Annotated in this window: 55 protein-coding genes (2 of these 55 only partly in view); 43 read left to right on the forward strand and 12 right to left on the reverse strand. The window is 62.8% G+C overall.

The window, feature by feature from the left end; translation table 11 throughout:
- Together ACFRFQ_RS18290 and cofC are read right to left on the reverse strand one after the other, a co-directional pair.
- Positions 1–1,273 carry the 5' portion of an RNA degradosome polyphosphate kinase gene (locus tag ACFRFQ_RS18290; RefSeq protein WP_378660633.1) on the reverse strand. Its footprint begins 869 nt before the window's first position, so the window shows 1,273 of its 2,142 coding nt (coding positions 1–1,273); it begins with the start codon at positions 1,271–1,273; the stop codon falls past the left edge of the window.
- A gap of 182 nt (positions 1,274–1,455) precedes the next feature.
- Positions 1,456–2,178: a 2-phospho-L-lactate guanylyltransferase gene (gene cofC, locus ACFRFQ_RS18295; RefSeq protein WP_378660400.1), complete on the reverse strand. Its 723-nt coding sequence runs from the start codon at positions 2,176–2,178 to the stop codon at positions 1,456–1,458.
- Between the two features lie 170 nt (positions 2,179–2,348).
- On the opposite strand from cofC, the gene ACFRFQ_RS18300 reads away from it, so the two are divergent.
- The 3 genes from ACFRFQ_RS18300 to ACFRFQ_RS18310 are packed head-to-tail and all read left to right on the forward strand — an operon-like array spanning position 2,349 to position 5,656.
- On the forward strand, positions 2,349–3,347 hold the full coding sequence (locus ACFRFQ_RS18300; RefSeq protein WP_378660403.1) for an NAD(P)H-dependent glycerol-3-phosphate dehydrogenase: 999 nt from the start codon (positions 2,349–2,351) through the stop codon (positions 3,345–3,347).
- Positions 3,344–4,495 carry a cystathionine gamma-lyase gene (locus tag ACFRFQ_RS18305; RefSeq protein WP_378660406.1) on the forward strand — a complete coding sequence of 384 codons (1,152 nt, stop codon included), beginning with the start codon at positions 3,344–3,346 and terminating at the stop codon, positions 4,493–4,495. Before ACFRFQ_RS18300 ends, ACFRFQ_RS18305 begins: the two co-directional genes overlap by 4 nt.
- A 54-nt stretch (positions 4,496–4,549) precedes the next feature.
- A complete protein-coding gene (locus tag ACFRFQ_RS18310; RefSeq protein ID WP_378660409.1) occupies positions 4,550–5,656 on the forward strand; it encodes a D-alanine--D-alanine ligase family protein in 1,107 nt (368 codons plus the stop codon).
- Between the two features lie 40 nt (positions 5,657–5,696).
- Here the strand turns inward: ACFRFQ_RS18310 and ACFRFQ_RS18315 are convergent, their stop codons facing one another.
- On the reverse strand, positions 5,697–6,293 hold the full coding sequence (locus ACFRFQ_RS18315) for a DUF3515 domain-containing protein (protein WP_378660412.1): 597 nt from the start codon (positions 6,291–6,293) through the stop codon (positions 5,697–5,699).
- 126 nt (positions 6,294–6,419) lie between these two features.
- Between ACFRFQ_RS18315 and ACFRFQ_RS18320 the strand changes: the two genes are divergently transcribed.
- From ACFRFQ_RS18320 to ACFRFQ_RS18330, 3 genes are read left to right on the forward strand one after another with little or no spacing between them, the layout of a single operon-like run.
- Positions 6,420–7,430 carry a thiamine-phosphate kinase gene (locus ACFRFQ_RS18320; RefSeq protein WP_378660415.1) on the forward strand — a complete coding sequence of 337 codons (1,011 nt, stop codon included), beginning with the start codon at positions 6,420–6,422 and terminating at the stop codon, positions 7,428–7,430.
- 9 nt (positions 7,431–7,439) lie between these two features.
- On the forward strand, positions 7,440–7,961 hold the full coding sequence (locus tag ACFRFQ_RS18325; RefSeq protein ID WP_378660417.1) for a gamma carbonic anhydrase family protein: 522 nt from the start codon (positions 7,440–7,442) through the stop codon (positions 7,959–7,961).
- Entirely contained in the window at positions 7,961–8,653 is a 693-nt protein-coding gene (locus ACFRFQ_RS18330) for a uracil-DNA glycosylase (protein WP_378660420.1), read from the forward strand. The genes ACFRFQ_RS18325 and ACFRFQ_RS18330 overlap by 1 nt, the downstream gene beginning before the upstream one ends.
- Before the next feature lie 24 nt (positions 8,654–8,677).
- Here ACFRFQ_RS18330 and ACFRFQ_RS18335 read toward each other — a convergent pair whose 3' ends face one another.
- Both ACFRFQ_RS18335 and rpmB read right to left on the reverse strand, forming a co-directional pair.
- The gene (locus ACFRFQ_RS18335) at positions 8,678–9,472 is read right to left on the reverse strand and encodes an enoyl-CoA hydratase-related protein (protein WP_378660423.1); all 795 of its coding nucleotides are present in this window, start codon (positions 9,470–9,472) and stop codon (positions 8,678–8,680) included.
- A 139-nt stretch (positions 9,473–9,611) separates the two neighbouring features.
- Positions 9,612–9,803, reverse strand: a complete 192-nt coding sequence (gene rpmB, locus ACFRFQ_RS18340; protein ID WP_003942669.1) for a 50S ribosomal protein L28 — start codon at positions 9,801–9,803, stop codon at positions 9,612–9,614.
- A 357-nt stretch (positions 9,804–10,160) separates the two neighbouring features.
- On the opposite strand from rpmB, the gene ACFRFQ_RS18345 reads away from it, so the two are divergent.
- The 24 genes from ACFRFQ_RS18345 to trmD all read left to right on the forward strand — a co-directional run bounded on the left by ACFRFQ_RS18345 (position 10,161) and on the right by trmD (position 38,318).
- Positions 10,161–11,846 carry a DAK2 domain-containing protein gene (locus ACFRFQ_RS18345; protein WP_378660426.1) on the forward strand — a complete coding sequence of 562 codons (1,686 nt, stop codon included), beginning with the start codon at positions 10,161–10,163 and terminating at the stop codon, positions 11,844–11,846.
- A gap of 91 nt (positions 11,847–11,937) precedes the next feature.
- Positions 11,938–14,199 (forward strand): ATP-dependent DNA helicase RecG, encoded by a 2,262-nt coding sequence (gene recG, locus ACFRFQ_RS18350; RefSeq protein WP_378660429.1) that lies wholly within the window; start codon positions 11,938–11,940, stop codon positions 14,197–14,199.
- Positions 14,200–14,320: 121 nt separating this feature from the next.
- The gene (locus ACFRFQ_RS18355; RefSeq protein ID WP_378660431.1) at positions 14,321–17,725 is read left to right on the forward strand and encodes a pyruvate carboxylase; all 3,405 of its coding nucleotides are present in this window, start codon (positions 14,321–14,323) and stop codon (positions 17,723–17,725) included.
- Positions 17,722–18,288, forward strand: a complete 567-nt coding sequence (rsmD, locus tag ACFRFQ_RS18360) for a 16S rRNA (guanine(966)-N(2))-methyltransferase RsmD (RefSeq protein WP_378660434.1) — start codon at positions 17,722–17,724, stop codon at positions 18,286–18,288. The genes ACFRFQ_RS18355 and rsmD overlap by 4 nt, the downstream gene beginning before the upstream one ends.
- Positions 18,285–18,779, forward strand: a complete 495-nt coding sequence (gene coaD, locus ACFRFQ_RS18365) for a pantetheine-phosphate adenylyltransferase (RefSeq protein ID WP_138873006.1) — start codon at positions 18,285–18,287, stop codon at positions 18,777–18,779. Before rsmD ends, coaD begins: the two co-directional genes overlap by 4 nt.
- 135 nt (positions 18,780–18,914) lie before the next feature.
- Complete coding sequence (locus tag ACFRFQ_RS18370; RefSeq protein WP_378660635.1) at positions 18,915–19,676, forward strand: DivIVA domain-containing protein; 762 nt, start codon at positions 18,915–18,917, stop codon at positions 19,674–19,676.
- A 138-nt stretch (positions 19,677–19,814) separates the two neighbouring features.
- On the forward strand, positions 19,815–20,375 hold the full coding sequence (locus ACFRFQ_RS18375) for a YceD family protein (RefSeq protein ID WP_378660437.1): 561 nt from the start codon (positions 19,815–19,817) through the stop codon (positions 20,373–20,375).
- Positions 20,376–20,377: 2 nt separating this feature from the next.
- Entirely contained in the window at positions 20,378–20,560 is a 183-nt protein-coding gene (rpmF, locus tag ACFRFQ_RS18380; RefSeq protein WP_007729318.1) for a 50S ribosomal protein L32, read from the forward strand.
- 19 nt (positions 20,561–20,579) lie between these two features.
- Positions 20,580–21,365 carry a ribonuclease III gene (gene rnc, locus ACFRFQ_RS18385; RefSeq protein WP_378660440.1) on the forward strand — a complete coding sequence of 262 codons (786 nt, stop codon included), beginning with the start codon at positions 20,580–20,582 and terminating at the stop codon, positions 21,363–21,365.
- A 9-nt stretch (positions 21,366–21,374) separates the two neighbouring features.
- Positions 21,375–22,247, forward strand: coding sequence for a bifunctional DNA-formamidopyrimidine glycosylase/DNA-(apurinic or apyrimidinic site) lyase (mutM, locus tag ACFRFQ_RS18390; RefSeq protein WP_378660443.1), 873 nt, complete (start codon positions 21,375–21,377; stop codon positions 22,245–22,247).
- A gap of 42 nt (positions 22,248–22,289) precedes the next feature.
- Complete coding sequence (locus ACFRFQ_RS18395; protein ID WP_138873009.1) at positions 22,290–22,733, forward strand: OsmC family protein; 444 nt, start codon at positions 22,290–22,292, stop codon at positions 22,731–22,733.
- Positions 22,733–23,644 carry an SMP-30/gluconolactonase/LRE family protein gene (locus tag ACFRFQ_RS18400; protein WP_378660446.1) on the forward strand — a complete coding sequence of 304 codons (912 nt, stop codon included), beginning with the start codon at positions 22,733–22,735 and terminating at the stop codon, positions 23,642–23,644. Before ACFRFQ_RS18395 ends, ACFRFQ_RS18400 begins: the two co-directional genes overlap by 1 nt.
- The gene (locus ACFRFQ_RS18405; protein ID WP_138873011.1) at positions 23,641–23,919 is read left to right on the forward strand and encodes an acylphosphatase; all 279 of its coding nucleotides are present in this window, start codon (positions 23,641–23,643) and stop codon (positions 23,917–23,919) included. The genes ACFRFQ_RS18400 and ACFRFQ_RS18405 overlap by 4 nt, the downstream gene beginning before the upstream one ends.
- Positions 23,920–23,944: 25 nt before the next feature.
- On the forward strand, positions 23,945–27,529 hold the full coding sequence (gene smc / locus ACFRFQ_RS18410) for a chromosome segregation protein SMC (RefSeq protein ID WP_378660449.1): 3,585 nt from the start codon (positions 23,945–23,947) through the stop codon (positions 27,527–27,529).
- Positions 27,530–27,571: 42 nt separating this feature from the next.
- Complete coding sequence (gene ftsY / locus ACFRFQ_RS18415) at positions 27,572–28,972, forward strand: signal recognition particle-docking protein FtsY (RefSeq protein ID WP_378660452.1); 1,401 nt, start codon at positions 27,572–27,574, stop codon at positions 28,970–28,972.
- Positions 28,973–29,219: 247 nt separating this feature from the next.
- Positions 29,220–30,479, forward strand: a complete 1,260-nt coding sequence (locus ACFRFQ_RS18420; RefSeq protein WP_138873731.1) for an ammonium transporter — start codon at positions 29,220–29,222, stop codon at positions 30,477–30,479.
- 57 nt (positions 30,480–30,536) lie between these two features.
- On the forward strand, positions 30,537–30,875 hold the full coding sequence (locus ACFRFQ_RS18425) for a P-II family nitrogen regulator (RefSeq protein WP_033236555.1): 339 nt from the start codon (positions 30,537–30,539) through the stop codon (positions 30,873–30,875).
- Complete coding sequence (locus ACFRFQ_RS18430; RefSeq protein ID WP_378660455.1) at positions 30,865–33,372, forward strand: [protein-PII] uridylyltransferase; 2,508 nt, start codon at positions 30,865–30,867, stop codon at positions 33,370–33,372. Before ACFRFQ_RS18425 ends, ACFRFQ_RS18430 begins: the two co-directional genes overlap by 11 nt.
- Positions 33,373–33,488: 116 nt before the next feature.
- The gene (ffh, locus tag ACFRFQ_RS18435; RefSeq protein ID WP_378660458.1) at positions 33,489–35,066 is read left to right on the forward strand and encodes a signal recognition particle protein; all 1,578 of its coding nucleotides are present in this window, start codon (positions 33,489–33,491) and stop codon (positions 35,064–35,066) included.
- A gap of 4 nt (positions 35,067–35,070) precedes the next feature.
- Positions 35,071–36,153 (forward strand): amidohydrolase family protein, encoded by a 1,083-nt coding sequence (locus ACFRFQ_RS18440; RefSeq protein ID WP_378660460.1) that lies wholly within the window; start codon positions 35,071–35,073, stop codon positions 36,151–36,153.
- Between the two features lie 186 nt (positions 36,154–36,339).
- Entirely contained in the window at positions 36,340–36,795 is a 456-nt protein-coding gene (rpsP, locus tag ACFRFQ_RS18445) for a 30S ribosomal protein S16 (protein ID WP_378660463.1), read from the forward strand.
- Positions 36,792–37,034 (forward strand): RNA-binding protein, encoded by a 243-nt coding sequence (locus tag ACFRFQ_RS18450; protein ID WP_033236551.1) that lies wholly within the window; start codon positions 36,792–36,794, stop codon positions 37,032–37,034. Before rpsP ends, ACFRFQ_RS18450 begins: the two co-directional genes overlap by 4 nt.
- Positions 37,035–37,048: 14 nt before the next feature.
- Positions 37,049–37,606: a ribosome maturation factor RimM gene (rimM, locus tag ACFRFQ_RS18455; protein WP_378660466.1), complete on the forward strand. Its 558-nt coding sequence runs from the start codon at positions 37,049–37,051 to the stop codon at positions 37,604–37,606.
- A 7-nt stretch (positions 37,607–37,613) separates the two neighbouring features.
- On the forward strand, positions 37,614–38,318 hold the full coding sequence (trmD, locus tag ACFRFQ_RS18460; RefSeq protein WP_138873019.1) for a tRNA (guanosine(37)-N1)-methyltransferase TrmD: 705 nt from the start codon (positions 37,614–37,616) through the stop codon (positions 38,316–38,318).
- On the opposite strand, the gene ACFRFQ_RS18465 is transcribed toward trmD, so the two are convergent.
- Positions 38,315–38,890 (reverse strand): dihydrofolate reductase family protein, encoded by a 576-nt coding sequence (locus ACFRFQ_RS18465; RefSeq protein WP_378660469.1) that lies wholly within the window; start codon positions 38,888–38,890, stop codon positions 38,315–38,317. The genes trmD and ACFRFQ_RS18465 overlap by 4 nt on opposite strands.
- Positions 38,891–38,959: 69 nt before the next feature.
- On the opposite strand from ACFRFQ_RS18465, the gene ACFRFQ_RS18470 reads away from it, so the two are divergent.
- A complete protein-coding gene (locus ACFRFQ_RS18470) occupies positions 38,960–39,538 on the forward strand; it encodes a TetR/AcrR family transcriptional regulator (RefSeq protein WP_378660471.1) in 579 nt (192 codons plus the stop codon).
- A 4-nt stretch (positions 39,539–39,542) separates the two neighbouring features.
- Here ACFRFQ_RS18470 and ACFRFQ_RS18475 read toward each other — a convergent pair whose 3' ends face one another.
- Both ACFRFQ_RS18475 and ACFRFQ_RS18480 read right to left on the reverse strand, forming a co-directional pair.
- A complete protein-coding gene (locus tag ACFRFQ_RS18475; RefSeq protein WP_378660474.1) occupies positions 39,543–39,986 on the reverse strand; it encodes a GtrA family protein in 444 nt (147 codons plus the stop codon).
- Positions 39,983–42,181 carry a hypothetical protein gene (locus ACFRFQ_RS18480; protein WP_378660476.1) on the reverse strand — a complete coding sequence of 733 codons (2,199 nt, stop codon included), beginning with the start codon at positions 42,179–42,181 and terminating at the stop codon, positions 39,983–39,985. The genes ACFRFQ_RS18475 and ACFRFQ_RS18480 overlap by 4 nt, the downstream gene beginning before the upstream one ends.
- Before the next feature lie 173 nt (positions 42,182–42,354).
- Between ACFRFQ_RS18480 and ACFRFQ_RS18485 the strand changes: the two genes are divergently transcribed.
- Together ACFRFQ_RS18485 and rffA are read left to right on the forward strand one after the other, a co-directional pair.
- A complete protein-coding gene (locus ACFRFQ_RS18485; protein ID WP_378660478.1) occupies positions 42,355–43,344 on the forward strand; it encodes a glycosyltransferase in 990 nt (329 codons plus the stop codon).
- Positions 43,334–44,473 carry a dTDP-4-amino-4,6-dideoxygalactose transaminase gene (gene rffA / locus ACFRFQ_RS18490; protein ID WP_378660480.1) on the forward strand — a complete coding sequence of 380 codons (1,140 nt, stop codon included), beginning with the start codon at positions 43,334–43,336 and terminating at the stop codon, positions 44,471–44,473. The genes ACFRFQ_RS18485 and rffA overlap by 11 nt, the downstream gene beginning before the upstream one ends.
- Positions 44,474–44,517: 44 nt before the next feature.
- On the opposite strand, the gene ACFRFQ_RS18495 is transcribed toward rffA, so the two are convergent.
- The gene (locus ACFRFQ_RS18495; protein ID WP_378660482.1) at positions 44,518–45,510 is read right to left on the reverse strand and encodes a serine hydrolase; all 993 of its coding nucleotides are present in this window, start codon (positions 45,508–45,510) and stop codon (positions 44,518–44,520) included.
- A 75-nt stretch (positions 45,511–45,585) separates the two neighbouring features.
- Between ACFRFQ_RS18495 and ACFRFQ_RS18500 the strand changes: the two genes are divergently transcribed.
- The 6 genes from ACFRFQ_RS18500 (at position 45,586) to ACFRFQ_RS18525 (ending at position 51,286) form a co-directional block, all read left to right on the forward strand.
- Positions 45,586–47,940 carry a Tex family protein gene (locus ACFRFQ_RS18500; protein ID WP_378660485.1) on the forward strand — a complete coding sequence of 785 codons (2,355 nt, stop codon included), beginning with the start codon at positions 45,586–45,588 and terminating at the stop codon, positions 47,938–47,940.
- A 106-nt stretch (positions 47,941–48,046) separates the two neighbouring features.
- Positions 48,047–48,934, forward strand: coding sequence for a hypothetical protein (locus tag ACFRFQ_RS18505; protein WP_378660488.1), 888 nt, complete (start codon positions 48,047–48,049; stop codon positions 48,932–48,934).
- A gap of 89 nt (positions 48,935–49,023) precedes the next feature.
- Positions 49,024–49,365: a 50S ribosomal protein L19 gene (gene rplS, locus ACFRFQ_RS18510; RefSeq protein ID WP_033236539.1), complete on the forward strand. Its 342-nt coding sequence runs from the start codon at positions 49,024–49,026 to the stop codon at positions 49,363–49,365.
- A gap of 54 nt (positions 49,366–49,419) precedes the next feature.
- A complete protein-coding gene (lepB, locus tag ACFRFQ_RS18515; RefSeq protein WP_378660491.1) occupies positions 49,420–50,241 on the forward strand; it encodes a signal peptidase I in 822 nt (273 codons plus the stop codon).
- Between the two features lie 12 nt (positions 50,242–50,253).
- A complete protein-coding gene (locus ACFRFQ_RS18520; RefSeq protein WP_378660640.1) occupies positions 50,254–50,943 on the forward strand; it encodes a ribonuclease HII in 690 nt (229 codons plus the stop codon).
- 37 nt (positions 50,944–50,980) lie between these two features.
- Positions 50,981–51,286, forward strand: coding sequence for a DUF2469 domain-containing protein (locus ACFRFQ_RS18525; protein WP_003942715.1), 306 nt, complete (start codon positions 50,981–50,983; stop codon positions 51,284–51,286).
- Between the two features lie 61 nt (positions 51,287–51,347).
- On the opposite strand, the gene ACFRFQ_RS18530 is transcribed toward ACFRFQ_RS18525, so the two are convergent.
- The 3 genes from ACFRFQ_RS18530 to ACFRFQ_RS18540 form a co-directional block, all read right to left on the reverse strand.
- The gene (locus ACFRFQ_RS18530) at positions 51,348–52,529 is read right to left on the reverse strand and encodes an RtcB family protein (protein WP_378660494.1); all 1,182 of its coding nucleotides are present in this window, start codon (positions 52,527–52,529) and stop codon (positions 51,348–51,350) included.
- Positions 52,530–52,626: 97 nt separating this feature from the next.
- The gene (locus ACFRFQ_RS18535; RefSeq protein ID WP_138873032.1) at positions 52,627–52,845 is read right to left on the reverse strand and encodes a hypothetical protein; all 219 of its coding nucleotides are present in this window, start codon (positions 52,843–52,845) and stop codon (positions 52,627–52,629) included.
- A gap of 220 nt (positions 52,846–53,065) precedes the next feature.
- Positions 53,066–53,800 carry a hypothetical protein gene (locus tag ACFRFQ_RS18540; protein WP_378660497.1) on the reverse strand — a complete coding sequence of 245 codons (735 nt, stop codon included), beginning with the start codon at positions 53,798–53,800 and terminating at the stop codon, positions 53,066–53,068.
- A gap of 457 nt (positions 53,801–54,257) precedes the next feature.
- Here ACFRFQ_RS18540 and ACFRFQ_RS18545 point away from each other — a divergent pair, with 457 nt between their 5' ends.
- The 4 genes from ACFRFQ_RS18545 to dprA form a co-directional block, all read left to right on the forward strand.
- On the forward strand, positions 54,258–55,268 hold the full coding sequence (locus ACFRFQ_RS18545) for an alpha/beta hydrolase (protein ID WP_378660500.1): 1,011 nt from the start codon (positions 54,258–54,260) through the stop codon (positions 55,266–55,268).
- Positions 55,269–55,414: 146 nt separating this feature from the next.
- Complete coding sequence (locus ACFRFQ_RS18550) at positions 55,415–55,771, forward strand: YraN family protein (RefSeq protein ID WP_378660503.1); 357 nt, start codon at positions 55,415–55,417, stop codon at positions 55,769–55,771.
- Positions 55,771–57,279, forward strand: a complete 1,509-nt coding sequence (locus tag ACFRFQ_RS18555; protein ID WP_378660506.1) for a YifB family Mg chelatase-like AAA ATPase — start codon at positions 55,771–55,773, stop codon at positions 57,277–57,279. The genes ACFRFQ_RS18550 and ACFRFQ_RS18555 overlap by 1 nt, the downstream gene beginning before the upstream one ends.
- Positions 57,276–57,671, forward strand: partial view of a DNA-processing protein DprA gene (gene dprA, locus ACFRFQ_RS18560; protein WP_378660508.1) — the 5' portion only. The gene runs 732 nt beyond the window's last position; the window shows 396 of its 1,128 coding nt (coding positions 1–396); it begins with the start codon at positions 57,276–57,278; its stop codon lies beyond the right edge, outside the window. The genes ACFRFQ_RS18555 and dprA overlap by 4 nt, the downstream gene beginning before the upstream one ends.

Here is a 57,671-nt window from a genome sequence, read left to right on the forward strand (position 1 = left end):
CTTGTTTGCCGGCTTCTGCGGCGTCGATGAGTGCGTTGACGATCGGCGAATCACCGGAGGTTCGGTAGAGGGTTTGTTTGATCGCAAGAACCTGCGGGTCGGCAGCCGCTTGCTCGATGAACCGCTGAACGCTCGTGGAGAACGAGTCGTACGGATGATGGACGAGTACATCACCGTCACGCAGAGTGGAGAACACGCTCTTGGGTGTTTCGCGTTCACCGAATGCCGGGTGCGTCGCCGGAACGAAGGGTGCGTCCTTGAGCGCCGGACGGTCGACGGCGTAAACCTGCCAGAGGCAGGACAAGTCGAGCAGGCCGGAAACCTCGATGACGTCGGCGGGGTCGACGTCGAGTTCACGAAGCAGCAAGTCGAGCATGTGTTCGGTCATGTCGTCGGCAACTTCGAGTCGGACCGGTGATCCGAAACGGCGACGGGCCAGTTCGCGCTCCAACGCCTGCAGGAGATCCTCGTCGCGATCCTCTTCGACCTCGAAATCGGCGTTGCGTGTGATGCGGAAGGCGTGGTGCTCCACGATTTCCATTCCGGGGAACAGGACGTCGAGGTGCGCCGAGATCAGTTCTTCCAACGGGATGAACGAGTCGATCGACGACGTGGTGCTCTTGACCCGAACGAAGCGGCCGACGTTGTCAGGAACCTTTACCCGGGCGAAGTGCTCGCCACCCGTCAGGGAATCCTTCACCGTCACTGCGAGGTTGAGACTTAGCCCGCTGATGTACGGGAACGGGTGCGCGTGGTCGACGGCAAGTGGAGTGAGAACGGGGAACACCTGTTCGGTGAAATGCACCGAGAGGCGCTCGTGATCGTTGTCGCTGAGGTCGGACCACCGAACGATCGAGATTCCTTCTGCGGCTAGGGCCGGGCGAACGGAATCGAGAAAGACGTGTGCGTGCTTGTCTGCGAGTTCCTGTGTCCGCTGCGCGATGAGAGCCAACTGTTCGCGCGGGGAGAGTCCGTCGGCAGAACGGACGGACAGACCGGTTTCGTCGCGGCGCTTGAGTCCGGCAACACGAACCATGAAGAACTCGTCGAGGTTGGACGCGAAGATAGCGAGGAACTTTGCGCGTTCGAGGAGGGGGAGTGACTCGTCAGCCGCCAACGCGAGAACGCGGGCATTGAAGTCGAGCCAGCTGAGTTCGCGGTTGAGATAACGGTCTTCGGGTAAGCCACCGAGGAGGACCGCGGGAATGGCCTTCGTGGCTGCCGGCGGCGCACTCGGTATGTGGGTGGGCGATCCACTGGCCGGTGGTCGCACCGAAGGCTGCGGTGTCGAAGGCTGCTGCCCGTCACCGGTTTTTACCGTGTTGTTCTCGCCAACTTCTGGGGAGGTTGTCTCTGTCTTGTTTGCGGACTTGCGGTGCTCGAGTGCTTCGCCGTTGCTCACGTGTCGATCATCCCCCACAATTGCGCGCTTCGACAATCGATGATCGAAAAAGGTCAATGCGTGTTGGTTGTGGCGCGATGGAACCGCGTCAACGACGCGAGAGTTGCCGGGCCGACGCCGAGCGCGCGAGCAGTGTCGAGATCCGTTGCGGTGTCGACGTCGGTTCTCAGTCCCGGCCATTCTCCGTTGAGTTGCCGGGCGCCGGAATCCGTGTGGCCGCGCGCGGATTCGGGGCCGAATCGTGGATCGAGCGGGAGGTCGGGATCGCACGAGAACAGTGCTGCGGTGCCGGTTCCGTGGTGATCGACAACGATGGAACGGCCGCCGGAGCGGGCAGCACTGAGGGCTTCGAGCAGTTCGGCCGGTTGCAACGACGGAAGATCCGCTTGGATGACAACAAGATCCACCGTGCCGTGTTCGGCGCGGATGTGGGTGGCTGCTGCGTCGAGGGCAGAGTTCAGTGAATCCTCGGTGGACCTACTTGAATTCGTGGACCTACTCGAATCGGGATCGGCGTACACGTTCACTCCCGCGGCGTACGCGAGTGCGGCGACGGTCGGATCCGGAGTCACCACGGTGACGCCGTCGATGGCAGGCACACCCGTAACCGTGGCGAGAGTGTCGTGAAGCATCGCGAGAACAAGATCGGCACGGGCGTCGACGTCGAGTTCGGCGGCCAGCCTGGACTTCGCGGATCGGAGGTCTTTCACCGCGACGATGGCATGCATCGGGCGCGGATGTTCCGATCTGGTTGCGCTCGGCCTCGCACTGGTCATCCTTCGATCTTGCCAGTCGGTTGCCACCATGTCTGTCTCTGCCTGCCTCACCGGGGCGTCTGCCGACCCGAGTTCGGTCCGGGCGATAGTCTGTGCAGGCGATTTCATTGCCGGGTCGCAACACAACCGGCGTCCTGGCGAACGTCACGATGGGTAGACGAGGTGACTGTGTGAGTAAGGCAGCAGTATTGGGTGCAGGCTCATGGGGAACGGCGTTGGCGAAGGTCATGGCCGAGGCCGGCACCGAGGTGACGATGTGGGCGCGCCGCAAGGAAGTCGCCGACCGGATCAACGCGACGCACGAGAACAGTGACTACCTGCCTGGTATCGCGTTGCCCGAGTCGATTCGTGCGACGGATCGCCACGAGGAGGCGATGGACGGAGCAGACTTCGTCGTTCTGGCCGTCCCGTCGCAGTCACTTCGAGGGAACCTCGAGCAGTGGAAGGATTCGATAGGTCCGAACGCGACTCTCCTGAGCCTGGCCAAGGGCATCGAAACCGGCACCTTGATGCGGATGAGTCAGGTGATCGTGTCGGTCACCGGCGTCGAACCCAGTCGTGTCGCCGTGCTGTCCGGTCCCAATCTCGCGCGTGAGATCGCCAGCCGTCAACCGGCCGCGACCGTCATCGCCTGCACTGATTCCTCGCGGGCATTGGCTCTTCAAGATGCTTGTGCCACAGGATATTTCAGGCCGTACACCAACTCCGACATCATCGGCTGTGAAATCGGCGGTGCCTGCAAGAACGTGATCGCCTTGGCGTGCGGAATGGCGGCAGGTAGTGGATTCGGCGACAACACGGTCGCGAGCATCATCACGCGCGGACTGGCCGAGACGATCCGGCTCGGCGTTGCGCTCGGCGGACAGGCATCCACGTTCTCGGGGCTGGCCGGCGTCGGCGATCTTGTTGCCACTTGCACGTCGGAGCTGTCACGAAACCGGACGTTCGGTGAGCGCTTGGGGCGTGGCGGTTCCATGGAGTCGGCGCAGCAGGCCACCAACGGTCAGGTAGCCGAGGGCGTGAAATCGTGCACGTCCGTGCGCGCACTTGCCGCCGGATACGACGTCGAGATGCCGTTGACCGATGCCGTTCATCGCGTGTGCCACGAAGGAATCGCGGTCAGTGAGGCGATAGGCCAACTGCTCGGCCGGCGGACCAAACCGGAATGACGCCCGTCGACGGCTACGGCGATTCCACCCGGTGTGTAAGCAGCGTCGGGAGTTCGCACGCACCTGGTCAACCCATGCAGCTGGGGCCGGTATTCGCTGCGCCGTACCAGCTTTCGGAAGTCGAGGGTAGCGAGAGCGACACCTATGCCCGTGCCTCGAATCCAGGTTGGCGCGGACTGGAGGCTGCGCTCGGCACACTGGAAGGCGCGGATCACACCGTTGTCACCGGGTCCGGGATGTCCGCCGTCACGGTGACGTTGCGCAGCCTGCTTCAGTCGGGCGATACCGTCGTCGTTCCGTCGGACGGTTACTACCAGGTGCGACGCTACGCCCAAGAAGCTCTGGCCCTGCTGGGAATCGGCGTTCGCGAGGTGTCGACGGCCGGAATGGGTGATCCGAGTTTTGCGGATCTGCTGGCGGGGCTGCCGGGACGCGTTGTCGTGGTCGCCGAGACACCGTCCAACCCGACACTCGACGTCGTCGATCTTCGGACGTTGGCACTGCAGTGCCACCGCGTCGGAGCAATCCTCGTGGTGGACAACACGACCCCAACTCCGCTCGGTCAACGTCCGCTGGAACTGGGGGCGGACGTCGTGGTGGCCAGCGGAACGAAAGCCCTGAGCGGGCACAGTGATCTGTTGATGGGCTACATCGCCACGTCCGAGCAGGATATCGCCGCGAAGGTCGAGCGTGAGCGTCTGCTGTCCGGGACGGTGCTCGGTCCGTTCGAGACGTGGCTTGCGCATCGCAGTCTCGGAACGGCTGGGCTGCGATTCGGCCGCCACTGTGACAATGCGCAGGCGCTTGCCGACATGGTGTCCGGGCATCCGGCTGTCAGGTCCGTCCGTTATCCGGGGCTGCGAACCGATCCGTCGCACGCCATCGCGTCGGAGCAGATGCATAGGTTCGGCGGTCTGGTGAGCATCGAATTGGAATCCGCAGCGGCCTTCCATTCCTTTGTCGCGGCAAGTGAACTTGTCACTTCCGCGACCAGTTTCGGCGGCATCCACACCACCGCCGACCGCCGGGCTCGGTGGGGAGATCAGGTCAGTGAAGGGTTTGTCCGGATCTCGTGCGGCATCGAGGACACAGTGGATTTGTTGGCGGATGTCGAGCGCGCCCTGGGCGGACTGACACCCAGTCGGTAATTTATCCACTGCCCGATCGCGTGCCGAAGTCGATTCGACGGTACGGTTTGACGCGTGAATAACAGCCGTACCCGTGTAGCCGTGATCTTCGGTGGCCGGAGCAATGAACATTCTGTGTCGTGCGTATCCGCCGGGAGCGTCCTCGCGCATCTCGATCCGGAACGCTACGACGTCGTGCCGATCGGCATCACCGCCGACGGGGCGTGGGTTCTCGGTTCCACCGATCCCGAATCGCTGGCCATCAGTGGTCGCGAGTTGCCCACCGTCGACAAGGACGGGACGGCGCTGACCCTGACTGCCGATCCGACGCGTTCCGGTGCGCTGCTGGCGCTCGACGGAACAGACGTGGGTTCTGTCCTGGCAACCGTCGACGTCGTATTTCCCGTGCTGCACGGTGCGTACGGTGAGGACGGCACCGTCCAGGGGCTGCTGGAAATGGCCGGCATTCCGTATGTCGGTCCCGGTGTGCTGGCGAGTGCCGCCGGTATGGACAAGGAATTCACCAAGAAACTGCTTGCTGCCGAGGGGTTGCCGGTCGGTGTGCAGGTTGTCCTTCGTCCGGGAACGGTGACCCTGAGCGACGAGCAGAAAGAGCAGTTGGGGCTTCCGGTCTTCGTGAAACCGGCTCGCGGCGGATCGTCGATCGGCATCACGCGGGTCACCGGTTGGGACGGCCTCGAGGGCGCGATCGCCCACGCTCGCCTGCATGATCCGAAGGTCATCATCGAAGGCGCGATCATCGGGCGGGAAGTCGAGTGCGGTGTGCTCGAGTTCCCCAGTGGCGACGTCAAGGCGAGTGTGGTCGCAGAGATCCGGATGCCCGCCGACGACGGTGACTCGGACGCGTTCTACGACTTCGACACCAAGTATCTCGACGACGTCTGCGAATTCGACGTCCCCGCACACTTGGACGAGGCTGTCAGTGATCAGATTCGCGAGTTGGCGGTGCGCGCCTTCACCGCACTCGATTGCCAGGGACTCTCGCGAGTGGACTTCTTCGTCACCGAAGACGGGCCCGTGATCAACGAGATCAACACCATGCCAGGATTCACGTCCATCTCGATGTATCCGAAGATGTGGAAGGCAACCGGAATCGATTACGGCACTTTGCTTTCCACGTTGGTCGACACGGCGCTCGCCCGCGGGACCGGATTGCGCTGACGGTAGGGGGCCGGGATTGCCCGGCCCCCTACCGCGCCGATCAGGGAACCGCGATCGGCGCCGGGTCGAGTGGCTGCTGCGGGATCGTCGCAGAGATGGTGTCCGAGATTTCCTGAATCGGAGTGGGGCCGGTGCCGTCGGGAACGGTAATTCCGATGTACTCGCCGCGATCGACGGCAAACCAGGTGCTGGCGGCCAAGCCGATGTCGGTGCCCGAGATCTGGAACCACTGGACGCCGTTGACTACCTGAAGTGCAGCGGCCTGATCGAACTCCACGGGCCGGTCGAGTCCGCAGCGCAGGACGATCGGTTCACTCTCGCTGCGTTGCCAGGCAGCGGCGCCGGCTGGTGCGGGTTCCGCCAGCTCGGCCTTGGTGAAGTCGTCGATGTCCTCGGGAAGTGCCTCCAGAAGTGAGACGCAGGCTTCCGAATTTGCGTTGGGCGCCGGAACCGGGCCGAGTGCGACCGGTTCGAGCGTGGGGTTCTTTCCGGCGATCACGGCGGCGATCACCAGCCCGACGATCAGGGCCACCGGCAGCGCGATGGCGGTAGCAATCAATGCCGGACTACGACGCTCGACCTCGTCGAGGTCGGTGCCGTCCGGCTCGTTCGTCTCGGGGGACGTGTTTTCAGACATGCTCAGTTCTTCGTTCGGTTCTTCGTTTGGTTGCTGCGGGTGCTCGCGTGGTCATCGGTAGAATTGCCACTGCTTTGACGGTACCGCAGGCCGCTTTCGGTCCGATCTGCGCTGAGAAAAAAGGGAGTGCTCATCTCGTCATCAGGATCGACCTCGCACGAACAGGCATCTTCATCGCCCCGCACGGTTGCGCAGGTGGGGGAGTTCGACGTGATCGCCCGCTCTCTTGCCGGTCGGATTCAACCGCTGACGACGGAGTTGGGTCCCGGTGACGATGCGGCGATTGTCACTGCAGCCGACGGCCGGGTCGTCATTTCCTCGGACATGCTGATCGAGGGACGGCATTTTCGGCTGGACTGGTCCGCGCCTCGCGACATCGGACGCAAGGCGGTGGCGCAGAACGCCGCCGACATCGTGTCGATGGGTGCGCGGCCGAGCGCCTTCACAGTGTCGTTGGGTTGCCCACCGTCTACTCCCATCGACGTGATGGACGAAATATCCTCGGGAATCTGGGATGCTGCAACGGATCTCGGTGCCGGCATCGTCGGTGGGGATTTGGTGCAGTCGCAGGACATTGTTGTCTCGGTGACTGTTCTCGGCGACCTGGGTGGACGACGGGCAGTCATGCGATCCGGCGCCCAGGTGGGTGACCGTGTTGCCGTTGCCGGGTTGTTCGGTTGTTCGGCAGCAGGTTTGGCGTTGCTGCTTGCGGGCGATCGATCGTTCCCGGACCTGTTGGAGCTCCATCGCGTTCCGGCGCCGCCGTACGAGTCTGCGTGGGCCGCGGCCGATACTGCTCACTCGATGACCGATATCTCGGACGGGGTGATCGCCGATCTTCGTCACCTCGCGGTGGCGTCGGGCGTCCAGGTCCGCATCGATTCCGGTGCTGTGCCGACATCGGCCGACGTGCCGAAAGCCGCAGCTGCTCTGGCGCTCGATCCATCGGAGTGGATACTCGAAGGTGGCGAAGATCATGGTTTTGCCGCGACTTTTGCAGCGGGCGAAAACCTGCCTTCGGGGTGGACCGTGATCGGCGACGTCGTTGCCGGCGCCGGAGTTGTGGTGGACGGCGAACTCCGTGAATCCGGCGGCGGCTGGCACAGCTTTTCGGCTACCGGCACCACCGCGGTATAGGTTCTCCTCATGGCTGTTTATGCACTAGGAGGCAAGGTTCCGGACATTCATCCGGACGCGTACGTACATCCCGACGCAGTGGTGATCGGCAACGTGAGCCTCGCTGCGGGAACATCGATCTGGCCGCAGGCCGTACTGCGTGGTGACTACGGAACCATCTCGGTGGGTGTTGGATCGAACATTCAGGACGGCACCGTGATTCATTGCACGGTTACCGAACCCACGATTATCGGCGCGGGATGTGTTGTGGGCCATAACGCGCACATCGAGGGGTCCACGATCGAGGACGGGTGCCTGATCGCATCCGGGTCGATCGTGCTCAACGGTTCGGTGATCGGTGCCGGGTCGATTGTGGGTGCCGGCGCCGTGATCGCCCGCGGTTTTGTCGTACCACCGCGCAGCATGGCCTTGGGAGTTCCTGCCAAGATTCGAGAAGGTTACGAAGTTCCGCTCGGTCATCTCGAAGCGAATGTCGCGAACTACTCCGCCAACGCCGCGTACTACCGCGACGCCCTGCGCAGGCTCGACTGATGGACACCCACATCGAATCCGGCTGGGCCACGGCGCTGGAACCGGTTTCCGAGCAGATCGCCCAGATGCAGAGGTTCCTCGACAACGAGACTGCAGCAGGCCGTGACTATCTGCCCGCTCGCGAGAATGTGCTGCGCGCGTTCACGAATCCGTTCGAGGACGTCAAAGTCCTTATCGTCGGGCAAGATCCGTATCCGACCCCCGGTCATGCGGTGGGCCTGAGCTTTTCGGTTGCCCCCGATGTTCGACCCGTTCCACGCAGTCTGGTCAACATCTACAAGGAATACCACCAGGATCTGGGGCTGCCGATTCCCGACGACGGGGATCTGACACCGTGGTCGAATCAGGGTGTGCTGCTGCTCAATCGTGTGCTGACCGTAGCGCCCGGGGCGGCGGCGTCACATCGGAAAAAGGGGTGGGAGCCGGTGACCGAACAGGCAATTCGCGCTCTCGTGGCCAGGCCCGCTCCGATGGTTGCCATCCTGTGGGGCCGCGACGCCGCAACGCTGGCACCGCTACTGGGAGACACCCCCATTATCGAATCTGCGCACCCGTCACCGCTTTCGGCGTCGCGCGGGTTCTTCGGTTCGCGCCCGTTCAGTCGGGCGAACCAACTGCTGACGGACATGGGGGCCACCCCGGTCGACTGGAATCTGGGATCAACCGCGAGCGTGACCGAACCACTCTGGTGAGAGCGGTCCGGTCACGCGAGCGTGTCAAGCCTGCTTGGCAGCTACAAAATCGGGGCGACGCTTCTCGACAAACGCGTCGACGCCCTCGCGGCCGATCGGACTGTTGGCGGCAAGCGCGATGGACGCTCCTTCGGCGTCGAGTTGCTCGGCGAGCGTGTTGGTTCGTGACGAGCGCAACAGTTCCTTGATGCCGGCGTACGACGACGACGGGCCGTGGGCGAGGCTGCGTGCGAGCCGAGCGGCTTCTTCCTGAACTTCGTCGTCACCGACGAGGCGTGTCAGGATGCCGAGGCGAACGGCTTCGTCGCCGCCGAGTACGGAATCGTTGAGCAGGATTTCACGAGCGCGAGCTGCGCCGACGATGCGGGGGAGCGTCCAGGACATTCCGCCGTCTGGAGTGAATCCGATGGAGGGGTACGCCGGGCGAAGTTTGGTGCTGGTGCCACCGATCGCGACGTCGGCGAGGCACACCAAACTCATGCCTGCGCCCGCAGCCCAGCCGTGTATTCCGGCAACAACAGGGGCAGACGCCGCGTCGAGGGCGCGCACGAAGACGTGGAATACCCGGGCAACTTCCCCGACGTACTCGCCGCGATCAGGAGCCGACGCAAAGGCGCGGACATTTCCGCCCGCGCAGAAGTTTCCGCCCTCGCCGACGAGGAGGATGCTGCCGACGTCGTTGCCGAACTGTTCCAGTGCCAGCGCGCCCTGGACCATCCCTTCGTCGTCGAGGGAGGTGCCGTTGGCGGCGGTGGAAATGGTGATGCGGAGTACGCCCTCGTCGAGCGTTACTTTGCTGAGGTCATCGATGGAAGTCACCTCACGCACATTACGGGTGGGGTGTCATGGCCGTCGCAAGAGGGACCCAGACAGAGACAGGACAAAGAACGACAAAAACAACTCTGCCCCCGACACCGAAGTGACGGGGGCAGAGCTTGCAATCGTTGTGCTCGGGCAATCAGCCCCGAGCGACCTTGCCTGCCTTCAGGCAGGAGGTGCACACGTTGACCTTACGGGTGTTACCCGGGGCAACCTCGGTACGAACAGACTGAATGTTCGGGTTCCAGCGACGATTGGTACGCCGGTGCGAGTGCGAGACCGACTTACCGAAGCCGGGCCCCTTGGCGCATACGTCGCAGACGGCAGCCATAGTCGCGAACTCCTTGTTAGAAATGAATATTGAAGTGGTCACCCTACACGGTAGGACGGGCAGAATGACAATTCGAATATACGCTGTGGATCTTGCGATACCGAATCGGTCCCTGACCGCTTACGGTGCAGTCGAGCGTGACAACACAGAACACTGTTGTAAACGATGCACCGAAGTGCACTGTTTGCAGCAATATTTGGTGTAGCCCGTTCGAGGCAACCGTGTAACAGTAACTGTTGACCGGTGGATTGACCAAACCGGCCTGCAAAACGGTGATTACGGAGTGTGCCCGACTACCCTCGACAGCATTCGTTTCCGTCCCTGTCGAGGGGGACATTTCCGCAGAGGGGATTGCCAGTGGGGGACGTGCAACGTCAGGGAGCGGACGCGACCGCGGACGGTCTCCTGTTGCGTCGGTGGGCGCGACGATCGGTCGATTGCCTCGAGGAGCGGCGCGGCGAGATCAACAGCCTCAACGTCTTTCCCATCCCTGATTCAGACACCGGCACAAATCTGCTGTTCACGATGCGTGCCGCGCTCGATTCTGCGGAGGCTTTGGACGGCGACGTCACCAGCGCTACCCGCACCGCCAATGCGCTGGCGCGGGGAGCGGTGGCGGGAGCACGCGGCAATTCCGGCGTCATCCTGTCCCAGGTGATTCGTGGGATTGCGGAGACGGTACGCGGGGAGCGGATCAACGGGCGCGATCTCGCGGAAGCACTGCAGACGGGTACCGAGCTTGCCTCACGCGCGGTGACGGATCTGGTCGAAGGCACCATCGTGACCGTTCTCCGGGCGTCGGGTGAAGCGGCCGCGCAGTGCGTCGGCGTGGATCTCCAGTCCGTTGCACTCGCCGCGGCAGACGCGGCGGCGCACGCCCTGGTCAAAACCCCACAGCAACTCGACGTGCTGGCTTCGGCGGGTGTCGTGGATGCCGGTGGACTTGGCTTGCTGGTGATTTTGGACGCTTTGGTCGAGTCGGTGTCGGGGAGCTCACCGGATCGGGCGGAACTGGGCGCCGGCCGCAATCACGGTCTGATCGCGGAGGTCAGCAGACGCGACCATGACTGGGACCGGAAATCGGGTCCGCTCGAGTGCGGCGACGATTCGGCGCAGGACTTCGAGGTGATGTACCTCGTCGACGAATCCGATGACGATCTGATGGCGGCTCTGCGCACCCGATTGGCGGTGCTCGGCGACTCGATTGTGATTGTCAGTGACGGATTCGGTGGTTGGTCGGTTCACGTGCATTGCTGTGACGCGGGCGCTGCAGTCGAGGCAGGCCTCGAAGCCGGCCGGGTGCACGGGATTCGGATCAGCAGTTTCCTCGTCGACGAACGTGATCAATTGGTCGCTCGTCAGGAGATGAAGTTTCAGGGCCACGATGCGCGTGGTGTGCTCGCCGTTGTGGCCGGCGACGGTGCTGCGGCGCTGTTCGAGAGCGAAGGTGCCTCGGTACTGCGATGCGACGACGCGCCGGTGACCCGCGCGCAACTCCTGGGCCATATCCGGACCATGGACCGCACCGAAGTGCTGGTGCTGCCCAACGGCGCGCTGAGCGCTCAGGAACTGGTCGCGGTCAGCGCGGCGGCCCGAGATCCGCTGCACCAGGTGCTTCTGCTCTCGACATCCTCGATGGTCCAGGGGTTGGCGGCGCTTGCCGTCCACGACGGCAGTCGTAACGTCGCCGACGACGGATTCACCATGTCCGAGTCGGCAGCGGCTACTCGGTGGGGATCCTTGCGGATCGCCGTGGAGCGGTCGCTGACGTTTGTCGGAACCTGCGACCCCGGTGATGCGATCGGATTGATGGGTCACGAGGTGGTGGTCATCGGACCGGACGTCGAGGCGTCCGCAGCGCGTTTGATCGATCTAGCGCTGGGATCAGGCGGCGAATTGGTCACACTGCTCATGGGCGCCGACGCCGCCGACGGCCTGTCCGAGCGAATGGAAGCGCATGTCATCAGCACCTACCCCGGCGTCGACGTGCTGATCTATCAGGGCGGTCAGCCGGGGGATCTCTTTCAGCTGGGCGTGGAGTGAGTCGTTTGTCGGGTAGTCCTGTCCGGAGCATGCGTGTCGGCGGCTACTGATATACGAATACCTGTGCATTTCGATCTGCGAGGAAACTGACATGGCAACGCTCGCCGACACCTTGGATCGGCTCCTGGGAAAGAAGACCGCGGACGCGCTGGCCGAGGCCTTCGAGATTCACACGGTCGAGGATCTGCTGCGCCACTACCCCCACCGGTACGCGTCGGCCGGTAAGGAACTGGCCGACAAGGAACCGCCGGAAGGCGAGCACATCACGATCATCGCTCGGGTGGCGTCCGCGAACATCGTGAACATGAAGTCCCGCACGGGCCAGATGCTCAAGGTCTCGCTCACGACGGACACGCAGACGGTCGACGTCACCTTCTTCAACCCGTACAAGGTGAAGCACGCGATCAAGCCCGGCGTACGGGCGATGTTCTCCGGCACGGTCAAGTACTTCCGGAACAAGTGGAGTCTGACGCACCCCAGCTATCTGATCCTGCCGGAACCTCGTGCCGGGGAAGAAGATTCGGTGGTTCCCTTGAAAGCGGTCAAGGGTGCCGGCGATCTCGCGGGACTGGCGCGTGCAAGTTCGGCGCCAGGCGCCGAACTCGACTACTCGATTTTCGAGCGTGAATTCATCCCGCTGTATCCGGCCACGCGCGAGGTGGAGAGCTGGACGATCATGCGGTGCGTCCGGCAAGTTCTCGACCAACTTGATCCGATTCCCGAACCACTCCCGGCCGAGACTCTGGCCGAACATCATTTTGTCGGGTTGGACGAGGCACTGAGAACGGTGCACCTGCCCGATACCAAGGACGACATCGAACGTTCCCGCGAGCGATTGCGGTTCGACGAGGCGCTGTCGCTGCAATTGGTTCTGGCGATGCGCCGTCACGACAATTCCGAGCGGGTGGCACCGGCGTGCCTGCCCGTCGCGGGCGGTATCGCCGAGCAGTTCGAGGAAATGTTGCCGTTCACCCTGACTGAAGGGCAGCAAGCCGTCGCCGCGGAGATCGCGGCCGATCTCTCGCAGACTCACCCCATGAGCAGACTCCTGCAGGGTGAGGTCGGCTCGGGTAAGACCATCGTGGCGCTGCGGGCGATGCTCCAGGCGGTTGACGCGGGATACCAATGTGCACTGCTTGCGCCCACCGAGGTGTTGGCCAATCAGCATGCGCGGTCCCTGCGCGCGATGATGGGCCCGCTCGCAACCGGGGGAGAGCTGGGTTCGGCCGAGCACTCCACTCGGATCGCCTTGCTCACCGGTTCACTCCCCGTCGCGGCAAAGCGTGCCGCCCTTCTCGACGCGGTGACCGGTGATGCGGGAATTGTCATCGGAACTCACGCCCTCATCCAGGACAGTGTCGAGTTCTTCAACCTCGGCATGGTCGTGGTGGACGAGCAGCACAGGTTCGGAGTGGAACAGCGAGATCACCTACGCTCGCGAGCCCGCGACGGTCTGAGCCCCCACCTGCTGGTCATGACGGCTACTCCTATTCCGCGCACGATTGCCATGACGGTGCTCGGCGATCTGGAAGTGTCCACGTTGCGCGAATTGCCTCGTGGGCGTAGCCCGATCAAGAGCAGCGTTGTGCCGGCAAAGCAGAAGCCCGCGTGGGTGGATCGGGCGTGGGCCAGGATTCGTGAGGACGTCGCAGACGGGCGTCAGGCCTATGTCGTGTGTTCTCGTATCGGTGACGGCGAACCTGCTGCGGGCGAGGATCAGTTCACCGAGGAGAAGCAGCCCGAAACGAAGTCGGCCGTCGACGTTTTCGAGGAGTTGTCCAGCGGCCCGCTGTCCGATCTGCGTGTCGGTCTCCTGCACGGTCGCCTGCCTTCTGACGAGAAAGACGTTGTCATGAGCGCGTTCAACGTCGGCGACATCGACGTACTCGTGTGTACCACTGTCGTGGAGGTCGGTGTGGACGTGCCGAACGCGACGGTCATGGTGATCGTCGACGCCGAGCGTTTCGGTGTCAGCCAACTACATCAGTTGCGTGGCCGGGTGGGGCGTGGAAAACACCAGGGACTGTGCATTCTCGTGACGGGAAGCAGCCCCGGCGGACCGGCGTACGAGCGACTGTCCGCGGTAGCCGCCACCAACGACGGCTTCGAACTGGCTCAACTCGATCTCGCGACGCGACGTGAGGGAGACATCCTCGGAGCTGCGCAATCCGGCACGACGTCCAACCTGCGATTGCTCTCGCTCATCGCGCACGGTGACATTCTCGAATCCGCGCGTGATTTCGCGACCGGGGTTGTCGAACGGGATCCGGCGCTCGCCCAGCATCCCGCACTGGCGTCGATGGTGAGCGCCGCCCTGGACTCCGATCGGATCGAGTATCTCGAGAAATCGTGAGAAGTATGACGACGAACTGAATACGAATAGCCGCAGGACCATCACGTTTGTTTCTCGATTCAGTTCTAAGATGTGGGATGCCGTGTGCTTGTGCGGACGGAATTCACGGTAGTTTTTCCCCATGTTCTCCAAAGTGCTCGTCGCGAACCGCGGCGAAATTGCGATCCGTGCATTCCGTGCTGCCTACGAACTAGGTGCTGGAACTGTTGCGGTGTTCCCGTACGAGGATCGGAATTCGATCCACCGTCTGAAGTCCGATGAGAGTTATCAGATCGGGGAGAAGGGTCACCCGGTTCGGGCGTATCTGTCGGTGGAGGAGATCGTGGAGGCGGCGAAGAACGCCGGTGCCGATGCGATTTATCCGGGCTACGGGTTCCTGTCCGAGAATCCGGATCTGTCGGCGGCGTGTGCGGCGGCGGGCATCAAGTTCGTCGGCCCGTCCGCGGAGATCCTCGAGCTGACCGGTAACAAGGCACGGGCGATTGCCGCGGCGAAGGCTGCGGGTCTTCCGGTGCTGGCGTCGTCGGAGCCTTCGTCCGATATCGACGAGTTGCTCGCTGCGGCGGAGGACATGACCTTCCCGATTTTCGTGAAGGCCGTCGCCGGTGGTGGTGGCCGCGGTATGCGCCGCGTCGCCGAGCGGTCCCTGCTCAAGGAATCCATCGAAGCCGCGGCACGTGAAGCGGAATCCGCTTTCGGTGATCCGACGGTGTTCCTCGAGCAGGCTGTCATCGATCCTCGGCACATCGAGGTGCAGATCCTCGCCGACGAGCACGGCAACGTCATTCACCTTTTCGAGCGTGACTGCTCGTTGCAGCGTCGCCACCAGAAGGTGATCGAGCTTGCTCCGGCCCCGAATCTGTCGGAGGAGTTGCGGGCCAAGATCTGCGCCGACGCTGTGGCTTTCGCGAAGCAGATCGGCTACACGTGTGCCGGTACGGTGGAGTTCCTTCTCGATACGCGTGGCAATCACGTGTTCATCGAGATGAATCCGCGAATCCAGGTGGAGCACACGGTCACCGAGGAAGTGACGGACGTTGATCTCGTGCAGTCGCAGTTGCTCATCGCGTCCGGCTCGACACTCGACGACTTGGGGTTGACGCAGGATTCGATCAAGTTGCGGGGCGCGGCGCTGCAGTGCCGCATCACCACCGAGGACCCGGCTAACGGGTTCCGCCCGGATACGGGCCGGATCACCGCGTACCGCACCCCGGGCGGTGCGGGTATTCGTCTCGACGGCGGCGCGACTCTCGGTGCGGAGGTCGGTGCGTACTTCGACTCGATGTTGGTCAAGTTGACGTGTCGTGGGCGTGACCTCGAGGCGGCTGTGGCGCGGGCGCGCCGCGCGGTCACGGAGTTCCGTATCCGCGGCGTGTCGACGAATATCCCGTTCCTGCAGGCGGTTCTCGACGACCCGGACTTCAAGGCGGGGCGGGTGACGACGTCGTTCATCGAGGAGCGTCCGCACCTGTTGACGCAGCGTTCGTCGGCGGACCGTGGTACCAAGATCCTCACCTATCTCGCCGACGTCACGGTCAACAAGCCGCACGGTGAGCGCCCGTCGGCGGTGTACCCGCAGGACAAGCTGCCGAAGATCGACCTGTCGACTCCGCCGCCGGCGGGCAGCCGTCAGCGGTTGCTCGAGCTCGGGCCGGAAGGTTTCGCGAAGGCGCTGCGTGAGCAGAAGGCTGTTGCGGTCACCGACACCACGTTCCGCGACGCACATCAGTCGCTGTTGGCGACGCGCGTGCGTACCAGTGGCCTGCTCGACGTCGCCGGTCACGTTGCCCGGTTGACGCCGGAGTTGCTCTCCATCGAGGCGTGGGGCGGCGCGACGTACGATGTGGGACTTCGTTTCCTGCACGAGGATCCGTGGTATCGCCTTGCGGCGCTGCGTGAAGCGATCCCGAACATCAACCTGCAGATGTTGCTGCGTGGTCGAAACACGGTGGGCTACACGCCGTATCCGGAGAAGGTCACCCGCGCGTTCGTGCAGGAAGCCACCGACACCGGTATCGACATCTTCCGAATCTTCGACGCGCTCAACAACGTCGACCAGATGCGGCCCGCTATCGATGCGGTCCGTGAGACCGGTACGGCTCTCGCGGAGGTTGCGCTGAGTTACACCGGCGACCTGTCGGATCCGAACGAAACGCTCTACACCCTCGACTACTACCTGAAGTTGGCCGAGGAAATCGTCGACGCCGGCGCACATGTCCTGGCGATCAAGGACATGGCCGGACTGCTCCGTGCCCCGGCCGCGACGAAGCTCGTGACCGCGCTGCGCAGCAACTTCGATCTGCCGGTGCACGTACATACGCACGACACCCCCGGTGGGCAGTTGGCAACGTACTTCGCTGCCTGGCAGGCCGGCGCGGACGCTGTCGACGGCGCGTCGGCGGCATTGGCGGGCACCACCAGCCAGCCCGCGCTGTCGGCGATCGTGGCGGCGGCGGCGCATTCGGAGTTCGACACCGGACTGAATTTGCAGAACGTGTGCGATCTCGAGCCGTACTGGGAGGCGCTGCGAAAGGTGTACGCGCCGTTCGAGTCCGGGCTGCCGGCCCCGACCGGACGTGTCTACACGCACGAGATCCCCGGCGGTCAGCTCTCCAACCTCCGCACTCAGGCAGTGGCATTGGGCCTCGGTGACCGGTTCGAGGAAGTCGAAGCGAAGTACGCCGACGCGGACCGCATGCTCGGGCACCTGGTGAAGGTGACTCCGTCGTCGAAGGTCGTGGGCGATCTCGCCCTGCATCTCGTCGGTGCCGGTGTTCCGTCGGACGAGTTCGCTGCGGACCCGGCGAAGTTCGACATCCCCGACTCGGTTGTCGGGTTCCTGCGCGGTGAGTTGGGTACCCCGCCCGGCGGCTGGCCGGAACCGTTCCGCAGCAAGGCACTCGAGGGCCGCGGCCCGGCGAAGCCGGAAACACCGCTCTCCGCTGCCGACGAGGCATTGCTCGAAGGTTCGTCGAAGGACCGTCAGGGTGCGTTGAACCGTCTGCTCTTCCCCGGCCCGACCAAGGAATTCCTCGAGCACCGCGACAAGTACGGGGACACGTCCCGGCTCTCGGCGAACCAGTTCTTCTACGGACTGCGGCGCGGCGAGGAGCATCGCGTCGAACTGACGCCGGGTGTTCAGTTGATCATCGGGCTCGAAGCGATCTCCGAACCCGACGAGCGTGGCTACCGCACCGTCATGTGCATCCTCAACGGGCAGTTGCGTCCGGTGTCCATCCGGGACAGGTCCATCGCCAGCGATGTGCCGGTGGCCGAGAAGGCCGACAAGAACAACCCCGGTCACGTCGCCGCGCCGTTCGCCGGTGTCGTCACGTTGGCTGTCGCTGAGGGTCAGAAGATCGAGGCCGGCGACACCGTCGCCACGATCGAAGCGATGAAGATGGAAGCGGCGATCACCTCACCGCGCGGCGGCATCGTCTCCCGCATCGCGATCAGCGCAGTCCAGCAGGTCGAAGGCGGTGACCTCCTCGTGGTCGTCTCCACCGGGGAGAGCGCCGCAGAGTGACACGCATTATCTCGGGACTCGCAGGCGGTCGCCGCCTGCGAGTCCCGCCGAGCGGAACCCGGCCCACCTCGGACCGGGTCCGCGAGGCCCTTTTCAGTGCGCTGGAAGCGCGTATCGACCTCGACGGCTGTGCTGTCCTCGACCTGTTCGCCGGTTCCGGAGCCCTCGGCCTCGAGGCGCTCTCGCGCGGCGCCGAGCACGTGATGCTCGTCGAGTCCGATGCAAAAGCAGCAGCGGTGATCAAGGACAACATCGGAGTTGTCGGGCTACCGGGCGCGGTACTGCGGGCAGCGCCGGTCGCGGCTGTCGTCTCCAGCCCGAGTGCTCGTGAATACGACATCGTCATCGCAGACCCGCCGTACGCGGTCACCGATGACGCGGTGGTATCCATCCTCCACAACCTTCAGACCAACAACTGGGTGGGGGATGGCACGATCGTCGTTCTCGAACGATCGTCCCGATCGCCGGAGACCGTCTGGCCGGACGGGTTCGAACCCGTCAAGGCGAAGAAGTACGGCGAAGCCCGGATCGAACTGGCAACCTGCTACGGTCTGGACTCATGACTGGCGCCGTTTGCCCCGGATCCTTCGACCCTGTGACCAACGGTCACCTCGACGTAATCGGAAGAGTTGCTGCGCAATTCGACGAGGTCGTGGTCACCGTGATGATCAACAAGAACAAGCGCGGAATGTTCACCGTCGAAGAGCGCATCGAGATGCTCGAAGATGCGACGAGCCACCTGCCCAACGTTCGAGTGACGTCCTGGCACGGGCTTCTGGTCGACTACGCGAAGCAAGAGGGCATCACCGCGATCGTCAAGGGTCTGCGCGGCGCCAACGACTTCGACTACGAACTGCAGATGGCGCAGATGAACAAGAAGCTCAGCGGCGTCGATACGTTGTTCGTCGCAACCAACCCCACGTACAGCTACCTGTCCAGCTCGCTGGTCAAGGAAGTTGCCACCTTCGGTGGTGATGTCGCTGACATGTTGCCCGCAAAAGTGCACGCCCGCTTGCTCGACCGCATCGCGGAACGGGCTGCCGAAAACAGCTGATACCCGACACACCGCCCCCAGACGCACCTGGGGAGCCGATCTTCCGGCAAACTTGTCGTCAAGGAACGGGCGCAGATCCAGGTGGATCGGTGACGATGTGGGCCGATAGTTGGCCGGTGAAGATTGGGGTTGCTTGTGTACCGGGTATTCGAGGCGCTTGACGAACTGGTCGCGATAGTCGAAGAGGCACGAGGCGTTCCGATGACTGCCGGGTGCGTCGTCCCACGGGGCGACGTGCTCGAGCTGCTCGACGATGTCCGTGACGCTATTCCGAGTGAGCTCGACGATGCCCAGGACGTCCTCGATCATCGCGACAAGTTGGTCTCGGACGCGCGGTCCACCGCCGAAAAGACTGTCAGCAGCGCCAACGCGGAAGCAACGTCGACGGTCGAGAATGCCCGCGACGACGCCGATCGGATCCTGTCCGACGCCAAGGCCCAGGCAGACCGCATGGTTGCCGAGGCGAGCGCTCACGCCGACCAGCTGGTTGCCGACGCAGAGGTGGAAGCCGAACGCACGGTCACCGACGGTCGACGCGAGTACGACGCCGTCACGTCTCGTGCGCGTGACGAATCCGATCGCATGATCGACGCCGGCAAGGCGTCGTACGACCGCTCGGTCTCCGAGGGCACCGCCGAGCAGGCACGCCTGGTTTCCCAGACCGAGGTGGTCCAGACCGCGCGCGCCGAGTCGGCTCGGGTGATCGACGCCGCGCACGCGGAATCCGATCGGATGCGCTCGGAGTGCGATCTGTACGTCGATACCAAACTTGCGGAGTTCGAGGAGTTCCTCAACGGGACTGTTCGATCCGTCGGCCGCGGTCGTCAGCAATTGCGGACGGGTTCGGGCGTACCGGACTACCTCGATGACGATCGGCGTCAGGATCGACGACGCTAGGCTCCCTATCCGGATTGGGTCTGCTGCACACTCTCGGGTATTGTGGAGTGGTTGCCCATCCAGTTTCAACAGTTAGGTGAGTTCTCTTTGTCAACGCATCGTCGTCATTCATCGCATCAGTCAACTGATGCGGGATTCTTGCTGGACACCGTCAAGTTAGGTCGGCGTCCAGGGTCGATGCGCACTGTCGAGAGAACGATCCAGTCGCCGGATCGCATCGGTCTCGATCTCATCGCGATCGAAGCAGGTTCGGACATAGATCTCGATCTTCGTATGGAAGCGGTATCCGAGGGCGTTCTCGTCACCGGGACCGTGCACGCACCCACTGCGGGTGAGTGCTCACGGTGTCTCGAGCCGTTCACGAGCGTTGTGGACGTCTATCTCACGGAGTTGTTCGCTTACCCGGACAGCGCCACTGAGGAGACAACCGAGGAGGGTGAGGTCTACCAGGTCGAAGACGACGAAATCGATCTGGAACCGGTCATCGTCGATGCAGTCGGACTGGCGCTTCCGCTCCAGCCTTTGTGCAGTGACGATTGCCTGGGATTGTGCTCAGAATGCGGCATTCGCCTGGCGATTGCGGAATCTGGGCATGGGCATGACATACTTGATCCTCGCTGGGCTGGTCTCGCGGCCAAATTTGGCGTGGAATCAAACACCAGTGAAAATCTTGTGATCACCGAAGCCGAGGAGAAGTAGAAGTGGCTGTCCCCAAGCGCAAAATGTCGCGATCCAACACGCGGTCGCGTCGTAGCCAGTGGAAGACCACTGTGCCCACCCTCGTTACCTGCCCCAACCGTGGCTGTGGCGAGCAGACCTTGCCCCACATCGCGTGCCCGTCCTGCGGTACGTACAAGGGCCGCCAGGTAACCGCTGCTGTCTAGTTCTCCACGGAGAAAGACTATGACGAGCGACAATACAGTTTCAGCCGCTGGCGGCGAGGGCAATCACGACACGCTCCTCGCCGCTATCGGCGTCGATATAGAGCCTGGCCTCTTGACGCTGGCTCTCACCCACCGCTCGTACGCCTACGAGAACGGTGGCCTGCCGACGAACGAGCGCCTCGAGTTTCTCGGGGATTCCGTTCTCGGTCTCACCGTCACCGAAAATCTTTATCTGTCACACCCCACCAAGTCCGAGGGTGACCTCGCCAAGATTCGTGCGAGCGTAGTCAACATGCACGCTCTGGCCGAGGTTGCGCGGACTCTGGGTGAAGGTGGACTCGGAGCGCATCTGCTTCTGGGCAAGGGCGAGGAAATGACGGGTGGCCGTGACAAGCCGTCCATCCTCGCCGACGGCATGGAATCCATTCTGGGTGCCATCCACTTGCAGCACGGAATCGATACCGCGCGCCGCGTGGTCCTCGATCTGTTCGACGATCTTCTGACCCGTGCTCCGCTTCTGGGTGCCGGTTTGGACTGGAAGACCAGTCTGCAGGAGTTGACCGCAGAACACGGTGCCGGTGTTCCCGTGTACGAGATCACGGCTACCGGCCCCGATCATGACAAGGAATTCACGGCCACTGTGCTTATCAGCGGCAATCCCTTGGGCGTCGGCGTCGGTCGGTCCAAGAAGGAAGCCGAGCAGAAGGCAGCGAGCACGGCGTGGAAAGCGATGTCGGAGAAGGCTTCCGAGGACGCTGCTGTTGCCGAGGGCGCTGTCGATGCTCCGGTCGATCTGGCCGGCTGAGTTCTTCTCTTGCCTGAACTGCCCGAAGTCGAAGTCGTTCGCCGCGGCCTACAGTCTCATGCTGTAGGTGCGGCGATCGAGGCTGTCGAAGTTCTCCATCCTCGCGCCATTCGCCGCCACGTTCTCGGGTCGGATGATCTGATCGGGCAATTGACGGGTCAGACCATCGCTTCGGCCGAGCGCCGCGGCAAATACCTGTGGCTGGTTCTCGAACCCGCCGGTGTGGGTGTCGTGGTTCACCTCGGAATGAGCGGGCAGATGCTCGTTCAGCCGCCCACTGTGGACTGGGAAAAGCACCTTCGTATCCGACTGGCTCTGGATTCCGGAGCCGACCTTCGGTTTGTCGATCAGCGCACCTTCGGTGGCTGGTCGATTTCGCCGTTGGTGGAGGTAGACGGGACCCTGCTGCCGGAGTCGGTGGCGCACATCGCGCGTGACCCGATGGACGAGGCTTTCGATCTCGAATCGGTGGTGAGCGTTCTGCGCGGCAAGCACAGTGAAGTCAAACGTGCACTACTCGATCAAACCGTCGTCTCCGGTATCGGCAACATCTATGCCGACGAATCACTGTGGCGGGCAAAGGTTCACGGCAACAGAATTGCCGAGACCCTGACGAAGCCGAAATTGCGCGAACTCGTGACGGCAGCCCGCAGTGTCATGGGCGAGGCGCTCGAGCAGGGCGGTACGTCCTTCGATGCGTTGTATGTCAACGTCAACGGAGAGTCCGGTTATTTCGATCGTTCACTCTCCGCCTACGGTCAGGAAAACCTGCCGTGCCCGCGGTGCGGTGCGCCCATCCGGCGTGAGAAGTTCATGAACCGATCCTCGTTCAGTTGCCCGCGTTGCCAACCGGCACCCAGGTCGCGGCGAAACGTAGCGTAGGTCGTCGCACTCGCCACTACCGGGTGGTGGCAAGATTGCGGCATGGCTGAACAGACTGCTGACAACGCACCTGCACACACCGAACTCTGGGTCGAACGTACCGGCACCCGCCTCTACACCGGCAAGAGTTCGCGGGGCGCCGAAGTTCTCATCGGATCGGAATCGGTACCGGGCGTTTTCACGCCGGGTGAACTTCTCAAGATCGCTTTGGCAGCCTGCTCGGGAATGAGTTCGGACTTCCCGATTTCGCGCCGCCTCGGCGACAACTACGACGCGACCATTCGTGTCTCGGGAACCGCTGACCGCGAGAACGAGGTGTACCCGCAGTTGGACGAGGTTCTCGAACTGGACCTCAGTGAACTCGATGCCGATGCCCAGCAGCGGTTGATCACGTTGATCGAACGATCCGTCGACAAGGTCTGCACGGTGGGACGCACCCTCAAAGCCGGTACCAAGGTCACGTTGACCATCGATACGGACGCCTGATGCTGCGCGCCGGCAGTGTTGTCGCTGCGCTGGTACTCGGTTGTGCTGTAGCAGTGTCCACTCCGGCGGCCGCAGCTGGCGATGGTTGCGGGGAGTGGACGTCGACGCTCGTGACTTCCGGCGCGGGAATGCTCGAAAATCTGGCGTTCGACGGAGCCGGGTCGATGGTGTTGTCGCAGTCCGCCCTCGTCGGTCCGGGATCGCTGCTGACCGTTGCACCGGACGGAAGCCGAAAGACTCTGGTGAGCAATGTGAACGGGCCTGGTGGGCTGGTAGCCCAAGACGGCGCCGTGTACTTCACTACCGGAAACTCTGCAGTCTCAGGACTGTTCGGGATCGCCGACGGAACTGTGGGCCGAGTCGACGTTGGGGACGGGGTAGTGACGAAGATCGCCGACGGCCTGGTGATGCCCAATGGCCTTGTGCCGCTGGACGGCAATCGATTCCTGACGACGCGCACCCTGACAAAACCTGGGTTGACCATGATCAACAGTGACGGATCGACGACGGTGGTGCGAGAGGACTTGGGCACCGTCGACGGGTTGGCCCGATCGGGGCAGAATATTTTTGTGACAACAACATTCGATCTCACCACGGCAATTCACATCCTCGATGCCGACGATCTGGGCGGCGCTGTGCGAACCATTGCGTTGCCGGGGTTCGGTCCGGCGAACATGGCCGACGACTTGACTGTCGGACCGGACGGAGCGCTGTACGTGGCGTTCAACGCCGGTGGCAAGGTGGTGCGGGTTGATCCGGAGTGGGGAACCTCCTGTGAGATTGCTTCCGGTTTGCCGTTGACCTCGGCGGTCAAGTTCGGCGCGGGGCCGGGGTGGGATCCGAATGCGCTGTACACCACCAGTTTCCTGGGTGACGTGCACAAACTGGAACGGGTCGGTGGTATGTCATGAGTGATCCGGTGCGGTTGACGGCATGGGTGCACGGCTTCGTCCAAGGCGTCGGGTTCCGGTGGTGGACCCGGGCCCGCGCTTTGGAATTGGGGCTGGTGGGATACGCATCGAATCAACGCGACGGTCGGGTACTCGTTGTCGCGGAGGGTGATCGGGAGTCGCTGGAGCGGTTGCTCGAACTGTTGCGCTCGGGCACGACGCCGGGAAGCGTCGACCTGGTTGTCGACAGTTGGGACGCCGCGCGGGGAGACCTGTCCGGGTTCGTCGAACGCTGACCGCGATGACGGTAAAGTTCTCCGCATGCATCTCAAGAGTCTGACGCTTAAAGGCTTCAAGTCTTTTGCGTCGGCAACGACTCTGCGATTCGAACCTGGCATCACCTGCGTGGTCGGTCCTAACGGTTCCGGAAAATCGAATGTCGTCGACGCGCTGTCCTGGGTCATGGGTGAGCAGGGCGCCAAGGCGCTACGCGGCGGAAAAATGGAAGACGTCATCTTTGCCGGAACCTCCGGCCGGGCACCGCTCGGCCGCGCGGAAGTGACGTTGACCATCGACAACTCCGACGGCGCTCTTCCGATCGACTACACCGAGGTGTCGATCACACGGCGGATGTTTCGCGACGGCGCCGGGGAATACGAGATCAACGGCTCGTCGTGCCGGTTGATGGATGTCCAGGAGTTGCTCAGCGACTCCGGAATCGGCCGTGAAATGCACGTCATCGTCGGCCAGGGCAGGCTTGCGGCGATCTTGGAATCGCGGCCGGAGGATCGCCGCGCATTCATCGAGGAAGCTGCCGGCGTGCTGAAACACCGTCGGCGCAAGGAAAAAGCGGTACGCAAGCTCGATTCCATGCAGGCGAACCTCGCCCGGCTGAGCGATCTCACCGCGGAATTACGACGCCAACTCAAGCCACTCGGGCGTCAGGCCGAAGTTGCCCGGCGCGCGCAGACCGTGCAGGCAGATCTGCGCGACGCCAAGATGCGTTTGGCCGCAGACGATCTCGTGACCCGGCGCAACGATCTTCAGGATCAAGCGCAGGACGAGAAGGCCGTGCGCGAGCAACACAATCAGGTGGCAGCCGCACTCGACGAAGCCAATCTCGAACTCGGTCGCCAAGAGCAGGCGCTGGCCCGGCTGACGCCCGGCGCAGAAGCTGCGGCGCAGACCTGGTTCCAATTGTCGGCGCTCGCGGAACGAGTCAATGCCACCGTGCGTATCGCCCGTGAGCGTGCACGTCACCTCGACACCGAACCGGTTGGCGCGCGTGGCCAGGATCCGGACGAGATGGAGGCGCGTGCCGAGCGAATGGCAGCCGAGGAAGCCGAGCTGATCGAAGGCGTCGAGATTGCGCGTGCTGCAGCCGAGGCCGCCCGCGAACAGTTGGCCGCCACGGAAGACGCTGCAGCAGAAGCGGAACGGGCACACATGGCCGAGGTGCGCGCTGTTGCCGATCGCCGTGAGGGGCTCGCTCGACTGTCCGGGCAGGTAGACACCCTGCGCACGCGCGTCGAATCCGCGGATGCCGATGTTGCGCGGCTCACCGAATCCATCGCGGAATCCCGCCGCCGCGGAAACGACGCGGAAGCCGAATTCGCGACCGTGCAGGAGAGCATCGGCGACCTCGACGCCGGAGAAGTCGGTCTCGACACCAACCACGAGCGCGCCGTCGAGGCTCTCACGATCATCAACGCGCGGGTTGACGAGTTGCGCGGTGAAGAGAAGTCGAGCGGCCAGCGCGTCGCGTCGTTGAGCGCTCGCATCGAGGCGCTCTCGATCGGGTTGGCCCGCAAGGACGGCGCCGGCTGGCTGCTGGAGCACCACGACGGCGTCACCGGCGCGCTGGCCGACGTGATCCGCGTGACACCGGGCTACGAGAGTGCAATTGCCGCGGCGATGGGCCCGGCCGCGGATGCTGTTGTCGCGCAGTCGAACGATGTCGCACGATCTGCGGTGTCGGCGTTGGCCGAGCACGACGGCGGGCAAGCAGCGTTGATCGTCCACGGGCACGCCGGCGTGTTCGCTCCGGCCGACCTGGGTCCGGGTATTCGCCGGGCCGTCGACGTCATCGAGTGCGCCGACGAACTGCGAGCCGGACTCAACGCGCTTCTGGGCGACGTGGTTCTGGTCGATACCGTCGACGAGGCGATGCGAGTTGTGTCCGAGCACAGCATGATTCGGGCAGTAGACAGATCCGGGAACCTGCACGGCCGGGGGTGGTTCGTCGGCGGTTCCGATCGACAGCCGAGCACGCTGGAAACCCAAGCGTCCATTGATGCGTCCGCAGCCGAACTCACGCTGACACAACTGCGGGCCGAGGAGTTGGACGCAGCCTTGGCCGGCGCATTGGCGGAACAGGCAACCAGGCAGGAAACTGCGGAACAGACTCTTGCCGCCCTCAACGAATCCGATGCGGCGATCTCCGCGATCTACGAACAGTTGGGCAGACTCGGTCAAGCGGTGCGAGTCGCACACGAAGAATCGGAGCGGCTGACGTTGCACCGTAGTCGCGCTGAAGCGGGGCGAGTCGAATCTCTCACTGCGCTGACCGAACTGGAAGAACGCCTTCGGCGTGTGGAGAACACCGGCGGGTTCGAAGCCGGGGAACCGGAATCGACCACCGCTGACCGCGAAATGGCGGCAGCAGCGCTCGCGGAGGTGCGCATCGTCGAAATGGATGCGCGGCTCACCGTACGGACTGCCGAGGAACGCGCCGAATCCGTTCGCGGAAAAGCAGATTCGCTGCGCCGCGCGGCGGCTGCCGAACGTGAAGCGAGGGTGCGTGCAGAACAAGCCTTACGGGCCCGCGCCCACGCGGCCGCTGTGGCGGCGGCAGTTGCAGAATCAGGTGTGCGAGTCGCAAGCGAACTCGAGACCGTCGTGGCGTCGGCGGTGGCTCACCGTGACGACCTGGCGCGCGCCCGCACCGAATGCGTCACCAAACTCGACCAGGTTCGTGAGATCGTCAAGGCGCTGAACGGGCAGCTCGCATCGTTGACCGATGCCGTGCACCGCGACGAAGTTGCCAAGGCACAGGCGGCGCTGCGCATCGAGCAACTGGAAGAGTCCATTCTCGATCAGTACGGAATCGGGCTTGACGATCTGGTCGCCGAGTACGGCCCCGACGTCGAACTGCCTCCGACCGCCCTCGAGTTGGCGGAGTACGAAGAGGCCAAGGCCCGCGGTGAGCAGGTCACCGCTCCGGCGCCCGCACCGTACGACCGCGCCACGCAGGAGCGACGAGCCAAGCGGGCCGAGAAAGACCTTGCGACTCTCGGCAAGGTCAATCCGCTGGCGCTCGAAGAATTTGCCGCCCTCGAAGAGCGATACACCTTTCTTTCCACCCAACTCGAAGACGTCAAGACCGCGCGCAAGGATCTCCTCGCGGTGGTCGCCGACGTCGACGCCCGGATCTTGCAGGTGTTCACCGAGGCGTACACCGACGTCGCCCGTGAGTTTGTCGGTGTATTCGAGACGCTGTTCCCCGGCGGCGAAGGTCGACTTGTACTCACCGACCCGTCGGACATGCTCACCACCGGTATCGAGGTCGAAGCGCGACCACCGGGAAAGAAAGTCAAACGGCTCTCCTTGCTCTCGGGTGGAGAGAAATCCTTGACAGCGGTGGCCATGCTCGTCGCGATTTTCCGGGCCCGGCCGTCACCGTTCTACGTCATGGACGAAGTGGAAGCCGCACTCGACGACACCAACCTGCGCCGACTCATCGGGCTCTTCGAGCAGTTGCGGGAAAAATCGCAGCTGATCGTGATCACGCACCAGAAACCCACCATGGAAATCGCGGATGCTCTGTACGGAGTGAGCATGCGCGGAGACGGTATTACGACGGTCATTTCCCAGCGATTGCGCGGGCAAGACCTCGCCGTTCGGTAAGCCTTGGTCACTTTCTGTTGCCAGGCCTGAAACAATGAGCCGGTGACTACCCAGGCTTGGATCATCATCGCGGCTGTCGCGGCCGTAATACTTATTGCTCTCGTGGCGGGTTTCCTGCGCTACCGCAGCCGCCAGGTGTCGTTGAAGGCACCCGAGACGAAGCCGGAGCTCGGCGCACCGGAGAAGGACAAGTCAGGCGGCTACAAAGCCGGCGGCGGGTTCAACTTCAGTGAGGGGTCAACGGCAACGGCACCGCCGCCAGCGCCGGTCCCGCCGACAAAGCCGGCTGTACCGGAAAAGCCAGTCGTTCCGGAGACACCGGTTGTTCCGGAACCGGCACCGCCGGTTGTCGAGAAACCCGTTATCGAAGAGCCGGTCGTCGAAGAGCCGGTTATCGAAGAGCCAGTCGTCGAAGAACCGGTCGTCGAAGAACCGGAACCCGTTGTCGAGACAGCTCCGGTCGAACCCGTTGTAGTTGAGCCCGTAGTGGTCGAGCCCGCCCCGCGGGTTCTCGACGAGATCGAACCGACTGAAGGACGACTCGATCGCCTGCGCGGTCGCCTGTCTCGTTCACAGTCCGCCGTCGGCAAGAGCTTGCTGGGTCTGCTCGGTGGCGGCGATCTGGACGAGGATTCGTGGGAAGAGGTCGAGGACACCCTGCTGATCGCGGACCTCGGTTCTGCGACGACGGAAAAGATTGTCACCACGTTGCGGGCGCAGATGGCTGCCCGCAGTGTTCGGACCGAGGCCGAGGCCCGTGCATTGCTGCGTGAGGTACTGGTCGCGGAGCTTCGTCCGGAACTGGATCGCTCGATCCGGGCGCTTCCGCACGACGATCATCCAGCAGTGCTTCTTGTTGTCGGTGTGAACGGAACCGGTAAGACCACCACGACAGGCAAGCTGGCCCGCGTCTTGGTCGCAGACGGTCGACGGGTACTTCTCGGTGCCGCTGATACGTTCCGCGCCGCTGCGGCCGATCAGCTGCAGACATGGGGCGAGCGCGTCGGCGCTGACGTTGTTCGCGGTAAGGAAGGCGGCGATCCTGCTGCTATTTCCTTCGATGCCGTGAGTCGTGGCATCGAGGAGGGCGTCGACGTCGTGTTGATCGACACTGCCGGCCGCTTGCACACCAAGACCGGTTTGATGGACGAGCTCGGCAAGGTCAAACGCGTAATCGAGAAGAAGGCGTCGGTCGACGACGTCCTGTTGGTTCTCGACGCCACCGTGGGGCAGAACGGTCTCGCTCAGGCTCGCGTGTTTGCCGAAGTTGTCGATATCACCGGTGTTGTTCTGACCAAGTTGGACGGCACTGCAAAGGGCGGAATCGTCTTCCAGGTTCAGCATGAACTCGGGGTTCCGGTGAAGCTTGTCGGCCTCGGTGAGGGTGCTGACGACCTGGCTCCGTTCGAACCGGGAGCGTTTGTCGACGCCCTCTTGGGCTGACTCCCTGTGCGCCTTTATCAACCGCGGGCGGTTGATAAAGGCGCACAGCAGAATCAAGAATGCCAGCACGAAACTTACTTGCAACAAAGTTGGGTAATTGGTTCACGTCCGCGAAACGCAAGCGCGCCACGGACGAAACACCAGCCCAGCAGTCTTCTACTCAACGACGTGCCACCCGGCACGTGCGACTAGGAGGTAGTAAGTGAGTACCGACGATTTGTTGGCGAACTCCGGTAACGCCGCATGGATGCTGATGGCCGCATCACTGGTTCTGCTGATGACACCGGGTGTCGCATTCTTCTACGGTGGCATGTCTCGGTCCAAGTCCGTGCTCAACATGATGATGATGTCCTTCGGTTCGATGGCCGTCATCGGTGTGATCTACGTGCTGTGGGGATGGTCCATGTCCTACGGCACCGAGAACATCGGTGGCATCTTCGCGAATCCCTTCGAGTTCTTCGGACTCAAGGACAGCATCACCGACGCGGACGGTAACTTCATCGCCGGTGCGTGGGGCTACCCCAATGTCATCGACATCGCCTTCCAGGTGACGTTCGCCATCATCACGACCGCACTGATCAGCGGTGCGTTGGCCGAGCGCGTGAAGTTCGGCACGTGGATGCTGTTCTCGGGCATCTGGGTCACCGTTGTCTACTTCCCGCTCGCTCACATGGTGTGGGGTGGCGGACTGCTCTCGGGTTCCGAGGACGGTATCGCTGCAAAGATCTTCGGCACCACCGACGACGGTGACGGTGGCCTGGTTGCCGCTGTCCCGCCGATCGACTTCGCCGGTGGCACAGTCGTTCACATCAACGCCGGTATGGCCGCTCTGGTACTCGCACTGATCGTCGGCAAGCGCGCCGGCTTCGGCAAGACCGCGTTCCGCCCGCACAACCTGCCGCTCGTCATGCTCGGTGCAGCTCTGCTCTGGTTCGGCTGGTTCGGCTTCAATGCCGGTTCCGCATTCGCTGCCGACGGTTTTGCCGGTCTCGCCTGGGTCAACACCACGACCGCTACTGCGGCTGCAATCCTCGCGTGGCTGCTCACGGAGCGTATCCGTGACGGACATGCCACCAGCCTCGGTGCTGCTTCCGGTGCTGTTGCCGGCCTGGTTGCCATCACTCCGGCCGCTGGTGCACTGAACCCGGTCGGCTCGATCTTCCTCGGCGCAATTGCCGGCATTCTCTCTGCTCTCGCCGTCGGCCTGAAGTTCCGCTTCGGCTTCGACGATTCGCTCGACGTTGTCGGTGTTCACCTCGTCTCCGGCCTGTGGGGCACGATCGGTATCGGCTTCTTCGGTACGTCGACCGGTCTCTTCTACGGCGGTGACTACAAGCAGTTGGTGGTTCAGATCGTGATTGCAGTTGTCGCTCTTGTCTTCACCGGTGTTCTCACCGCGATCATCGGCTACGCACTCAAGCCCCTCGGATGGCGTATCTCGCCCGAGGACGAGGCTCGTGGAATCGACGAGACCCAACACGCAGAGACCGCATACGACCTCGCGTGATCAGCACGTGATTAAAGTGAAATCGCAGCACTTCAGAGTTGGGAAAGGGATGAGCACATGAAGCTGATCACAGCAATCGTCAAGCCGTTCACGCTCGAGGACGTCAAAACCGCGCTCGAGCAGGCCGGGGTGCTGGGCATGACTGTCAGTGAAGTTCAGGGTTACGGTCGTCAGAAAGGCCACACCGAGGTGTACCGAGGCGCGGAGTACTCCGTGGACTTCGTACCGAAGGTTCGGGTGGAGGTCGTGATCGACGACGCGGCTGTCGACAAGGTGGTCGAGGTGATCGTCGAGGCTGCGCGCACCGGCAAGATCGGTGACGGCAAAGTCTGGGTTTCGCCGGTCGAGTCGGTCATCCGGGTTCGTACCGGAGAACGTGGTGGCGATGCACTCTGACCCGAAAGGGTCCGGGAACTTCGGCCCTGGTTCCGTCGCCAAGGCGACGGGGCCAGGGCCGGTCTCGTCAGGGGGATCCGATGAAGCCGCGGACCTGGCCCGCGCACGCAAGGCATTGCTCAACGGTGGACCCAAGAATCGACGGCTCGATGCGCCGTCACTGCGTCACGCACTGGTTGATCTCCACGAGTTCTGGCTGACCACCAAGGGCGCCGAATTGGGAATCAAGCCCGACTGCGGGTTTGCGATTGTTGCTGTCGGTGGGCTGGGCCGACGCGAATTGCTGCCCTATTCCGATCTCGATCTGATTTTGCTGCACGACGACATGGACCCGGCCGTGGTGGCCCACGTGGCGGAACGCCTGTGGTACCCGTTGTGGGACGCGCACATCAAACTCGACCACAGCGTGCGGACGCTGCCGCAGGCCTTGCAGGTTGCGGCAACCGATATCACCGCGTCGCTCGGCATGCTCGAAGCTCGCCACATCGCGGGCGACCAGGAACTCACCAATTTGCTGATCAGCGGTGTGCGACGCCAATGGCGGATGGACATTCGCAGCCGTTTCGACGAGTTGATCGCCCAGACACAGTCGCGATGGGCGAGTAGCGGAGAGATCGCCCATCGAGCCGAGCCCGACCTCAAGAGCGGTCGTGGCGGTCTGCGTGACGTGCAGTTGCTCAATGCCCTGTCCATCGCGCAGCTGACGGACGGCATGCCGGGACTCGGCCCCAATTCGCCTGGTGGCGGTCTGGCATTGGCGCACCGGCGACTGCTCGACGTGCGCACCGAGTTGCACCGGGTGGCCGGTCGGCCTCGGGATCAGTTGCGGGCTCAGGACGCCGACGAGATCGGTGCCGCGCTGCGGATCGGTGACAGGTTCGACCTGGCTCGTCTGCTCAGCGAATCGGCGCGCATCATCAGCTATTCGGTGGACGTCGGAATCCGTACTGCCGGAAACTCTTTGCCCAAGCGTGGGTTGAATCGGCTCCGGCGACCGCCGGTGCGTCATCCTCTGGACGAGGGTGTCGTCGAGCATGCCGGAGAAGTGGTGCTGGCGCGCGATGCTCGGCCCAAGAAGGATCCAGGGTTGATCACGCGGGTGGCGGCGGCAGCCGCAACGGGCGGTCTGCCGATCTCGGCGTCGACGCTCAATCGCTTGGCGGACAACGCTCCTGAATTGCGTGAGCCATGGCCCAAGAACGCGGTCAACGATCTTCTGGTGTTGTTGGGGTCGGGTTCGCGGGCGGTGCCGGTCATCGAAGCTCTTGATCGCACCGGCTTGTGGGGGCGATTGTTGCCGGAGTGGGGCACGATCCGGGATCTGCCACCGCGTGATGCGGTCCATACCTGGACCGTCGATCGGCACCTCGTCGAAACAGCTGCATACGCAAGTGGATTCACAACGCGGGTCGCGCGTCCTGACCTGTTGATGCTCGGTGCGTTGATTCACGACATCGGCAAGGGGCGCGGCGGCGATCACAGTGTGGTCGGTGCGGAATTGGCCACGGCAATCGGAAACAGGTTGGGGCTCTGGCCTTCCGACGTCGTGACGTTGTCCGCGATGGTGCGGTATCACCTGCTGTTGCCGGAAACGGCGACGCGGCGCGATCTGGACGATCCGGCGACGGTACAGGGGGTCGTCGACTCACTGGGCGGTGACGGAACGCTGCTCGACCTCCTTCACGCGCTCGCCGAGGCGGATTCTCTGGCTACGGGTCCGGGCGTGTGGGGCGATTGGAAATCGTCGTTGATCGGCGAACTGGTGCGTCGATGCCGCTTGCTGATGGCGGGGGAGCAGCTACCGGCTCCGGATCCACTCGATCCCGAGCAGTTGTCCATCGCCGAAGACGGCGGTGTTCATGTGTCGTTGACTCCGGCCGAGAACGTCCACACGTACGTCGTCACGGTCATTGCGCCGGATGCGCCCGGTCTGTTGTCACGGGCCGCGGGAATTCTTGCGTTGTCGTCGCTGCGGGTGCATTCTGCCTCGCTCGGTGCGCACGCGGGATCTGCGGTCAATTCGTTTGTGGTGACTCCGCGTTTCGGCGCGCCGCCGCAGGCTGCGCTGCTGCGACAGGAGTTGATCCGCGCGTCCGAGGGGGAGCTGAACCTGCTCGAGCTCCTCGATGCCAAGGAAGAGGAGGCGCGGGCGCAGCAGTGGGAAGATCCGATTGCGCTCAGCAAGAGTTCGGCGATCCCGGTCCTGTATGCGCAGGCACCGCCGCGGGTGATCTGGTTCGATTCGCCCGGTGACGGTCAGGCGATTCTCGAAGTACGCACCGAGGATCGCGTCGGATTGCTGTGCCGGTTGGCTGCAGCTCTCGAACGTAGCGGCGCCGATATCAGGTGGGCAAAAGTCGCGACCTTGGGCTCCTCTGTCATCGACTCGTTCTGCCTCGACTTCGGTGGGGCCGATTCACGGGCGAGTCGGGAGCGCGTCGAGGCCGCTGTTCTGGGGGTTGTGCCGCTGCCGCAGCCGGAGAAAAAGGCTCAGTAGCGACACGCCTGAAAGCGCTTACGTCCGCATCGGCTGGGATCGATGCGGACGTAGCGGCTAGGCTGGTGCCCGAGAATATCCACGGCAAACTCGCACGACCTTCAGGAGCGCACTCGGTGTTCGAATCCCTTTCCGACAGATTGACCGGATCTCTCAAGGATCTGCGTGGTAAGGGTCGTCTGTCCGGCGCCGATATCGACGCGACCGCCCGTGAGATCCGCCTCGCACTTCTCGAGGCCGACGTGGCGCTGCCTGTCGTCCGCAGCTTCATCGCCAAGATCAAGGAACGTGCCAAGGGCGCCGAGGTGTCCGGTGCGCTCAACCCGGCGCAGCAGGTCGTCAAGATCGTCAACGAGGAGCTTGTTCAGATCCTCGGCGGCGAAACTCGCCGGTTGCAGTTCGCGAAGAACCCGCCGACGGTCATCATGCTGGCCGGTCTGCAGGGCTCCGGTAAGACCACCCTCGCCGGCAAGCTGGCCAAATGGCTCAAGGACCAGGGCCACACGCCTCTCCTCGTCGCGTGTGACCTTCAGCGTCCCGGCGCCGTCACGCAGCTGCAGATCGTCGGCGAACGCGCCGGTGCCGCAGTATTCGCACCGCATCCGGGTACGTCCATCGGTGGCGGCGACAACGCCCTCGGTGTGTCCGCGGCCGACCCCGTCGAGGTAGCCCGAGCGGGCGTCGAAGAGGCACGAAACAAGCAGTACGACGTGGTCATCGTCGATACCGCCGGCCGACTCGGCATCGACGCCGAACTGATGGAGCAGGCCGCCGGCATCCGTGACGCCGTCAATCCCGACGAGACAATTTTCGTTCTCGACTCGATGATCGGTCAGGACGCGGTCAGCACCGCCGAGGCGTTCCGCGAGGGTGTCGGCTTCACCGGCGTTGTTCTCACCAAGCTCGACGGCGACGCCCGTGGTGGTGCCGCACTCAGCGTCCGTGAGCTCACGGGCCAGCCGATTCTGTTTGCGTCGACCGGCGAGAAGCTCGAAGACTTCGACGTCTTCCACCCGGACCGTATGGCCAGCCGCATCCTCGGCATGGGCGATGTCCTGAGCCTTATCGAGCAGGCCGAGCAGGTCTTCGACGCCGATCAGGCCGAAGCGACGGCCGCCAAGATCGGTTCCGGCCAGCTGACGCTCGAGGATTTCCTCGATCAGATGATGGCTGTGCGCAAGATGGGTCCGATCGGCAACCTTCTCGGCATGCTGCCCGGTGCCGGCGGAATGAAGGACGCGCTGGCCAACGTCGACGAGAAGCAACTCGACCGCATCCAGGCGATCATCCGCGGTATGACGCCCGCCGAGCGTGAAGACCCCAAGATCATCAATGCGTCGCGCCGTCTGCGCATCGCCAACGGCTCGGGTGTCAAGGTCTCGGACGTCAATCAGTTGGTCGACCGGTTCTTCGAGGCCCGAAAGATGATGGCCGCCATGGCCGGTCGCATGGGTATGCCCGGCGCCCGCAAGCAGGTGCGCAGCAAGAAGGGCAAGAAGGGCAAGAAGGGCGGCAAGGGTCCGACGCAGCCCAAGATGCGCGGAGGGTTCCCCGGTATGGGCGGATTCCCGGGTATGCCCGGCGGCATGCCTGCCGGAATGCCCGACCTGTCGAACATGCCCAAGGGGCTCGACCAGTTGCCGCCCGGACTCGAAGGCATCGACCTGTCGCAGCTCAAGCTGCCCAAGAAGTAGACACGTGAGCGCCCTCCATCTGCGGGGTATCGGTCTGCCCGACGCCGCGCCGATCGAACTGTGGGTTGTCGACGGCCGGATCACGTTCGAACCGGTCGCAGGCGCCCAGACGATTGTCGACGCGGGGTGGATCACTCCCGGACTTGTCGACGCGCATTGTCATGTCGGTATTCGCTTCGGCGGGGGCGGCGGCGAGACCGTCGACGGTCTGATCGCTCAGGCACAGACCGAGCGCGACGCGGGTGTCCTGTTGTTGCGTGATGCGGGATCACCCGTCGATACCCGATTTATCGACGATCGCGCAGATCTTCCGCGGATCATCCGGGCGGGTCAGCATATTGCTGCGCCCAAGCGGTACATCCCGGGGTTGCCGGTCGATCTCGACGACGAATCGCAGTTGCCGGCCGAGGTCGTGCGTCAAGCGAAGGCCGGTGACGGCTGGGTCAAGCTTGTCGGCGATTGGATCGACCGTTCTGTCGGTGACCTCGCGCCGCTGTGGAGTGACGAGATCCTGGTGGAAGCCATTGCGGCAGCTCACGCGGAAGGCGCCAAGGTCACGGCCCACGTTTTTGCCGAGGACGCACTTCCCGGCCTGATCAACGCCGGCATCGACTGCATCGAGCACGGCACCGGTTTGACCGACGAGACTATCGAGTTGATGGTTGCTCACGGCACCGCGCTGGTGCCGACGCTGATCAACATCGCGACGTTCCCCGGCATCGCCGATTCCGCGACGCGGTACCCGATCTACGCGGCCCACATGCGCGACCTGCACTCGCGGCGCCATCGGACGATCGGTGCGGCGCACGAAGCCGGCATCCCGATCTACGCCGGCACGGATGCCGGGGGATCGATCCTGCACGGCCGGATCGCCGACGAGGTGGCTGAACTCGAGATAGCCGGCCTGTCGTCACACGACGCGCTCGGTGCGGCCTGCTGGGATGCGCGCACCTGGCTGGGTGGCTCTGGATTGATCGAGGGAGCGCCCGCTGACCTGGTGGTTTTCGACGAAGATCCGCGTGGAAACACCGCTGTGCTGGCGAAGCCCGCCCACGTGGTGCTTCGCGGCAATGTAATCGCCCGATAACGCTTGCCTGGATTTCATCCACAAGTCGGTATCTGGCACAATGGACGACTGTTCGTCGCAAACGGTTACGTACCGCTGCGACGGTCACAGGTTAGAGGCAAAACCGGGCTCCCAAATTCGTGGGGGTTGCTGAATTGCACGTGACACGCGCCGCACTGTTGTGCGCGCTGAAGGAGTACCGCAGCCATGGCTGTCAAGATCAAGCTCACCCGCCTCGGCAAGATCCGCAACGCTCAGTACCGCGTTGTCATCGCCGATTCCCGCACCCGTCGTGACGGCCGTGCGATCGAGACGATCGGCAAGTACCACCCCAAGGAAGAGCCGTCGCTGATCGACATCGATTCCGAGCGCGCTCAGTACTGGCTGTCCGTGGGCGCACAGCCCACCGAGCCCGTCGAGGCTCTCCTCAAGATCACCGGTGACTGGCAGAAGTTCAAGGGCCTCCCGGGCACCGAAGGCACCCTGCGTGTCAAGGAAGCCAAGCCCTCCAAGCTCGAACTGTTCCAGGCTGCACTCGCACAGGCCGAGAACGAGCCGGTTGCAGAAGCAATCACCCCCAAGAAGAAGAAGGCTGCCAAGGCAGAAGAAGCTGAGGCTGCTGCCGAGGCTCCCGCTGCAGACGCCGAGGCTGCTGACAAGTGAGTGCCGTCGTCGCTGATGCGGTAGAGCATTTGGTTCGCGGCATTGTCGCCAATCCTGACGACGTGCGCGTCGAACTGATGACCGGACGTCGTGGACGTACCGTCGAGGTGCATGTGCATCCCGACGATCTCGGCAAGGTCATCGGCAGGGGCGGCCGCACCGCAACCGCTCTGCGGACCCTGGTTTCCGGTATCGGTGGCCGTGGCATTCGCGTTGACGTCGTCGACACCGATCAGTAGACGGCAGCATTTCTGTGGAACTCGTTGTCGGTCGTGTCGCGAAGTCGCATGGCATCAAAGGTGAACTGGTCGTTGAGGTTCGTACTGACGAACCCGAAGAGCGTTTTGCCGTTGGATCTGTGCTGCGTGGGCACAAGCCGCGTGAGTCCACAAACAAGTCCTACACAGTAGAAGCCGCCCGGGATCATTCCGGGCGGCTCCTGCTGCGTCTCGAAGGCGTCAACGATCGCGGCGAGGCAGATGCCTTGCGCGGAACGTTGTTTGTCATCGACAGCAGTGAACTCGAACCGTCCGACGACCCGGACGAGTTCTACGATCACGAACTCGAAGGACTGAAGGTCGTTCTGGCCGACGGTACCGAAGTGGGTTCTGTGATCGAGGTGTTGCATTCTGCGGCAGGCGAATTGCTGTCGATCAGGCGCACCGGTGAGACGTCGGGCGAGTTGTTGGTTCCCTTTGTCGCCGCCATCGTGACCAAGGTGTCCATCGCCGACGGCCTGGTCGAGATCGAGCCTCCTGAGGGTCTGCTCGACCCTGACTTCGGTGACAAATCAAATTCAGACGGCGACTGATCGATTCATGCGTCTCGACGTAGTCACCATTTTTCCCGAGTATCTCGAACCGCTTCGTGCTGCCTTGCTGGGCAAGGCAATCGAACGTGGCTTGATCTCGGTCGACGTTCACGATCTGCGTTCGTGGACACATGACGTACACAAGGCCGTCGACGATTCCCCGTACGGCGGGGGCCCGGGCATGGTCATGAAACCCACCGTGTGGGGTCCTGCTCTCGACGACGTCCTCGGACGCTCCGATTCTTCCGGCCCGGATGATGCGGACACTATTCTGGTGGTACCAACTCCCGCCGGAGTTCCCTTCACTCAAGCCACTGCTCATCGTTGGTCGAAGGCGCAGCATCTTGTTTTTGCGTGCGGTCGGTACGAGGGTATCGATCAACGAGTCTTCGACGATGCGGCCAAGCGGGTGCGTGTCGAAGAGGTCAGTATCGGCGATTACGTCCTGATCGGCGGTGAGGCTGCCGTACTGGTGATGGTGGAAGCGGTAGTCCGCTTGATGCCCGGTGTTCTCGGCAATCAGCTCTCGCACCAAGAGGATTCGTTTTCCGACGGTCTTCTCGAAGGGCCGAGTTACACCCGTCCAGCGGTCTGGCGTGACCTCGAAGTTCCGCCGGTTCTGCTATCCGGCGATCACGCGAAGATCAAAGCGTGGCGCCACGAGCAGTCGCTGGCGCGCACGGCCGAACGTCGGCCGGATCTACTGCCCTAGGCGGTTCGCTTCAGCCAGGTGACGCTCGCACCGTTGTCGAACGCTTCGCTGGCTGTGGGCGCGAAGAGGGTCGGCTCGAACGCGCCGGCGATCATCGGAATTCCCGCACCTGCGGCAACTGGGTATTTCTTGATGATCAGTTCGTCGATCTCCGGTAGTAGTTCCCCGGCAAGTATTCCACCGCCGCACAGCCAGATATCTTGTCCTTCTTCGGCTTTGAGCTCTTTGGTTTTCGTCAACGGGTCGCCGCGCACCAGATTGACTGCCGGATCGTCGATGTCGGGGAGCGTGGTCGAGACGACAAACTGCCGCAGGTGCGCGTACGGACTGCTTACACCGGCGCTTCGTGCAGGTTCGTAGGAACCGCGGCCCATGAGAACGGTGTCGAAGACCTTGTTGGGAGGGTTGTTCATTCCGATGTGAGGCCGCAGGTGCGTGGGCACGGTCTCGGGATAGCGCTCGCTGAGCGACGCGGTCATCTGATCGGAGAGCGGATAGAAATCGAATTCTCCTCCGGGACCCGCGATGTATCCGTCAAGCGTCGTTCCGACGTAGTACACAAGCTTTCGCATGAATAACTCCGTTCGTAGTACTCTGTTTGTAGTGGTTTCACGTTAAGGCTGGCTCAGGAGTGGTGTCAAGTGCGAAAGAACCCGGAACGTCGGCTGGCGCTGATCGATGCCGCAATCGAGGTGCTGGCGCGAGAGGGTGCTAGAGGCTTGACATTTCGCGCGGTCGATTCGCAGGCGAACGTGCCGAACGGGACTGCGTCGAACTACTTCGCGAATCGCGACGACCTCCTCACTCAAACCGGTGGCCGGATCTATGAACGACTGATACCCGATAATCTCCAGGGGATGATCGACCCCGTCAACGGCACAGATCGTGAGCGTCTGGTGACGCTCATGCTCGAGGTGGTCGAACGGGTCACCTCATTCGGGACGGGATTCCTTGCGCTCATGGAACTGCGCCTCGAGGCGACTCGTAGGCCTGACCTTCGAGCGGTTCTGACGGTGCGCATCCGTGAAGACTTCGAACTCAACGTCGCCAACCACGTGGCTTCGAGGGTGCCGGGTGATGCGATGACCGTTCGACTGCTCTATCTGTCGTTGAACTGGTTGATTCTCGACCGCCTCACGCTGCCGGATCTGTTCGGCGACGAGGACATTCGAGCGCTTGTCGAGGCGGCTGTCGATCGGGCGCTGCCGCCAACTCGGTAGCCGGTCAGTGTTTGTCGGTGCTGCGCCGGAACGAGAAGTATCGGTGTCCCAGAAAACTCACGCCGGCGATAATCAACATCACCACAGCCTGCGCCGGCAATGGTGGTGCATGGAGAACCGACACCGCAAAGGTTCCCAGAATCAGATTCAGTACGAGTCCACCGGAATTGACGACGATGAACGCCCCGAGGTCCCGGGCGACGTGCCCTCGGACGCGGAAGACAAGAGTCCGGTGCAGTACAAACGCGATCAGGACACTGATGCTGTAGGAGCCGATCAGCGCGACCGCATAGAGGTTGTCGTTACCCAACGCGAGCATCCAGATGACGAACAGCCCGTATCCGATGGCTGTATTAGCCACTCCCACAACGGCAAACGCGACGGGTTGGTGTTTCACTATCCGTAGCAGGGGGCCCTGGTCTGCTATCGGCGCGGTGTCCTCGCTCACGGTGCGTCGTTCGCCGCGTTGGTGATCCGGTCACGTCGACGGCCGCGCAGATACATCCATTCGAGGACGCCGAGGCCGAGGATTCCGGCGACCATCGACGCGCCGCCGATTTTCCACCCTGGTGGACGCCAGGTAAGAATCAGCTCCGCGTCCTGAGTCCCGGCCGGAACATCCACCGTGACAAAGGACTTCGCCACAACGTCGATGGGAACCGATTGACCGTTCAAGGTGGCGCGGTAGCCGGGCCAGCCGAGGCGGGCGAACACGACCGTCCCGCCGTCGCGTGAGCTGACCCGAAGAGTGCTCGACATATTCGTCTCGGCGACCGACGTTGCTTCCACTCCTTGGGTGTGCGAAATTCGGCCGTTGCGAGTCGATACCGGACCGTCGACGCGTTCGAGTACCGAGATGTAGTTCTCGTGGCCGGGGTAGTCGACCCATTTCCAGCCGTCGGGGGCCGGGTGGTTACGAGCATCGGGATACAACGCGTTCTGCAGGACAACGCGGTCCACGTTCATGAGATCGACCAGGGTGCGGCCGGTTTCCGGTTCGACGGAGAATGCCCGCGCGAACGCGTCGGGGCACACGCTCATGTCCCACCGCATACACAGGAGATTGCCGAAGTAGTAGTGCCCGTTGGGGGTGTAACCGCTGGTGTAGGTGAGCTCGAGGTCCTTCGGATAATTGCCGAAAGCGAGTGAGCCGTACGCGCCGTCGAGGGTGCGTTGGTCAGGGGTGACGAGGGCGCGATCGGCGAGTTGCAGTGTTGTTCCGTCGAAGTCGGGGAAGGCTGCTTTCATATCCGATCGGGATTCGGGCAGGTTCCAGCTCATCGGTGTCGGCTGCGCTGCGCGAACCTGGGCGTAGGCGATGGGGGAGACCGCGACTATGGCGAGGATGCAGGCTGCGGCGGTCCCCTTGGTTCGGCCGAGCCAGACCATCGCGGCACCGAGAGCAGCGACGGCGACGGCGGAAATCACGTGCCATTCGAGGAGGCTGGGTGCGGCCGATGCAGAGCGGATCAGGAGGAGGCCGACCAGGATTCCGGCGGCGGCGCCGCGGCGGCGCCAGTTGTCGGTGGTGGCGTAGCGCCCGAGGAGGATGCATACCAGGAGTAGCAGTCCGATCGCCACCATCGGAAGCACCCGCGCGGGCCAGCGGAGGGGCCCGATGGTGCTCGGTCCGGCAGTCCACATGAGGACTGCGACCGTGAAGATTCCGACGGCGGTCAGCTCGCGCGCGGCGCCACGAGCTTTGCCCCAGTCGATGAAGGCAAGCGCGGGAATCAGGAACCAGGCGATGTACACCATCGGCATCGTCTGGATGTAGCCCCACCACGAGACGAATGCGGGCATCGTGCTGGGCAGGCTGGCGTTGAGGGATTCCGACCACGGTACGGCGAGGAACGCGTCGTTCTTGACTTCCGAGGCGCCGCGCCACGTGACGTCGGCGGTGAGCAGACTCGGCAGGTAGGTCGCGAGGCCGGCCAGCGCGGCACACGCGGAGACTGCGAGGAGTCGCACGGACGGCAGCCAGCGTCGTTGGTAGACCACTTCGCCGATGGCCACAGCAACGATCATCAGGCCGGATTCGACTGAGGGAAATACGTATTGGACCGACATCGCGAGGTACAGGAACACAAACGTCGGTATCGGACCGCTCTTGCCGCGGGCGTACCGGATCGCCGACGCCCAGGCCTGCACCATCCACGCGGTGCCGGTGAAGGCCGTCATCCAACTGGCCTCGTCGAAGAAGAGCAGGAAACCCGTGAAGGGAATCGAGACACCCGCAACGGCAGCCCAGGCGGGCTTGGAACCGTACTCGAGGCAGATCCGAAACACGCCGAGTCCGAGGATGATCGCGAAGATCAGCTTGACGAGCGTCGCGTACAACGCGAGGTTGTCGAAGGACGGCGCGATCAGGTCGATCAGCAGCTGCGGTGGGTTGAGGAGACCGGCTTCCTCGATGGTGTAGTTCCCGGCCATCCAATTCTCCGGCACGAGAAACGGCAGGTGGCCCTCGCGCAGACTTCGGCCCAACATGACCCACAACGGGGCGTACTGGGACTCGGTGTCGTCCGTGTAGAAATGGCGGGCATTTGCGAGGACAACAGCAACGTATCCCGCGATCACGCCGACCGCGGTAACGGCGCCCCATTTGTACACATCGGCTCTGGCCTGGATGCGAGTTTCCACCACGAGTTCCAGACCTTAACAGGATCGACTGATCGGACCATGACGCGCGCGGGTAAACCGTTGACAAAGTACAAGAGTCGCGCATCCGAGCGTGTTAAAGTTCGCGGCGGTGTGAGTCCGGTCGCACTGATCACTCGACCCTTCGTCGAGTTCCCGAAGGGAGCAGTAAGCGAGTGCACTCGATCTCCGTCGTGGTGCCCGTGTACCAGGGCGAACGCACGATTTCCGGCCTGGTCGACGAGCTGAACACTCTCACCGGTACCTGTATCACTGCAGGTGGTGCCGAATTCTCGGTCGATGAGATCGTCCTTGCTCACGACAACGGCCCAGACCGCTCCGACGTGGTTCTCCTCGAGTTGGAGCGCCGCTTCGACCATGTGCGGGTGATCTGGCTGAGCCGCAACTACGGCCAGGACGCCGCCACGATCGCCGGTATGGCTGCTGCCCGCGGCGACTGGATCGTCACGATGGACGAGGACGGTCAGCACGACCCGGCGTCGATCAGTGCGTTTCTCGACGCAGCATTGCGTGAACGCTCCGACCTCGTCTATTCGAAGCCGGTCAATACCCGTCCGCACGGATTCCTCCGAAACGTGACGTCGCGGGGCGCAAAGATGGTTCTCGCGACGGTATTTGCGTTCCCGGCATCGGCGCAATTCGAAAGCTTCCGCCTGGTTCGGGGCGACATCGCGAGGCAACTCGCGGAGGTCGCGGCAAACGGTGCGTACCTCGACGTCGCTCTGACGTGGGTTGTGGGTAACACCGCTACCGTTCCGGTCACCTTGCGCGCGGAGGGCCGAGACGAATCCGGCTACAACTACCGCCGCTTGTTCTCGCTGTTCTGGAAGATGGTGTTGTGCAGCGGAACCCGCGGGCTCCGGTTGGTCAGTTTGCTCGGGGTGACTCTGGCGCTGGCCGGTGTGGTCGTGGCCGCGGTGATCTTCGTCCAGGCCGTGACCGGCGATAACAACGATCCCGAAGGATGGGCGTCGATGATCGTGGCTTTACTCGTCTGCTCGGGAGCAATCCTGTTCTCACTTGGTCTTATTGCCGAATATCTTGGGGTTGCATTGCATATTCTGGTGGGCAAACCGCTCTATCTGAAGGTAGACGCACCCCGTCCGGGACTAGTGGATGTGGACGGCGCTGCACGTGAACGCTGACCGCATCATCTTCAGCAGGCCCTACCGCGCCGAGAATGAATTGGCCAATCTGGCAACGGTTCTGGAATCGGATCACGTTCACGGCGACGGCACGTTCACCGCCGCCTCCACCGCAAAGATCAAGGCGATTACCGGTGCAAGACATGCATTGCTGACAACCTCGTGCACTCACGCGCTCGAACTGGGTGGACTTCTGCTGGAGATCGGCCCGGGCGACGAGGTCGTTGTCCCGAGTTTCGCTTTCAGTTCCGCGGCGACCGCGGTCGCGCTGCGCGGGGCAACCGTCGTGTTCGTCGACATCGATCTGGAGACCGGCAACATCGATCCGGCCGCTGTCGCCGACGCGATCACACCGCGCACCAAAGCTGTGCTGGTCATGCATTACGGCGGCGTGGCTGCCGACATGGAACCGCTACTGGCACTTGCGAAGGAACACGGGTTCGCCCTGATCGAGGACAACGCGCACGGGCTGGGCGGCTCGTGGCGTGGCCGCACACTCGGCACGATCGGCACCGTCGGCACCCAAAGTTTCCACGACACCAAGAACATTCATTGCGGCGAGGGCGGCGCACTCCTGCTCTCCGACGACGCACTGATGGAGCGCGCCGAGATTATCCGCGAGAAGGGCACGAACCGCGCTCGCTTCCTGCGCGGTCAGGTGGATAAATACTCGTGGCAGGACATCGGTTCGAGTTACCTGCCCAGCGAACTCAACGCGGCAGTACTCGACGCGCAACTAGCCGAGTTCGATGCGATTCACGTGAAGCGGCACAGCGTCTGGAGCGGCTACAGCGAGAACCTGTCCGATTGGGCCAAGATGCACGACGTCCACTTGATGACTGTTCCGGAGGATCGTGAGCACACCGCGCATCTGTTCTACCTCCGCTTGCCGAACGAGCGCAGTCGCGATGCCATGATCCGGCACATGGCCGAACGCGGCGTCGTGGCACCGTTCCACTACGTGCCCCTCGATACGAGCGCGGCCGGGATGCGCTACGGCCGAACGCCTCAGCCGTGCGTTCGCAGTCTGCAGTTCTCGACCACGATTCTGCGGCTTCCGCTGTGGCCGATGCTCACAGACGACCAGCAAGGCCGCGTCGTGGACGCTGTGGCGTCGTATCGCGGGTAGTTCAGAGCTTGATGTAGTTCAGGGCTTGCTGTAGTCAAGTCCTTCTAGGGCCCGGATGCTTCCTGAACGGGGTTGTCGCTTGCCGGCTTGGTGGGCGACCACTCGTCCACCGTGCCGTCGGGGAAGAGGATCTGCGTCACGCCGGTGATCGTGTCGCGGGCGTGGAGCGCACTCTCGTCGTTGGTGGCGTCCGTTACCGAGGTGTCCGGTATGAGTCCGTAGTTGTCATCGTCTTGGTACTGAATGTCCTCGCGGGCGGTGACGGTCACGATGAATCGGTTGTCCTCGCCGACGATGCCGGTAGTCAGATGGACCCACTGGTCACTGACACAGCACATCCACCCCTGTTTGACGGCAAGCACCGGTTCGTTGAACAACGCATCCGGGAGGCCGAAACGTTGGTCGTAACCGTCGGCCGCTGTCGCCGTGGACTGCCGGAGGTGGTCGACGATCAGACTGATCCGATCTGCTCCCAGTTCTGCGGTGTCGTCGAGAACGCCGTCGTAGAACGTGATCAGGTCGTGCACCGTGGTTTCGGTGTTCCACCACAATCCGTCGAACGGCGCGGTGGTGGAGGTCAACGAATACCGCTCCGCGACCCGGTCGACCAGGTCGGAACCACCGGCTGCATCCCACAGGAGATTGGCCGCGGTGTCGTCGGAAGATTCGAGCATGGCAGCCATGAGGGTGCGGTCGTCGTCGCCGAGTGGGCGTTCGCCACGCGAATCTTGATACAGAAGATCTTCGGTGATGAAAAGCTTTGCTACCGAGGCTGTTTCGATCTGCTGATCGCCGCCCGCTTCGAGATAGTTGCCCGTGGTCCGGTCGAACACGGCAATCGACGCCTCGGCGCCGCGATCAAGCGCGGCGGTATGCGCCTGTTCGATTCGTACGTCCAACGCGTCCGCGACCGGCATATTCGTGTCAGGAAATGGGGCAGTCTGGGTTGGTGCGGCATGGTCCTGTCCCGAAGCGCATGATGCTGCAAGAGTAACTGCGGCAACAGTGGCGAGAACCCGGACGAACCGCGCAGTCATCAAATTCCCCCGGACTCCGGACACGGCGCTGTCTGCCGGTCTTCTTGTTCCAGGATAGCGGTAGGCTCGGTTCTCGTGATTCTCAAGACCGTGAACCAGCGCATTGCCGAGGAACTCGACGTCCGCGAAGGGCAGGTGGCTGCGGCCGTAGACCTGTTGGACGGCGGGGCCGCCGTGCCCTTTATCGCCCGGTATCGAAAAGAAGTCACCGGCACTCTCGACGACGCTCAATTGCGACTTCTCGAAGAGCGCCTGCGCTACCTTCGGGAACTCGACGAGCGGCGCGACGCGGTTCTCGTCGAGATCGAATCCCAGGGCAAGCTCGACGACGCCTTGCGTGGTCAGATCATGCTTGCCGACACAAAAGCGCGGCTAGAAGACATCTACCTGCCGTTCAAGCCAAAGCGTCGCACCAAGGCGCAGATCGCCCGCGAAGCCGGACACGAGCCCGTCGCAGATGCACTCATCGGGGATCCCACCACCGACCCCGCGCAGTATTCGGACGAGCAGCTCGACGGTGCGCGGTCGATCCTGGTCGAGCGTTTCGCCGAAGATGCGGACCTCGTCGGAGAATTGCGCGAGCTGATGTGGACTCGCGGACAGGTTGTTTCCGCGGTTCGCAAGGGCAAGGAAAGCGATGGCTCGAAGTTTGCTGACTACTTCGAGTTCTCCGAACCATTCGCAAAACTTCCGTCTCACCGCATCCTTGCGGTCTTGCGCGGAGAGAAGGAAGAAGTGCTGTCGGTGACGATGGCCCCCGATACCGTGGAACTCGCACCGGGGGAGCGCTCCGTCTACGAAGGCCGCATCGCCACCCGGTTCGACATCGCGGATCGCGGACGCGCAGCCGACGGCTGGCTACTCGACACCGTCCGATGGGCGTGGCGGACCAAGTTCGCGGTCACCCTCGGCGTCGACGTGCGGATGCGGCTGCGTCAGTCCGCAGAGAAGGACGCCGTCGACGTGTTCGCGACCAACCTCAAGGACCTTCTTCTGGCGGCGCCCGCCGGTGCTCGTCCGACGATGGGGCTCGATCCCGGATTCCGCACAGGCACAAAGGTTGCCGTCGTAGACGGTACCGGCAAGGTTGTTGCGTACGAGACCATCTACCCGCATCAGCCCCACAACAAGCGAGACGCTGCGCTGGCCACACTGGCGGGCTTGGTAGCCAAGCATGGCGTCGAATTGATCGCCATCGGCAACGGCACCGCGTCCCGCGAGACCGATACGTTGGCCGCGGACCTGATCACCAAATCCGGCGCCACCAACCTCACCAAGATCGTTGTCTCCGAAGCCGGCGCGTCCGTGTACTCCGCGTCGGCGTACGCATCCCAGGAACTGCCGGACCTCGACGTGTCCATCCGCGGGGCTGTCTCCATCGCGAGGCGTCTCCAGGATCCGCTCGCCGAACTGGTGAAGATCGACCCGAAGTCCATCGGCGTCGGCCAGTACCAGCACGACATCACCGAATCGCTCCTCTCTCGTTCACTCAACGCCGTGGTCGAGGATGCTGTGAACTCGGTCGGTGTCGACGTGAACACGGCGTCGGTCCCGCTCCTGGCCCGCGTCTCAGGTATCGCCGGTTCATTGGCGGAAAGCATTGTGTCGCATCGAGATCAGAATGGCCCGTTCCGAACGCGCAAGGCACTCAAGGATGTCTCGCGGTTGGGACCCAAGGCGTTCGAGCAGTGTGCGGGCTTCCTCCGGATTGCCGACGGCGACGACCCGCTCGATGCGTCGAGTGTGCACCCCGAGGCGTATCCCGTCGTCCGCAAGATCGTCGCGAGCGCGGGCGGTGACGTCAGTAGCGTGATCGGGAATGCGACGGCACTGCGTACCGTACGGGCCGCTGATTTTGTCGACGACCGCTTCGGTCTTCCCACCGTCACCGACATCATTTCCGAACTCGAGAAGCCTGGCCGCGATCCGCGTCCGGAGTTCAAGACGGCCACCTTTGCCGCGGGCATCGAGAAGGTGGCACACCTCAAGCCGGGAATGGTGCTCGAAGGCGTGGTCACCAATGTCGCGGCCTTCGGTGCCTTTGTCGATGTGGGAGTGCACCAGGACGGTTTGGTCCATGTCTCCGCGATGTCGCACAGCTTCGTCAAGGACCCGCGGGAAGTGGTGAAGTCCGGTGATGTCGTCAAGGTCAAGGTGCTCGAGGTCGACGAGGCTCGTCAACGCATTGCGCTGACGCTGCGACTCGACGACGAGGTTGGTGCGCCGCCGCGAAAGTCCGACGGTCCTCGCGGCGGGCAGAGCCCGCGTCAGGGGCAAGGCGGGCAGAGCCCGCGTCAGGGACAAGGCGGGCAGCAGCAGCGTCGCGGCGGTGCCCAGCAGCAGGGCGGTCGGGACAAGCGTCCTGACAATCGGGCGCCGGCGTCCGGGTCGATGGCCGACGCGTTGCGTAACGCTGGCTTCGGTAAATAACCACAACGCGGTCTCGGCAAATAGCGTAGTTCGAGAGATTCGACCAGCCCGGTTTGCCACAATTGACTGGAACCGGGTTGGTTCGTTTCTGGAGTGAGGGCAGTGAATGCGAGAGTGGCTCGACCGCGAGATCATCGGCCACGGCCGATTGCCGCTGCTGTTCTTTCTGCTCGGCTTTCTCGCTGCATTTCTGTTCATCCGGCTGAGCGTGCGAATGATCCGTGCGCAGGTGAAGTGGTGGCCGGGCAACATCACTCCGGGTGGTCAGCACGTTCATCACGTGGTCTTCGGCGTTGTTGCCATGGTCGCGTCCGGCGGTGCGCTCATTGCGGTGTACGTGGACGGTTCCCAAACCACGGGCGCCGTCCTCGCCGCGATCTTCGGGATGGGCGCCGCACTGGTGCTCGACGAGTTTGCGCTCATCTTCTATCTGAAGGACGTCTACTGGTCGGAGCAGGGCCGGACGTCGGTTGACGCCGTTTTTGTCGCGATCGCGGTGACAGGACTCGTCCTGCTCGGATTCCGGCCGCTCGAATTGCTGGATCTGGCCGGTTTTCGTGAAGAGCGGGATCCGTGGATCAAGTTGGCTTTCGTGTTCGTCGCGCTGTTCAACTTCGCTCTGGCGGCCATCGTGATCCTCAAAGGCAAGATCTGGACGGGGCTCGTCGGCCTGTTCGTCTTCCCGTTGCTGGTGATCGGTGCGATCCGTCTGAGTCGGCCCGGCGCGCCGTGGGCCCGGTGGCGGTACACACGCAAGCCGAAACGGATGAACCGCGCGATCGAACGCGAACGAAAATGGCGACGGCCCGTCATCCGGGCCAAGATCTACGTCCAGGATCTGATTGCCGGATCGCCGAGCGTCGAACACGCGATGACCGCCGCCGAGGAAGAACTCGACCACACGATTCACCCGGCTCCGCCACCTCCGGTTTCACCCTTGTTGTCGTCGTCTGGCACAATGGACGGGTTGCCTGGACCAGGCAGCAGTACTTGATCTGGGCACGAACCAGTCGAGCGTCGTATCGGGCTTACCGAAGCGCCGCCGCTCGGTTCCTCTGCTCCTGCGAAATGCAAGGATGACACATGAACACTTTGGACTTCCTGGATAAGAAGTCGCTGCGCGACGACATTCCTGACTTCCGCCCCGGCGACACGCTCAACGTGAACGTCAAGGTTATCGAAGGCTCGAAGGAGCGCGTGCAGGTCTTCAAGGGCGTCGTTATTCGTCGTCAGGGTGGCGGCGTTCGCGAAACCTTCACCGTCCGCAAGGTTTCCTTCGGCGTCGGTGTCGAGCGTACGTTCCCGGTTCACAGCCCCACGCTGGCCTCCATCGAGGTTCTGACCCGCGGTGACGTTCGTCGCGCGAAGCTGTACTACCTGCGCGAGCTGCGCGGCAAGAAGGCAAAGATCAAGGAAAAGCGCTGATCTTTCTTATTGGCCCGGCACCGCGTACTCGCGGTGTCGGGCTAATCTGTTTCTGTGGCAGATTCTTCGAAGGAGCAGGCATTGTCGTCCGGACCCGAGAATCAGGATGGAACAGGTAATCCCGAGGAACAGAACACTCCTCGACCACAGGCATCACATAGATCACCCAAGAAACAGCGATCGTTCTTCCGGGAACTCCCGATACTGATCGGGGTCGCGCTGGTTCTCAGCATCGTTCTGCAAGCATTCGTCTTTCGCGTTTTTCTCATTCCGTCCGAGTCGATGGAACCGACCCTGCACGGCTGTGCGGGATGTACCGGTGACCGCATCGTGGTGGAGAAGATCGGATACCGCTTCGGCGATCCGCAGCCCGGTGACGTAGTCGTCTTCAAGGGTCCCGATTCGTGGAACACCCACTACACCTCCACTCGGTCCGACAATGTCGTGGTCCGTGGCATCCAGGAGGTCGGCTCGTGGGTCGGTCTGGTCCCGCCCGACGAGAACGACTTGGTCAAGCGCGTCATTGCCACCGGCGGACAGACCGTCGAGTGCTGCGACGAACAGGGGCGAGTTCTCGTGGACGGCAAACCGCTCGACGAGCCCTACGTCAAGATGGACTACCCGTTCACTCCCGGCATTCAGGATTGCCAAACCGCTGTCCAATCCGGCCGCTGCTTTGCGCCCGTCACCGTTCCCGAGGGACATGTTTGGGTGATGGGAGACAATCGGAGCAATTCCGCCGATTCGCGCGCCCATGTGCAGGACGAGTTCCAGGGAACGATTCCGCTCGACAACATCATCGGTCAGGCACGCTTCATCGTTCTCCCGCCTTCACGGATGGGTAGCATCAGTTCACCTGATCCCCAAAGCAATTGAGTGCACAAGACCTTGAGTAGTTCGAGTAGCTGGCCGCCCCGAGTCGTCATTCGCAGATCAACAGGTTTGCGCACGATGGAGTCTGCGTTGTATCGAACGGGGATGGGCCCGGTTGCCGGCGTCGACGAAGCCGGCCGTGGTGCGTGCGCCGGACCACTGGTCATCGCGGCGTGTGTTCTGGCGCCGAAACCACAGGCCGCCCTTGCTCGCCTCGACGATTCGAAGAAGCTCACCGAACGCGCCCGCGAAGAACTTTTCCCGGAGATCAAGCGACTGGCATTGTCCTGGTGTGTCATTTCTGTAGAAGCCGAGGAAATCGATCGGATCGGTATCCACGTCGCGAACATCGAGGGGATGCGACGCGCTGTTGCCGGCCTCGAGACTCCACCCGGATACGTGCTCACCGATGGGTTTCGAGTTCCCGGCCTACCTGCGCCGTCGCTGCCCGTTATCGGTGGTGACGCCGCGGCCGCGTGCATCGCAGCCGCCAGTGTGCTCGCCAAAGTGACGCGCGATCACGTTATGGAAGAAATGGACGGCACCCATCCCGGTTACGGCTTTGCGATCCACAAGGGGTACAGCACACCGGTGCACATGGACGCGCTGGGCGAGCTGGGTCCGTGTCCGCAGCACCGCATGACATACGCCAATGTTGTTGCTGCGGGACTCCGGGTGGAGCAGCGCGCGGGGCATACGGGATGATGAAGATTCAGACGAACTGGGAGGACTGGCTAAACCGATGAGTGCCGAGGATCTCGAGAAGTACGAAACCGAGATGGAGCTGTCGCTCTACCGCGAATACCGGGACATCGTCGGACAGTTCTCCTACGTCGTGGAGACCGAACGACGATTTTATCTCGCCAACACCGTCGAGTTGCTGCCCCATAATTCGGATGGCGAGATCTACTTCGAACTGCGGATGTCCGACGCGTGGGTGTGGGACATGTACCGCCCGGCGCGATTCGTGAAATACGTCCGCGTCGTGACGTTCAAGGATGTCAACATCGAAGAGCTGGACAAGCCGGATCTGCGCCTGCCCGACTGAGCTTTGCCTACAATGACGGCCTCGCCGATTTCGGTGAGGCCGTCATTGTCTTCTGCTCAGGTCAGTCGCCCTTCACGTTGACGATCTGACGCAGCGTGTGACGGATTTCGACCAAGTCCTTGGCGTCGTCCATCACGACGTCGATGTCCTTGTATGCACCCGGGATCTCGTCGAGGAATGCCTTCGAGCGCTTGTACTCGATACCGACCATGGCCTTGTCGAGATCGTCGATCGTGAATGTTCGCCTTGCCTTGTTCCTGGCGTACACCCGACCGGCGCCGTGCGGGCTCGACTTGAACGACGGCACGTTGCCCTTGCCGACCACGACGTAGCTGGCAGTTCCCATGGACCCTGGGATGAGTCCCGGCACGCCCACGTCAGCCTTGATCGCACCCTTCCTGCTCAACCACACACCGCGACCCATATGGAATTCCTTCTGGGTGAAGTTGTGGTGGCAGTTGATCTTCTCGAGTTCTTCGACGACAGCCGGGCCGTTGTCGCCCATGAAGTGCGCGAAGTCTTTCACGACTCGATCCATCATTTCCTCGCGGTTCAACAGCGCAAAATGCTGCGCCCAATTGAGATCGGTTATGTAGCAGTCGAATTCGGGAGTCTTCTCGACCAGGTAGGCGAGATCCCGGTCCGGGAGGTCGATGTGCCAACGGGCGCACAGTTCCTGGGCGACCTTGATGTGGTGCTGTGCGATCTTGTTGCCGACGCCGCGGCTACCCGAGTGAAGGAACAGCCACACGCCGTCATTCTCATCAAGGGTGACCTCGATGAAGTGATTGCCCGACCCCAGAGTTCCCAGTTGGAAACGCCAGTTGTTCTTGAACTTGTCGTAGTAGGGCAGCCGGTCGCCGGCCATCGACTCGAGCTCTGCGATACGGGTCTGCGCCGTTGCGGTCAGTGTCTTGTTGTAGACGCCGGCCGACAGAGGGACAGAGCGTTCGATGCTATGGCGAAGTACGCTCAGATCGCGACCGGTGAGGTCCTGGACGTTGTACTGGGTCTTGACCGCGATCATTCCGCAGCCGATATCCACTCCGACGGCGGCGGGCATGATCGCACCTTCCGTCGGGATGACCGAACCCACCGTCGCTCCCGCACCGAGGTGCGCATCAGGCATCAAGGCCAGATGTGGACGGACAAAAGGCATCTGAGACGTTCGCAGCGCTTGCTCGCGAGTTTTCTCGTCGAGTATGGATGCCCAGTTCCACAGCCTTTCGGTGATCTTCTCCATCAGTTCTCTCCCACATAGTGCACGTCGAGGACCTGCTGGCCTCTGTAGTGTGCGGGATCAACCATGCGCGCCGAGAGGTGGTGTGTGCAACCTATTTTCAGTTTCGAAGGCCGTCGGCCAGCTCGTAGATACGGCCGACATACTTCTCCTGGAAGGCTTTTCGGGCGGCTGCAGCCTGATGTTCAGCTCCGGCGTGCGTGTAGACGTACTCGAGATGGACCAAACTCTCGCCGATGTCGACGCGGCGCTGATCGAGCACCGTCAACTCCTCGACCAACCGCGCCAACTCGCCGGTTGCGTCCGTTGCTTCGTCCATGGCGGTCCTCGATGTGCTCGTCGATACGTCCTGAGTCCAGGCTAGCACCATTCGAACAAATATTCGAAGGGTGAGCGTGCTTTCGGGTGCCGGGAATGACGTCCGGCCACGTCGGGCTAGCCGCTGCAACCGAGGCCGCGACCACAACGGTTTGATGTCCAAAAGAGGCAGGGCCACCAGCTTGCGCTGATGGCCCTGCTCACTTCGTTCCCCGAGCGGATCAGCTCATGTTGCCGAGCACATTGCCCAGGACTCCACCGATGACGTTGGTCATCGACCCCTGCGGGTCGGTGAGGGAGCCGAATACCTGGCCCGATCCGGTGTTCACCGAGCCGAAGCCCATATCCTCGAGGCTGCCTGCGCCGGCCTCGACGGGGTTCGGCTGGCGGACGGTGACGCACACGCCCATCGGGTTGATGTTCCAATCGCCGGCGGCGAGCACGATGTTGGTGCCGGCGCCGCTGTCGAGCTGACTGCCGACCGTTGCGTCATCGGGAACCTTGTAGGTGGTTTCCAAGGCGATGACCCCGCCACCCGCTGTGGTCCACCCCGCGCCCGTGGCGACCACGGAATTAGTACCGCGGACGACGGTCTTGGTGACATCGTTCCACTGCTGGTCTCCGATAAGCCATTTGACGTTCAGGCGAGCTTTCACCAGCTCGAATCCTGCCGGATGGAAGTCACGGATCTGGTTGACAAGAGCTCCTGAACCGGACACCTTGGTGATGTACGTGACGGTCTGCCCCGGTGCGACAGTGCCGTCGCCGACAACCTCTTTGCTGACGGTGTATGGCAGTCCCCACGAACCAGCCCAATCGTCGGTGACAGACTGGGTGAGCGCGCAGGCGGGTGCGGCCTGGGCCACCGAGGCGCCGAGCCCGACGGTGACGCCGGTGGCGAGGAGGACGAGGGACGCAGTGGTCGCTACTGCGTGGCGTAGTGAGCGGCGTGACATGTAGAACTCCATTCAACGGGTTGCAATGAACTTGCGGGTCGAACAAAAACTATAACTAGTTCTACTGGACTTTCGTTCAACTTGTAGCACTTTCGGAATATTGGCTAATTTGCAGCGAATTTTCGCCGTCAGTTGACAGCGCGTGGCGCGCCTCTTGGTGACGCCTTTCGTGCACTCCGTGCCGAATTGCCGGCGACACGCTGCTGTTGAGCCGGAGCCGGTCGCGGTCCCTGGCCGTTTCGGACCTGGCGCCGAGCCCAGTGAGGAACTCGAGCGACGGGGCGAATTGTGTTTTCTGCCACCTAAATTCGCCCGGCTGTTCTGTTTGTCGGAATACTGCGTTGACCTCGACTTTGTAACGCCGGAGCGCCGTCGAAGGGGTAGACACCACAGACACTGGAACGACGATGCACTTACCGAGACGCAATCTTCACGGGCGTCTCGGGGAAAGACAGTTTTGCAGAGAATCAATCACACGTTGTCCGAGCGCACTACCCGGCGGGCGAAAGTACTTGCCGCGATGTTGTCGCTACTACTTCTCGGCGGGATATTCGGTCCCACGGTGGCGTCCGCTGCTCCCGACCGCTCCGCGTCACCGGCTCGCTCGGTGCCATGGGGTGGGTACGAGGAGTTGTGGGTGCCGTCATCGATGGGAAACATCAAGGTTCAGGTGCAGTGGGCGGCGCGGGGCGGCAATGCCGCCCTCTATCTGCTCGACGGTCTTCGTGCTCGCGACGACAGGAATGCGTGGAGTTTCGAGACGAATGCGCTCGATCAGTATCGCAACGACAACATCACATTGGTGATGCCGGTGGGCGGTGAGTCCAGTTTCTACACCGACTGGTACGCGCCGTCGAATTTCAATGCTCAGCCGATCACCTACAGGTGGGAAACATTTCTCACGCGGGAGCTTCCTGATTTCCTTGCCGGGTACGGTGTTTCGCCGACAAACAATGCGATAGTCGGGTTGTCGATGGGTGGCAGCGCGGCGTTGAACCTGGCAGGGCACCATCGCGATCAGTTCAAGTTCGCGGGCTCGCTGTCCGGGTACATCAACATTTCCGCGCCGGGGATGCGTGAAGCGATTCGCGTGGCGATGTACGACGCGGGACGGTACAACGTCGACTCGATGTGGGGGCCGCCCTGGTCATCTGGCTGGATTCGCAATGACCCGTTCGTCAACGCCGAATTGCTTCGTGGACTGCCGATGTACATTTCGGCGTCGAACGGTATTCCCGGTCCGTACGATCAGCCGTCGACGCCCGTCGAGTATCTCAACACCGCGTCGGGAATGGGACTCGAATTGCTCGCCCTGGTGCATGCGCGTTCGTTCGAGTTGCGGCTGCAATCGATGGGAATTCCGGCGACGTTCAGCTTTCCGGCGTGGGGTATCCATTCGTGGGCTAACTGGTCGGCTGAACTGTGGATGGCCCGCGGTCAGATCCTCGACGTGATGAATGCGTGGTGACTGACTCGGCATAAGAATTCCACAGGTGCCTGGTTATCAACAGGTGGGTTTTCTTTTTGTTCGGGTGTGGTGTGGGTGGGGCACTGTGACGGGTGGGACGCGTTTTGCATGGGCGGGCGCGGGGGACCGGAACGGTGGGGGCTGTGATGGCGGGGAATATGGCGTTGGGGGCGCGGGGCGAGGATGTGGCCGCGGAGTTCCTGGTCGGTGCGGGTTTGGAAATTGTCGAGCGGAATTGGCGGTGTCGGTACGGCGAGTTGGATGTTATTGCGACGGTTGATGATCGGATCGTCTTTGTCGAGGTGAAGACTCGTAGTGGGGTGGGATACGGGTCGCCGGCGGAGGCGGTGACGTTTGCGAAGCGGCGTCGGATTCGGGTGCTCGCGTTGCAGTGGCTCGGTGATTCGGGTCGGTCGTGGTCGAAGGTGCGTTTCGATGTGGTGGCGGTGTTGATTCGCCGTGATCAAGAGCCGGTGGTCGAGCATTTTGTGGATGCGTTCTGATGGCGTTGGGGCGGGCGCATTCGGTGGCTGTCAGTGGTGTCGACGGTCAGATCGTGGAAATCGAGGCGGATATCGGGCGTGGTTTGCCGGGGGTGCAGTTGGTGGGGTTGCCGGATACGGCGTTGCACGAGTCGCGGGATCGGATCAGGGCGGCGGTGACGAATTCGGGGGAGGAGTGGCCGGACAGCAAGGTGATTTTGGCTCTGTCGCCGGCGACGTTGCCGAAGGTGGGCAGTGTCTACGATCTTGCTTTGTCGTTGGCTGTGTTGGATGCGGCAAAGAAGTTGCCGCGCAAGGAGTTGCGCGAGACGATCTTTTTGGGGGAGTTGGCGTTGGACGGCCGGTTGCGGTCGGTGCGTGGTGTGTTGCCTGCTGTTTTGGCGGCGAAGCGTGCAGGTTGGGGGACGGTGGTGGTTCCGCGTCAGGCGATGGCTGAGGCGGGGTTGGTGAAGGGCATCGAGGTGCTCGGTGCCGATGATCTGGCGTCGGTGCTCTCGTGGTTGCGGGGTGAGATCTATTTGCCGGTTCCGGAACCTTTCGAGCGGGCGGTGGAGGTGGGTGTGCGTGATCTTAGTGAGGTGGTGGGGCAGGCGGATGCGCGGTGGGCGATCGAGGTGGCTGCGGCGGGTGCGCATCATCTGATGTTGACGGGTCCGCCGGGGATCGGGAAGACCATGTTGGCTTCGCGGCTTCCGGGGATATTGCCGCCGTTGACGGAGTCGGAGGCTCTGGAGGTGACGGCGATTCATTCGGTGGCGGGGGTGTTGACGGCGGAGCATCCGTTGATCGACATGCCGCCGTTCATAGCGCCGCATCACAGTTCGTCGGTGAGTGCGTTGGTTGGTGGTGGTAGCGGAATGGCGCGGCCAGGTGCGGTGAGTCGGGCACACCGCGGCGTGCTGTTCCTCGACGAGTGCGCGGAGATCGGCGTCAAAGTGCTCGAGGCCTTGCGAACACCGTTGGAAGACGGCGAAGTTCGGATTGCTCGACGGGACGGAGTCGCGCGGTATCCAGCGCGTTTCCAGTTGATCTTGGCTGCAAATCCGTGCCCGTGTGCGCCACCACGCGACGCGGACTGCGTGTGTGCGCCCGCGGCGAGGCGTCGGTATCTGGGCAAACTGTCGGGACCGTTACTCGATCGAGTCGATATTCGGGTGCGGATGCAGGCCGTCGCAACGGGTGCGTTGATCGACGAAGTAGGCGAGAGCACCGAAAGCGTCCGAACCCGCGTATCCGCGGCACGTGACGCCGCGGGGGAACGCTGGAGTGACTACGGATGGCGTACCAATGCCGAAGTTCCGGGCCCGGCGCTGCGACAGAAGTTCCGACTCTCTCGCGATGCTCTGGCACCCGTCGAGCGTGCACTCCGCAAGGGTGTGATCACTGCGCGAGGCGCTGATCGTGCGTTGCGCGTTGCTTGGACGGTTTCCGATTTGGCGGGTGAATCAATGCCGGGTCGCGATCAGGTTGCGACGGCACTGGATTTCCGAGACAGGGGATTTCAGTGAACACACATGATCCGCGACAACTCGCCTGGGCGTACCTGTCCGCAGTGGCGCAGGGGCCGAGCGTTCATTTGGCCGCGTTGGTCGACCACCTCGGAGTCGAGGCGACGGCGCGCGCTGTGAAATCCAGGGACCTGCCGCCGTCGTTGGAGGAGAAGACCAGGGCTAGGGCGCATATCGACACGGCGCAACGAGATCTGGACCTGATGGCAGCAATGGGAGGCAGATTGGTCACTCCGGATTCCCCGGAATGGCCGTCGTGGCGACTACTCTCGCTAGGCGATCTCGACGCAGCAGCAGGTGAAGTCCCGCCATTTGTTCTGTGGGTCTTGGGTTCTCGTGATCTGGCGGAACTGACGGAGAGGTCTGTCGCGATTGTCGGTACGAGGGCGTCG

Source organism: Rhodococcus sp. NPDC056743 (genome assembly GCF_042790355.1).
In the GTDB taxonomy this organism is placed as follows: domain Bacteria; phylum Actinomycetota; class Actinomycetes; order Mycobacteriales; family Mycobacteriaceae; genus Rhodococcus_F.

Bases quoted from the DNA above. Each gene is read 5' to 3' on its own strand.
- cofC (WP_378660400.1), bottom strand. From the start codon at position 2,178: ATGACCAGTGCGAGGCCGAGCGCAACCAGATCGGAACATCCGCGCCCG.
- ACFRFQ_RS18305 (WP_378660406.1), top strand. From the start codon at position 3,344: ATGACGCCCGTCGACGGCTACGGCGATTCCACCCGGTGTGTAAGCAGC.
- ACFRFQ_RS18315 (WP_378660412.1), bottom strand. From the start codon at position 6,293: ATGTCTGAAAACACGTCCCCCGAGACGAACGAGCCGGACGGCACCGAC.
- ACFRFQ_RS18325 (WP_378660417.1), top strand. From the start codon at position 7,440: ATGGCTGTTTATGCACTAGGAGGCAAGGTTCCGGACATTCATCCGGAC.
- ACFRFQ_RS18330 (WP_378660420.1), top strand. From the start codon at position 7,961: ATGGACACCCACATCGAATCCGGCTGGGCCACGGCGCTGGAACCGGTT.
- rpmB (WP_003942669.1), bottom strand. From the start codon at position 9,803: ATGGCTGCCGTCTGCGACGTATGCGCCAAGGGGCCCGGCTTCGGTAAG.
- recG (WP_378660429.1), top strand. From the start codon at position 11,938: ATGGCAACGCTCGCCGACACCTTGGATCGGCTCCTGGGAAAGAAGACC.
- ACFRFQ_RS18355 (WP_378660431.1), top strand. From the start codon at position 14,321: ATGTTCTCCAAAGTGCTCGTCGCGAACCGCGGCGAAATTGCGATCCGT.
- coaD (WP_138873006.1), top strand. From the start codon at position 18,285: ATGACTGGCGCCGTTTGCCCCGGATCCTTCGACCCTGTGACCAACGGT.
- rnc (WP_378660440.1), top strand. From the start codon at position 20,580: ATGACGAGCGACAATACAGTTTCAGCCGCTGGCGGCGAGGGCAATCAC.
- ACFRFQ_RS18395 (WP_138873009.1), top strand. From the start codon at position 22,290: ATGGCTGAACAGACTGCTGACAACGCACCTGCACACACCGAACTCTGG.
- ACFRFQ_RS18400 (WP_378660446.1), top strand. From the start codon at position 22,733: ATGCTGCGCGCCGGCAGTGTTGTCGCTGCGCTGGTACTCGGTTGTGCT.
- ACFRFQ_RS18405 (WP_138873011.1), top strand. From the start codon at position 23,641: ATGAGTGATCCGGTGCGGTTGACGGCATGGGTGCACGGCTTCGTCCAA.
- smc (WP_378660449.1), top strand. From the start codon at position 23,945: ATGCATCTCAAGAGTCTGACGCTTAAAGGCTTCAAGTCTTTTGCGTCG.
- ACFRFQ_RS18420 (WP_138873731.1), top strand. From the start codon at position 29,220: ATGCTGATGGCCGCATCACTGGTTCTGCTGATGACACCGGGTGTCGCA.
- ACFRFQ_RS18425 (WP_033236555.1), top strand. From the start codon at position 30,537: ATGAAGCTGATCACAGCAATCGTCAAGCCGTTCACGCTCGAGGACGTC.
- ACFRFQ_RS18430 (WP_378660455.1), top strand. From the start codon at position 30,865: ATGCACTCTGACCCGAAAGGGTCCGGGAACTTCGGCCCTGGTTCCGTC.
- rpsP (WP_378660463.1), top strand. From the start codon at position 36,340: ATGGCTGTCAAGATCAAGCTCACCCGCCTCGGCAAGATCCGCAACGCT.
- trmD (WP_138873019.1), top strand. From the start codon at position 37,614: ATGCGTCTCGACGTAGTCACCATTTTTCCCGAGTATCTCGAACCGCTT.
- ACFRFQ_RS18465 (WP_378660469.1), bottom strand. From the start codon at position 38,890: ATGCGAAAGCTTGTGTACTACGTCGGAACGACGCTTGACGGATACATC.
- ACFRFQ_RS18495 (WP_378660482.1), bottom strand. From the start codon at position 45,510: ATGACTGCGCGGTTCGTCCGGGTTCTCGCCACTGTTGCCGCAGTTACT.
- ACFRFQ_RS18505 (WP_378660488.1), top strand. From the start codon at position 48,047: ATGCGAGAGTGGCTCGACCGCGAGATCATCGGCCACGGCCGATTGCCG.
- rplS (WP_033236539.1), top strand. From the start codon at position 49,024: ATGAACACTTTGGACTTCCTGGATAAGAAGTCGCTGCGCGACGACATT.
- ACFRFQ_RS18525 (WP_003942715.1), top strand. From the start codon at position 50,981: ATGAGTGCCGAGGATCTCGAGAAGTACGAAACCGAGATGGAGCTGTCG.
- ACFRFQ_RS18530 (WP_378660494.1), bottom strand. From the start codon at position 52,529: ATGGAGAAGATCACCGAAAGGCTGTGGAACTGGGCATCCATACTCGAC.
- ACFRFQ_RS18535 (WP_138873032.1), bottom strand. From the start codon at position 52,845: ATGGACGAAGCAACGGACGCAACCGGCGAGTTGGCGCGGTTGGTCGAG.
- ACFRFQ_RS18540 (WP_378660497.1), bottom strand. From the start codon at position 53,800: ATGTCACGCCGCTCACTACGCCACGCAGTAGCGACCACTGCGTCCCTC.
- ACFRFQ_RS18550 (WP_378660503.1), top strand. From the start codon at position 55,415: ATGGCGGGGAATATGGCGTTGGGGGCGCGGGGCGAGGATGTGGCCGCG.
- ACFRFQ_RS18555 (WP_378660506.1), top strand. From the start codon at position 55,771: ATGGCGTTGGGGCGGGCGCATTCGGTGGCTGTCAGTGGTGTCGACGGT.